61 protein-coding genes (2 of these 61 cut by a window edge) are annotated in these 54,745 nt (G+C 59.0%); 20 read left to right on the forward strand and 41 right to left on the reverse strand.

The features are described 5' to 3' along the window. The 6 genes in view from ACP6KB_RS16325 to ACP6KB_RS16350 are tightly spaced (at most 8 nt apart) and all read left to right on the forward strand, a layout consistent with a single transcriptional unit that may run on beyond the window. Positions 1–869, forward strand: partial view of an AMP-binding protein gene (locus tag ACP6KB_RS16325; protein WP_442108105.1) — the 3' portion only. Its footprint begins 598 nt before the window's first position; the window shows 869 of its 1,467 coding nt (coding positions 599–1,467); the start codon falls outside the window, past its left edge; its stop codon occupies positions 867–869. 8 nt (positions 870–877) lie between these two features. Further along, a complete protein-coding gene (locus ACP6KB_RS16330) occupies positions 878–1,558 on the forward strand; it encodes a TenA family transcriptional regulator (protein ID WP_442108107.1) in 681 nt (226 codons plus the stop codon). Continuing rightward, entirely contained in the window at positions 1,545–2,351 is an 807-nt protein-coding gene (locus ACP6KB_RS16335; protein WP_442108109.1) for an SDR family oxidoreductase, read from the forward strand. The genes ACP6KB_RS16330 and ACP6KB_RS16335 overlap by 14 nt, the downstream gene beginning before the upstream one ends. Then, complete coding sequence (locus ACP6KB_RS16340) at positions 2,348–2,989, forward strand: tetratricopeptide repeat protein (RefSeq protein ID WP_442108111.1); 642 nt, start codon at positions 2,348–2,350, stop codon at positions 2,987–2,989. Before ACP6KB_RS16335 ends, ACP6KB_RS16340 begins: the two co-directional genes overlap by 4 nt. A 2-nt stretch (positions 2,990–2,991) precedes the next feature. Next, the gene (locus ACP6KB_RS16345; RefSeq protein WP_442108113.1) at positions 2,992–3,654 is read left to right on the forward strand and encodes a response regulator; all 663 of its coding nucleotides are present in this window, start codon (positions 2,992–2,994) and stop codon (positions 3,652–3,654) included. Beyond that, a complete protein-coding gene (locus ACP6KB_RS16350) occupies positions 3,651–5,018 on the forward strand; it encodes a sensor histidine kinase (protein ID WP_442108115.1) in 1,368 nt (455 codons plus the stop codon). The genes ACP6KB_RS16345 and ACP6KB_RS16350 overlap by 4 nt, the downstream gene beginning before the upstream one ends. A gap of 38 nt (positions 5,019–5,056) precedes the next feature. On the opposite strand, the gene ACP6KB_RS16355 is transcribed toward ACP6KB_RS16350, so the two are convergent. The 5 genes from ACP6KB_RS16355 to ACP6KB_RS16375 form a co-directional block, all read right to left on the reverse strand. Then, positions 5,057–5,986 (reverse strand): malate dehydrogenase, encoded by a 930-nt coding sequence (locus ACP6KB_RS16355; RefSeq protein WP_442108117.1) that lies wholly within the window; start codon positions 5,984–5,986, stop codon positions 5,057–5,059. A gap of 132 nt (positions 5,987–6,118) precedes the next feature. Beyond that, positions 6,119–6,568 carry a GNAT family N-acetyltransferase gene (locus ACP6KB_RS16360; RefSeq protein ID WP_442108119.1) on the reverse strand — a complete coding sequence of 150 codons (450 nt, stop codon included), beginning with the start codon at positions 6,566–6,568 and terminating at the stop codon, positions 6,119–6,121. 416 nt (positions 6,569–6,984) lie between these two features. After that, on the reverse strand, positions 6,985–7,392 hold the full coding sequence (locus tag ACP6KB_RS16365; protein ID WP_442108121.1) for a DUF2000 family protein: 408 nt from the start codon (positions 7,390–7,392) through the stop codon (positions 6,985–6,987). Positions 7,393–7,441: 49 nt separating this feature from the next. Next, positions 7,442–8,296: an AraC family transcriptional regulator gene (locus ACP6KB_RS16370; protein WP_442108123.1), complete on the reverse strand. Its 855-nt coding sequence runs from the start codon at positions 8,294–8,296 to the stop codon at positions 7,442–7,444. 77 nt (positions 8,297–8,373) lie between these two features. Beyond that, on the reverse strand, positions 8,374–8,757 hold the full coding sequence (locus tag ACP6KB_RS16375) for a tautomerase family protein (protein WP_442108125.1): 384 nt from the start codon (positions 8,755–8,757) through the stop codon (positions 8,374–8,376). A gap of 168 nt (positions 8,758–8,925) precedes the next feature. On the opposite strand from ACP6KB_RS16375, the gene ACP6KB_RS16380 reads away from it, so the two are divergent. The 3 genes from ACP6KB_RS16380 (at position 8,926) to ACP6KB_RS16390 (ending at position 10,383) form a co-directional block, all read left to right on the forward strand. Beyond that, positions 8,926–9,372, forward strand: a complete 447-nt coding sequence (locus ACP6KB_RS16380; protein WP_442108127.1) for a MaoC family dehydratase — start codon at positions 8,926–8,928, stop codon at positions 9,370–9,372. 4 nt (positions 9,373–9,376) lie between these two features. Then, positions 9,377–9,982: a TetR/AcrR family transcriptional regulator gene (locus tag ACP6KB_RS16385; RefSeq protein ID WP_442108129.1), complete on the forward strand. Its 606-nt coding sequence runs from the start codon at positions 9,377–9,379 to the stop codon at positions 9,980–9,982. A gap of 62 nt (positions 9,983–10,044) precedes the next feature. Next, on the forward strand, positions 10,045–10,383 hold the full coding sequence (locus tag ACP6KB_RS16390) for a YceK/YidQ family lipoprotein (protein ID WP_442108131.1): 339 nt from the start codon (positions 10,045–10,047) through the stop codon (positions 10,381–10,383). Positions 10,384–10,543: 160 nt separating this feature from the next. Here the strand turns inward: ACP6KB_RS16390 and ACP6KB_RS16395 are convergent, their stop codons facing one another. From ACP6KB_RS16395 to ACP6KB_RS16405, 3 genes are all read right to left on the reverse strand, one after another. Continuing rightward, entirely contained in the window at positions 10,544–10,786 is a 243-nt protein-coding gene (locus tag ACP6KB_RS16395) for a hypothetical protein (RefSeq protein ID WP_442108133.1), read from the reverse strand. Between the two features lie 331 nt (positions 10,787–11,117). After that, entirely contained in the window at positions 11,118–14,741 is a 3,624-nt protein-coding gene (locus tag ACP6KB_RS16400; RefSeq protein ID WP_442114325.1) for a transporter substrate-binding domain-containing protein, read from the reverse strand. A gap of 131 nt (positions 14,742–14,872) precedes the next feature. After that, positions 14,873–16,081 carry an EAL domain-containing response regulator gene (locus ACP6KB_RS16405; protein ID WP_442108135.1) on the reverse strand — a complete coding sequence of 403 codons (1,209 nt, stop codon included), beginning with the start codon at positions 16,079–16,081 and terminating at the stop codon, positions 14,873–14,875. A gap of 209 nt (positions 16,082–16,290) precedes the next feature. Here ACP6KB_RS16405 and ACP6KB_RS16410 point away from each other — a divergent pair, with 209 nt between their 5' ends. The 9 genes from ACP6KB_RS16410 to ACP6KB_RS16450 all read left to right on the forward strand — a co-directional run bounded on the left by ACP6KB_RS16410 (position 16,291) and on the right by ACP6KB_RS16450 (position 23,702). Then, positions 16,291–16,917, forward strand: coding sequence for a response regulator (locus ACP6KB_RS16410; protein ID WP_442108137.1), 627 nt, complete (start codon positions 16,291–16,293; stop codon positions 16,915–16,917). 176 nt (positions 16,918–17,093) lie between these two features. Continuing rightward, positions 17,094–17,648, forward strand: a complete 555-nt coding sequence (locus ACP6KB_RS16415; protein ID WP_442108139.1) for a fimbrial protein — start codon at positions 17,094–17,096, stop codon at positions 17,646–17,648. A gap of 74 nt (positions 17,649–17,722) precedes the next feature. Further along, positions 17,723–18,250 (forward strand): fimbrial protein, encoded by a 528-nt coding sequence (locus tag ACP6KB_RS16420; protein WP_442108141.1) that lies wholly within the window; start codon positions 17,723–17,725, stop codon positions 18,248–18,250. A gap of 44 nt (positions 18,251–18,294) precedes the next feature. Further along, a complete protein-coding gene (locus ACP6KB_RS16425; protein ID WP_442108143.1) occupies positions 18,295–20,781 on the forward strand; it encodes an outer membrane usher protein in 2,487 nt (828 codons plus the stop codon). A gap of 22 nt (positions 20,782–20,803) precedes the next feature. After that, complete coding sequence (locus ACP6KB_RS16430) at positions 20,804–21,562, forward strand: fimbria/pilus periplasmic chaperone (protein ID WP_442108145.1); 759 nt, start codon at positions 20,804–20,806, stop codon at positions 21,560–21,562. Positions 21,563–21,594: 32 nt separating this feature from the next. Further along, entirely contained in the window at positions 21,595–22,167 is a 573-nt protein-coding gene (locus tag ACP6KB_RS16435; RefSeq protein WP_442108147.1) for a fimbrial protein, read from the forward strand. A 10-nt stretch (positions 22,168–22,177) separates the two neighbouring features. Beyond that, positions 22,178–22,660: a fimbrial protein gene (locus ACP6KB_RS16440; protein ID WP_442108149.1), complete on the forward strand. Its 483-nt coding sequence runs from the start codon at positions 22,178–22,180 to the stop codon at positions 22,658–22,660. Beyond that, complete coding sequence (locus ACP6KB_RS16445; protein WP_442108151.1) at positions 22,657–23,160, forward strand: fimbrial protein; 504 nt, start codon at positions 22,657–22,659, stop codon at positions 23,158–23,160. Before ACP6KB_RS16440 ends, ACP6KB_RS16445 begins: the two co-directional genes overlap by 4 nt. An 8-nt stretch (positions 23,161–23,168) precedes the next feature. Continuing rightward, positions 23,169–23,702 carry a fimbrial protein gene (locus ACP6KB_RS16450; RefSeq protein WP_442108153.1) on the forward strand — a complete coding sequence of 178 codons (534 nt, stop codon included), beginning with the start codon at positions 23,169–23,171 and terminating at the stop codon, positions 23,700–23,702. Positions 23,703–23,853: 151 nt separating this feature from the next. Here ACP6KB_RS16450 and ACP6KB_RS16455 read toward each other — a convergent pair whose 3' ends face one another. After that, on the reverse strand, positions 23,854–24,492 hold the full coding sequence (locus ACP6KB_RS16455; RefSeq protein WP_442108155.1) for an MrpH family fimbial adhesin: 639 nt from the start codon (positions 24,490–24,492) through the stop codon (positions 23,854–23,856). A gap of 719 nt (positions 24,493–25,211) precedes the next feature. On the opposite strand from ACP6KB_RS16455, the gene ACP6KB_RS16460 reads away from it, so the two are divergent. Beyond that, positions 25,212–25,517 carry a hypothetical protein gene (locus tag ACP6KB_RS16460; RefSeq protein ID WP_442108157.1) on the forward strand — a complete coding sequence of 102 codons (306 nt, stop codon included), beginning with the start codon at positions 25,212–25,214 and terminating at the stop codon, positions 25,515–25,517. Positions 25,518–26,028: 511 nt separating this feature from the next. After that, complete coding sequence (locus ACP6KB_RS16465) at positions 26,029–26,754, forward strand: DUF4377 domain-containing protein (RefSeq protein WP_442108159.1); 726 nt, start codon at positions 26,029–26,031, stop codon at positions 26,752–26,754. A gap of 117 nt (positions 26,755–26,871) precedes the next feature. On the opposite strand, the gene ACP6KB_RS16470 is transcribed toward ACP6KB_RS16465, so the two are convergent. The 32 genes from ACP6KB_RS16470 to ACP6KB_RS16625 form a co-directional block, all read right to left on the reverse strand. After that, a complete protein-coding gene (locus tag ACP6KB_RS16470; RefSeq protein WP_442108161.1) occupies positions 26,872–27,462 on the reverse strand; it encodes a hypothetical protein in 591 nt (196 codons plus the stop codon). 605 nt (positions 27,463–28,067) lie between these two features. Then, positions 28,068–29,294, reverse strand: a complete 1,227-nt coding sequence (locus ACP6KB_RS16475; protein ID WP_442114326.1) for an SGNH/GDSL hydrolase family protein — start codon at positions 29,292–29,294, stop codon at positions 28,068–28,070. Positions 29,295–29,363: 69 nt separating this feature from the next. Further along, positions 29,364–31,562: a hypothetical protein gene (locus ACP6KB_RS16480; RefSeq protein ID WP_442108163.1), complete on the reverse strand. Its 2,199-nt coding sequence runs from the start codon at positions 31,560–31,562 to the stop codon at positions 29,364–29,366. A 620-nt stretch (positions 31,563–32,182) separates the two neighbouring features. After that, complete coding sequence (locus ACP6KB_RS16485; protein WP_442108165.1) at positions 32,183–34,738, reverse strand: hypothetical protein; 2,556 nt, start codon at positions 34,736–34,738, stop codon at positions 32,183–32,185. Further along, entirely contained in the window at positions 34,738–36,666 is a 1,929-nt protein-coding gene (locus ACP6KB_RS16490; protein ID WP_442108167.1) for a hypothetical protein, read from the reverse strand. The genes ACP6KB_RS16485 and ACP6KB_RS16490 overlap by 1 nt, the downstream gene beginning before the upstream one ends. After that, positions 36,663–38,699, reverse strand: coding sequence for a hypothetical protein (locus tag ACP6KB_RS16495; RefSeq protein ID WP_442108169.1), 2,037 nt, complete (start codon positions 38,697–38,699; stop codon positions 36,663–36,665). The genes ACP6KB_RS16490 and ACP6KB_RS16495 overlap by 4 nt, the downstream gene beginning before the upstream one ends. A gap of 2 nt (positions 38,700–38,701) precedes the next feature. Next, on the reverse strand, positions 38,702–39,172 hold the full coding sequence (locus tag ACP6KB_RS16500; protein WP_442108171.1) for a hypothetical protein: 471 nt from the start codon (positions 39,170–39,172) through the stop codon (positions 38,702–38,704). Beyond that, positions 39,172–39,636, reverse strand: a complete 465-nt coding sequence (locus ACP6KB_RS16505) for a hypothetical protein (protein WP_442108173.1) — start codon at positions 39,634–39,636, stop codon at positions 39,172–39,174. Before ACP6KB_RS16505 ends, ACP6KB_RS16500 begins: the two co-directional genes overlap by 1 nt. Next, complete coding sequence (locus tag ACP6KB_RS16510) at positions 39,617–41,941, reverse strand: hypothetical protein (RefSeq protein WP_442108175.1); 2,325 nt, start codon at positions 41,939–41,941, stop codon at positions 39,617–39,619. Before ACP6KB_RS16510 ends, ACP6KB_RS16505 begins: the two co-directional genes overlap by 20 nt. Next, complete coding sequence (locus ACP6KB_RS16515; protein ID WP_442108177.1) at positions 41,938–42,573, reverse strand: hypothetical protein; 636 nt, start codon at positions 42,571–42,573, stop codon at positions 41,938–41,940. The genes ACP6KB_RS16510 and ACP6KB_RS16515 overlap by 4 nt, the downstream gene beginning before the upstream one ends. A 53-nt stretch (positions 42,574–42,626) precedes the next feature. After that, positions 42,627–43,079, reverse strand: coding sequence for a hypothetical protein (locus ACP6KB_RS16520; RefSeq protein ID WP_442108179.1), 453 nt, complete (start codon positions 43,077–43,079; stop codon positions 42,627–42,629). Between the two features lie 9 nt (positions 43,080–43,088). Then, positions 43,089–43,535, reverse strand: coding sequence for a Bbp16 family capsid cement protein (locus ACP6KB_RS16525; protein ID WP_442108181.1), 447 nt, complete (start codon positions 43,533–43,535; stop codon positions 43,089–43,091). 40 nt (positions 43,536–43,575) lie between these two features. After that, a complete protein-coding gene (locus tag ACP6KB_RS16530; protein WP_442108182.1) occupies positions 43,576–44,568 on the reverse strand; it encodes a major capsid protein in 993 nt (330 codons plus the stop codon). A 10-nt stretch (positions 44,569–44,578) separates the two neighbouring features. Beyond that, a complete protein-coding gene (locus ACP6KB_RS16535; protein WP_442108184.1) occupies positions 44,579–45,286 on the reverse strand; it encodes a hypothetical protein in 708 nt (235 codons plus the stop codon). Next, positions 45,283–45,666 (reverse strand): Gp49 family protein, encoded by a 384-nt coding sequence (locus tag ACP6KB_RS16540; protein WP_442108186.1) that lies wholly within the window; start codon positions 45,664–45,666, stop codon positions 45,283–45,285. The genes ACP6KB_RS16535 and ACP6KB_RS16540 overlap by 4 nt, the downstream gene beginning before the upstream one ends. Before the next feature lie 2 nt (positions 45,667–45,668). Further along, positions 45,669–45,968 carry a Bbp19 family protein gene (locus tag ACP6KB_RS16545; protein WP_442108188.1) on the reverse strand — a complete coding sequence of 100 codons (300 nt, stop codon included), beginning with the start codon at positions 45,966–45,968 and terminating at the stop codon, positions 45,669–45,671. Then, positions 45,969–47,663 carry a portal protein gene (locus ACP6KB_RS16550; RefSeq protein WP_442108190.1) on the reverse strand — a complete coding sequence of 565 codons (1,695 nt, stop codon included), beginning with the start codon at positions 47,661–47,663 and terminating at the stop codon, positions 45,969–45,971. 2 nt (positions 47,664–47,665) lie between these two features. After that, a complete protein-coding gene (locus ACP6KB_RS16555) occupies positions 47,666–47,929 on the reverse strand; it encodes a hypothetical protein (protein WP_442108192.1) in 264 nt (87 codons plus the stop codon). Positions 47,930–47,940: 11 nt separating this feature from the next. After that, positions 47,941–49,440: a terminase gene (locus ACP6KB_RS16560; RefSeq protein ID WP_442108194.1), complete on the reverse strand. Its 1,500-nt coding sequence runs from the start codon at positions 49,438–49,440 to the stop codon at positions 47,941–47,943. Continuing rightward, complete coding sequence (locus ACP6KB_RS16565; RefSeq protein WP_442108196.1) at positions 49,418–49,960, reverse strand: terminase small subunit; 543 nt, start codon at positions 49,958–49,960, stop codon at positions 49,418–49,420. Before ACP6KB_RS16565 ends, ACP6KB_RS16560 begins: the two co-directional genes overlap by 23 nt. A 7-nt stretch (positions 49,961–49,967) precedes the next feature. Further along, positions 49,968–50,222, reverse strand: coding sequence for a hypothetical protein (locus ACP6KB_RS16570; protein WP_442108198.1), 255 nt, complete (start codon positions 50,220–50,222; stop codon positions 49,968–49,970). A gap of 2 nt (positions 50,223–50,224) precedes the next feature. Then, positions 50,225–50,713: a hypothetical protein gene (locus ACP6KB_RS16575; protein WP_442108200.1), complete on the reverse strand. Its 489-nt coding sequence runs from the start codon at positions 50,711–50,713 to the stop codon at positions 50,225–50,227. A gap of 10 nt (positions 50,714–50,723) precedes the next feature. Beyond that, positions 50,724–51,176, reverse strand: a complete 453-nt coding sequence (locus ACP6KB_RS16580; RefSeq protein WP_442108202.1) for a lysis system i-spanin subunit Rz — start codon at positions 51,174–51,176, stop codon at positions 50,724–50,726. Then, a complete protein-coding gene (locus ACP6KB_RS16585) occupies positions 51,173–51,367 on the reverse strand; it encodes a hypothetical protein (RefSeq protein ID WP_442108204.1) in 195 nt (64 codons plus the stop codon). Before ACP6KB_RS16585 ends, ACP6KB_RS16580 begins: the two co-directional genes overlap by 4 nt. 9 nt (positions 51,368–51,376) lie before the next feature. After that, on the reverse strand, positions 51,377–51,562 hold the full coding sequence (locus ACP6KB_RS16590; RefSeq protein WP_442108206.1) for a hypothetical protein: 186 nt from the start codon (positions 51,560–51,562) through the stop codon (positions 51,377–51,379). 26 nt (positions 51,563–51,588) lie between these two features. Continuing rightward, the gene (locus ACP6KB_RS16595; RefSeq protein WP_442108207.1) at positions 51,589–51,816 is read right to left on the reverse strand and encodes a hypothetical protein; all 228 of its coding nucleotides are present in this window, start codon (positions 51,814–51,816) and stop codon (positions 51,589–51,591) included. Continuing rightward, positions 51,813–52,235 (reverse strand): structural protein, encoded by a 423-nt coding sequence (locus tag ACP6KB_RS16600; protein ID WP_442108209.1) that lies wholly within the window; start codon positions 52,233–52,235, stop codon positions 51,813–51,815. The genes ACP6KB_RS16595 and ACP6KB_RS16600 overlap by 4 nt, the downstream gene beginning before the upstream one ends. Further along, positions 52,232–52,567, reverse strand: a complete 336-nt coding sequence (locus ACP6KB_RS16605) for a phage holin, lambda family (protein ID WP_442108211.1) — start codon at positions 52,565–52,567, stop codon at positions 52,232–52,234. Before ACP6KB_RS16605 ends, ACP6KB_RS16600 begins: the two co-directional genes overlap by 4 nt. Positions 52,568–52,728: 161 nt before the next feature. Further along, the gene (gvpU, locus tag ACP6KB_RS16610) at positions 52,729–53,223 is read right to left on the reverse strand and encodes a gas vesicle accessory protein GvpU (RefSeq protein WP_442108213.1); all 495 of its coding nucleotides are present in this window, start codon (positions 53,221–53,223) and stop codon (positions 52,729–52,731) included. Further along, positions 53,171–53,647 (reverse strand): hypothetical protein, encoded by a 477-nt coding sequence (locus tag ACP6KB_RS16615; protein ID WP_442108215.1) that lies wholly within the window; start codon positions 53,645–53,647, stop codon positions 53,171–53,173. Before ACP6KB_RS16615 ends, gvpU begins: the two co-directional genes overlap by 53 nt. Then, positions 53,644–54,273, reverse strand: a complete 630-nt coding sequence (locus tag ACP6KB_RS16620; protein ID WP_442108217.1) for a hypothetical protein — start codon at positions 54,271–54,273, stop codon at positions 53,644–53,646. Before ACP6KB_RS16620 ends, ACP6KB_RS16615 begins: the two co-directional genes overlap by 4 nt. Before the next feature lie 43 nt (positions 54,274–54,316). Then, positions 54,317–54,745, reverse strand: the 3' portion of a protein-coding gene (locus ACP6KB_RS16625; RefSeq protein ID WP_442108219.1) for a RusA family crossover junction endodeoxyribonuclease. It continues 15 nt past the right edge of the window; the window shows 429 of its 444 coding nt (coding positions 16–444); its start codon lies beyond the right edge, outside the window; its stop codon occupies positions 54,317–54,319.

Raw genomic sequence — 54,745 nt, forward strand, 5'->3', positions numbered from 1 at the left:
CGCTGGTAGCAGGAGCCTGTGTCACGCTCTACCCACAAGCACAAATGGGTATCGGCGGCGCGAGTCAGGTCGACTGGAGGCGGTTTCTTGGCGCTATCACGTTGAGCGGTGCCGAAAGCCTGATTCTGGTACCGCAGTTGCTGCTCGGGCTGGTCACCGCCATCGAGCGCGGCATGATGCCAATCGGGCCGCTGCGCTTGGTCGCCGTTGGCGGAGCACGGGTGGCCAGCAGCCTGTTGCAGCGGGCGCAGGCTGTGGGGCTGCCGGTTTACGAAGGTTATGGGCTATCCGAGTGCGCCTCGGTCGTGTGCCTGAACCGCCCCGGCAATCAGCATCCAGGTAGCGTTGGCCGCCCATTGCCTCACACACAGGTACGTATCGCCGAAGACGGTGAAGTCTGGGTCCGCGGTTCGACGCTGCTCGGTTACTTGGGCGAGCCGGCTTTCCGGGGCGAGTGGTGGCCCACCGGCGACCTCGGACATGTCGATCAGGCTGGGTTTCTGTTCCTTGCCGGGCGCAAGAAGAACCAATTCATCACAAGCTTCGGACGTAACGTCAACCCGGAATGGATCGAGGCAGAACTGTCCCAGACCGGGGTCATTCTCCAGGCCTTCGTTCACGGCGAGGGGCTGGCGCACAACCTCGCGCTGCTCTGGCCCATGGACCCGGGCGCCAGCGAAGCGGCCATCGAACAGGCGGTACAACAATGCAATGCCAGGTTGCCGCTGTACGCCCAGGTTCACGCCTGGAAGTGTCTACCCGAGCCCCTGAGCAACGCTGACGGAACCCTCACCAGCAACGGCCGGCCGCGCCGTGAGGAGATCCTGCGCCGCCACCAGGCCCTTATCACCGAACTCTCGCGCCCATGAGGTTTGCCATGATTTTCTTCGACACCCTGCAAGCGGCCACCGCCCAGGAACGCCAAACACTGTTCAGCCTGCCCGTCATTGACGAGGCGTTGGCAGGCGTCGTCAGCCAGGAGGGCTATGTCGCGTTCCTCACACAGGCGTACCACCACGTCCGTCACACCGTGCCGCTGATGATGGCGTGCGGTGCCCGGTTACCCCATCGGCTTGAATGGCTGCGCGGCGCGGTCTGCGAATACATCGAGGAGGAATACGGCCATGAACAGTGGATTCTCAACGACATCGCGGCCTGTGGCGGCGATCCGGATCAAGTGCGCAATAGCCGTCCCGCACTGTCGATAGAACTGATGGTCGCCTTTCTCTACGACCTGATCGCCAGGGACAATCCAGTCGGTCTTTTCGGCATGGTCAATGTGCTGGAAGGCACCAGCATCGCGCTGGCCACCCAGGCCGCCGGCAGCATCCAGCAAGGGCTCGGCCTGCCAGACACCGCCTTCAGCTACCTGAGTTCCCACGGATCCCTGGATCAGGATCACATGGCAACCTATCGCGGGCTGATGAACCGCCTGGATCGTCAGGACGATCAGGATGCGGTCGTCCACGCGGCGAAGGTCGTCTATCACCTGTATACCGAGATGTTCCGTGGCCTGCCTCGGGCCCATCAGGCGGAGGTGCATCATGCGCTTGCGTGACTCGGTGGTGGTGCTGACAGGTGCCAGCGGTGGTATCGGTCTTGAGCTGACTAACCAGCTCTGTGCCCAAGGTGCCCGGGTGCTCGCAGTCAGCCGGCATCCTGGCGCTCTGGCAGATCTCATCAGTCGATACCCCAAGCAACTGCGCTGGTGCTCGGCCGACCTGCGCACCAGCATCGGTCGACAGGACGTCGTCACAGCGGCCTGGGCCATGGGCGGTGTAAACGTGCTGATCAACGCTGCCGGTGTGAACCGCTTCGCGTTGCTCGAACAGATCAACGAAGACATGTTGGACGACCTGATCGAACTCAACCTCAAGGCGCCGTTGAAACTCACGCGCCTGCTCCTGCCGATACTGCGCGAGCAGCCCCATGCACTGGTGGTCAATGTCGGCTCGATCTACGGCTCGATCGGCTATCCCGGTTATGCCACCTACAGCGCCAGCAAATTTGCCTTGCGTGGGTTCTCCGAAGCCCTGCGTCGCGAACTGGCCGACACCACGGTCAACGTGCTCTATGCCGCACCGCGCGCCACACGCACCTCAATGAACACGACGACGGTGACCGCCTTGAATCAGGCGCTCAAGGTGGGAATGGACGATCCCGTCGATGTCGCACGGGCGGTGCTCGATGCGGTGCAAAACCAACGCAGCGAGCTGTACCTGGGCTGGCCGGAAAAGCTCTTCGTACGCCTGAACGGCATGCTACCGAGCCTGGTTGACCGCGCGCTGCGCAAGCAGCTTCCGCTGATTCGTCGCTACAGCGATGCCAATACCAAGGAGCACAGCAAATGAAACGCCTGATTCTTGCGAGTTTGCTCGCTTTCACCCCGCTGAGCTGGGCGCTCGACCCAGCTGGCAGCCAGCACCTCAGCAACATTCAGCAACGCTGGGCGCAAATCCAGTACCAGGTACCCCAAGCACAACGCGCCAGCGCCCTGGAGAAACTGGCCGCCGATGCTGACGCCTTCACCCGCGAGCAGCCCCAGGCCGCCGAAGCCTGGATCTGGCATGGCATTGTCACCAGTAGCTGGGCAGGCGCAACCGGAGGCCTGGGCGCGCTGGGCAAGGTCAAAGCCGCCCGTGCGAGCCTGGAAAAAGCGCTTGCGCTTGACCCCAACGCCTTGCAGGGATCGGCCTACACCAGCCTGGGGGCCTTGTACGATCAAGTGCCCGGCTGGCCCATCGGCTTCGGCGATGCGGACAAGGCCGAAGACATGCTGCGCAAGGCGCTGCAACTCAATCCCGAGGGGATCGACAGTAATTTTTTCTGGGGCGACCACCTGTATCGCCAAGGCCGCTTATCCGAGGCGCGTGCGGCCCTGCAAAAAGCCCTGCTGGCACCTCCTCGGCCGGGGCGTGAGCTGGCTGACCAGGGCCGACGCGGCGAAATTGATGCTTTACTCAAAACGATCAAGGAAAAACAGGGCTGAGTATGCGGCTGCTATTGGTCGAAGACGATCCCGCACTGGGGGAAGGCATCTGCGATGGCCTGCGCCAGCAGGGCTACACCATCGATTGGCTACAGGACGGTGTCAGCGCGCTGCACGCCTTGCAGCACGAAGCGTTCGATCTGGTGGTACTGGACCTGGGGCTTCCGCGCCTGGACGGCATCGATGTGTTGCGTCGGCTACGCACCGGGGGCAATGCGATACCGGTACTGATCCTGACCGCCCGGGACGCCACTGAAGAGCGCATTGCCGGGCTGGATGCCGGCGCCGATGACTACCTGATCAAGCCCTTCGATCTGAATGAGCTGAAGGCCCGCCTGCGCGCGCTGCTGCGCCGTAGCGCAGGGCGCGCCAAGGTAGTGATCGAGCATGCAGGAGTAGCGCTCGACCCGTCTACCCAGCAGGTCAGCTACCTGGGAAACCCGGTGGTACTCACACCGAAAGAATACGTGCTCCTTCACGAGTTGTTATCCCAGCCGGGCAAGGTGTTCACCCGCGAACGCCTCACCCAACTCCTTTATGGCTGGGATGAAGAGCCGGAAAGCAACACGCTGGAAGTAAACGTCTATCACCTGCGCAAGAAATTGTTCAACGAACTGATCCGCACCGTGCGCGGCATTGGTTACCTGGTGGAAGGCAAGGCATGAGGTCGCTGCGCCAACGCACACTTTGGCGGGTCATGCTGCTGCTATCAGTCGGCACAGGGCTGCTCGCCCTGTACAACTACCATGACAGCAGCCACGAGATCGATGAGATCTACGACGCGCAACTGGCACAGAATGCCCGCCTGCTCCAAGGCGTGATGAGCATGCCGCTGGACGACGCGGGGCGCCATGCGCTGTACCTCGCCTTCGACCAGGCGTTGAGCCGTGCAGGCAAACACCGCATCGGCCATCCTTACGAGAGCAAGCTGGCGTTCCAGGTCTGGAACACGAATGGCGAGGTGTTGGTACACACCGCCAGTGCCCCGAGCTTTAGCCGACCGCTGAGCGACCCGGGATTCGCCAACGTCACCATTGCGGGCCGACAATGGCGCAGTTTCGTCCTGCCCGTGCCTGAACATCAGATGGTGATTTGGGTAGGCGAACGCCACGACGTACGTGAAGACCTGATCGAGCGCATCGTGCGCCATACGCTTCTGCCCTTCCTACTCGGTAGCCTGGCCCTGGCATTGCTGGTGTGGATCGCCATCGGCTGGGGACTGCAACCGTTGCAGAACATGGCACGGGTCATCCGCGCACGGCACGCAGAGTCGTTGGAACCGTTGCAGCTAGTGCCACTACCTCGAGAGCTGGAACCCATGCAGGCGGCCCTTAACCGACTGCTCGGACAGATCGACGAACTGCTGCGACGAGAGCACCGTTTCATTGCTGACGCCGCTCATGAGATGCGCACACCGCTGGCCATCCTGCGCCTGCATGCGCAAAACGCACTGGAAGCGAGCAGCGATGCCGATCGCAACAAAGCGCTGGCGTTCCTGCTGGGTGGTGTTGATCGCCTGAGTCGGGTGGTAAACCAACTGCTGACCATCGCGCGAATCGAGCCACAGCTGAGCCAACGCAGCTGGGTGACCGTCGACTTGGCGAAAGTCACGACGGACACACTGGCGGAGCTGACGCCCTGGATTCTGGAACAGGGGCAAGAGCCGTCACTGGAGATCGCCGAGGATGACTTCCACGTGCACAGCGACGCTGGCGCTTTGGCTATTGCCCTGCAGAACCTGGTGGCCAATGCGGTGAACCATTCCCCGCGTGGCGGCCGGGTCAACGTCACGCTGCAGCGCGAGGGAGACACCCTGTTGCTCAGCGTCAATGATCAGGGGCCAGGGATTGACGAGGCAGATCTGCAACGTGTTTTCGAACGCTTTTACAGCAAGGGCTCCGAGCATGGTGCGGGGCTGGGGCTGTCTATCGTCGCCATGATCATGGAGCGCCTTGGCGGCAGTGTAATGTTGAGTAATCTGCCTGGCGGGGGGCTGCGTGCGACGTTGAGAGTCCCACGCTCACCCTGAACACCAACCACGCCGTCGAGCCCCTTTTCCAGCGCCGCCTACAAGGCCTTCATTTCAGCAATATCACGCACCACCTGATCGGCTGAGTGGTCGAACATTGCCTGTTCCTGCGCATCCAGAGGCACCTCGATGACCCGCGCAAGCCCCTGCTCTGCCAACACACAGGGCACACCCATGGCTATATCGGTGCGCCCATACTCGCCCTCGAGTATCGCCACCGTCGGCAAAATGCTGTTTCGGCCATTGGCAATGGCATCTACCATCTGGGCAATTGCCACGCCCGGCGCATCGCAGGCGCTGCCCACCTTCTTCAAACCCAGAATCTCGCCGCCGCCCTGACGGGTGCGCTGCACAATCCGCTCTATCTGCTCACTGGACAGGAAGTGAGACAACGGTATCGAACCGACCGTACAGTAGCGCATCAGCGGCACCATGCTATCGCCATGCCCGCCCAGCACCAGCGCGTTGATATCCCGCGCGGAAAAACCGGTTTCCTCGGCGATGAAACACTTCATGCGCGCGGTATCCAGCACCCCCGCCTGCCCGAACACCTTGCCGCGGCCCAGCTTGCTGAGCGACCAGGCCCGATAGGTGAGGACGTCGACCGGATTCGACACCACCAACACCGTCGCCGCCGGAGCATGTTGATTTATATCCTGCATGATGCCATCGAGAATCGGCAGGTTGATGCTCAACACATCCTGCCGCGACTGCCCTGGCTTACGCGGCACTCCCGCGGTAATCACCACCAGGTCAGAATCATCTAGCAATTGGGCATCGGCGCCGCCGTAAACCCGGGTATCCGAGCCTGACTCAACAGCCGCCTGCCAGATGTCCAGCGCTTTGCCCTGTGCCAAGCCACCCTGCACATCAATCAACATCAACTGACGACAGAACTCTTCCCGGGCAATGATCTGAGCTGCCGCTTCGCCCACAATCCCGGCACCCACGATTGATAGTTTGTTCACCTCACACCTCTGCGCGGTTCGCGCCGCCAGCAACAGGCCGGCCGGTACACAGAAGTATTACTCGCGAATACCAAAAGGCCACCCGAAGGTGGCCAGTGGTAGTTTTATGTGTTTTTTGCCATGCCCCTGCAGTCAGCGCCCCGGACGGCATTTTTCAAAGCGCACATCGCGGGCATCGACCGTTCCGGCCACTGTCCAGCCCAAACGCCGATAAAAACCATTCGCCCGCATGCGCTCATCGCCATCGGTGATCAGGTGAATCACCTCATGCCGCTGAAACAGCGCGTGCTCGGCCTGCTGTAGTAACAGTTGCCCAATCCCCTTACCTTCATGCTGAGGGCGCACGAACAGAGCGAACAGCTCCCCTTGGTCAAGATCGACTATGGCAAAACCGGCAGCCTCCTGCTGCCATTCGGCTATCCAGGCGCAGGGCTGCTTGCCGATTGCTTCGCTGAGCGCCTGCGAAGTGATGCCCAGCTCGTGCATCTGCTCACGCGAAAGATGGTTCTGTTTTACGCTGGTGCGAATGTCAAACAGCAACTCGACATCGCTGGCCGAGGCCAGCCGCAGGGTTGTGGTCATGATCGAACGTCCTTGTAGGTACCCGTCAGCTCAATAGCATACCCCTGTGCGTCGATACACAATGTTTGCCCTATGGGCGTAAGAAACACCTGAGCGATACCTGCACATTGATTTCAGCTCCCCGGTCTCAGAAAAATTCACCAACCATCAGCATCCCCGCCAAACCAATCATGATCCCACCGGACACTCTGCCTACAAGCCGGGCGACGCTTGGACGAGTGCTCAAGGCTCTGTTCGCCCCAAAGCCGACCATTGATGAAAAGGCTCAGAAAGCCAGCAGTGTAGATGGGCTCATGCTGGCACCAGAGCACTGAACAAAAGCGGTGAAGTGTGCATGTTCAACTCAAGATAGAAGTCAACGTTGATGGGATTCCCAATCAGGAATCACTGATGCGTTTGCGTTAAATGGCCAAGGTTTACTTGTGCAGCGAGAGGCCTTTGATGGCCTTGTCGACTGCTTTTTTCGGGCCACGCAAGGCAATACCGACGAAGTCCATATTGGCCGGATCTTCCTCAAGGAAGACCATTCGATTTGCCTCGTCATGACCGGTAGAGAACATGGCGAACACATAAGGGAGCATGGTCAGCTCGCGCTCCAGCCCCACGCGATGAGCTTTCTGGATCTCCTGCAGATTCGCCTCGAAGATCAGCATTGGCTGGCCAGACATGTTTCCGTAGCAATGGCCGTTGGCATCCACATAAGGCTCACCCATGACCTGCGGTGCAGCCGAAGGGATGCCGGTGGCCAGGAAAGCGACGACGTTCATTCGCTGCCACATGGCAAGGTCATTGCGCACGAGAATCGCTACTTTGGTGTCGAACATTGAGTACTCCTTCAAAACTGAACAGTGATGATGGAGTCGTAGGCAGGCTTCAGTCTGTTAGATTTGTGCACAGCCGCTGATAGGTTGCCGGGGTAAGGCGGTACGCGCGCCGGAACCACACGCCCATATGACTTTGATCAGAAAAGCCAACCTCTGCGGCCACTTCTGCGGCGGGCTTGCCAGCGGCCAGCAAGGCACGGGCGGTACGTAATCTCAGCCTGATCAGATAGGCATGCGGGGTCTGGCCGTAGGTTCGCTTGAATTGCCGGGTCAGTCTGAATCGGTCGATACCCGTGTAGTTGGCAAGTTCATCAAGACTGACGTCGGTAGCCATCAGGACATGCAGAAATTCTTTGGCTCTTTCCATGACCGGCACCGCCTCGGCCTTGTCGGACGACTGCACGGGGCGCAGGTGCTTGGAAAGTACGGCCATAAGTGTGTCCAGGCGCTCGTCTCGAGCCAGGCGGCCTTCGTTCTGATGAATGGCCTGGAAGGCACACTGGATCGCACTCCTGAGGTGTACATCGTCGGTCAGGGTGTTGCGAAAGGCAGCGCCGAGTGACGATGCATCGCCCACGCCGAGGCGGTCTGTCATCGCCGATACCCACCGCTGAGATAGGTAGAGCATGCCGTAGGTGAACCCCTCCGGCTCGGGGGCAAAGCCATCATGCACAGCGCCAGGCTCGATCAATATCGATCTGCCTGGTGTACTGGTGTGCGTCGAGCGGTTACAACTGAAACGTTGTACGCCTTGATGCGTAACGCCGACCAACATCTCGTCGTGATCATGGGGATCGTAAGCGTGGCCTTGAAAGTGCGCGTGCACAGTCTCGATGCCGGTCTCCTGATCACGGCGAATGTTGATCCAGTCACTTGAGAACTGGCCATCGGACGGGAGCGTCATGTGGGCACCTATGCTCTGGTCGTCGAGGCTGAGCCAGCGGTTGAAAGGGTCATTGTATCCCTTGGTACTTGGGTGGGTTACTCGGCATATTGAGCAACGCCATTGCCGAACGACCAGTTCTCTCGCCTGACCTCCACCAGGCTGATGAAGACATCCTCCCTGCGTACGCCTGCCTGTTCGTTGAATGCCTTGGCCACGGTTTGGTAGAGCAGTTTCTTCTGCTCGACCGTACGGCCTTCGTTGAGCGTGATCTGGATGAATACCTGAGCGTCCGAACGCGGGATACCCAGGTATTCGGGATCATTCACCAACCGGTCGTGGTCGTGCTCGGTGAGTACCTGGAAGTTGTCATGCTCAGGCACGTTGATCGTGTCGCGCATGGCCTGGTACACGATCCGGCCCAGCGTCTTGATGTGTTCTGGATCGGGGTGTTTTCTGATGTCGATGCGAACCAACGGCATGAATAGCGCTCCTGCTCAGGGCCGCGTACCAAGGCATTGCCCGGCAGGCGCGGTCGATGCGGATGGGAAAGCTGACTTGCCAAAATAAGATAGTGATCATAATCTAATTTGGCAAGTGAGCGCGCCCGTGAGACCAGGGCCTATTTCCTTACACCGTGGAGTCGAACAATGGCAGAGCCCATCTACCTGGAAGACCTGGCGGTTGGCGACATTTTCCTAAGCGACCATTACACGCTGGATGCTGAGCAAATCATTCGCTATGCACAGGAATTCGATCCGCAGCCCTTCCATCTCGACCAGGATGCCGCGAAGGACACGTTCTTCCAGGGGCTCGCGGCAAGCGGCTGGCACACCGCAGGCATTACCATGCGCTTGCTGGTGGCAAGCCTGCCGCTGGCACGTGGCGTCATTGGCGCCGGCGCAGAAATAGCATGGCCTCAGGCGACACGCCCCGGCGACGTACTCCACGTCACCAGCACCATTCTCAGCATCACGCCGTCTCGATCCAAGCCTGACCGAGGCATCGTGGTGGCCGAATGTATTACTTCCAATCAGAATGACGAGGTCGTGCAGCGCATGGTGACCAAGATCTTGTGCTTCAAAAAAACAGGGTGACACCGTGGGACGTTCATCGCAGTCCAAGGCTAAAGAGAACCGTGCCCAGATTGTCCAGACAGCCTCGCGCCTGTTTCGTGAGTCTGGGGTCGAGGGCGTCTCCGTAGCTCAAATCATGGCCGCCAATGGCATGACGGTAGGTGGCTTCTACAAGCACTTCGACTCCAAGGACGCCTTGATTGCCGAGGCGTTCTCGATGGCATTCGAGCAATCGCTTGAGGCCTGGAATGACGTGTACAAGCGCGCCGATGAAGCGGCTCAAGACCGGACCGTTTCTCTGGTTCGCAAGTACCTTCGCAACAGCGCTGCGAAAAATCGTTGTCCCCTTCTGGCCTTTGCGCCAGGCGTAGCCACTGGGGAGGTGGATGAGGTAGGCGTTCAAGCCTACGAGGCGGGGGCGAAGCACCTGCTCGACACGTTCATGAAAGAGCGAGTAGGTGAAGTGAGCGATTTTGCTCAGCCGACGCAAGCCGATAATGAAGCTCTGGTGATTTTTGCTGCCATGCTTGGAGCGCGCTTACTGGCCCAATCAGTCGGACAAAATGCGTGGGTGCAGGCGATTGAGGCTGCTGTAAACCTGGCAGCCAACAAAGACGGCAAACCCGGTTAACTTCTCGCCAACCTTTAATCGTGTTTGATGTACCCTTCGCTATCTGGCAAGGAGCCCATTCAATGAACGTTAAAACAGCCATTCTGTTAGTAACGCTAACCCCCCTCTCAGGTTGCGGCACCATCAACACAGTGTTGCGCGATGACATGGTAGCCAGCAACAAACTGGCCCGATGGCATTCTCATTGCGACTCACTGCCACGCATCTATAGCGGCGCGGCACTAGGCTACTGCGCGCTGAACGCCGAGCCACGAGGCCAAGTTGGCTTTGATGGGCACCCCTCAGCCGCTTTGGTAGCGCTCGATGTAGCATTGTCTGCTGTCGCTGACACGGCAGTGCTGCCCTACACGGTTTATTTGCAAAACAAGCTTGGTGACATCCCCAAGGCCCAGATTAACTAGGGTCTGTCTGAAAAGCATTGAGACGAAGGTCAGGCAAGGCGAAAACAGCCGAGGAAGCGGAGTTTACGGGTTGTAAATGAGCATTCCGAGGCTGTTTTCAACGCAGCATCACCGAGTCTCAAGGCTTTTCAGACAGAGCCTAACAGGCTTGGCTCGACAGTCACTGGGTTTGCGTCTGAGGAACGGAGTTCCTGTAATCCTCTTTGCAGGTCTGTCTTGCCAGCTCCATAAACTGCCGAAGCGCCTCGTGTTTTTCTTCTTGATTGGCACCCACTGCAAAAGACTTGGCTTTTTCGGTGAATCGCACCTTGTATTCTTCCCTGAGTTGGCTTGGATTCAGGCTCACATTCTCAGCGGCCGGCTCATTGAACTGTCTCGCGGCCATGATATCCAGCGCATCCATCGCCACCAGCTCACAGTGGCGAATTTCCTCTGGCTTGTACGTGGGGACCCCATTAACCATTGTCCAAGCCGAGACAACTGGGCTCCCGAATAAACACATCAAGGCAACAGAGGCAGATACAGTCCTTACGTTCATAGCAATTCGCCACTAAAAAATGGCGAGCCTATCACCTGCCTGCCTGGGCATCCAGCCGGGTGATCGACCACAGCCAGGCGAAAGGATTAGTGCTGATGGTGATCACGAGATATGCCGGTCACCAATCGAGGCAAAGCAGCTGGCAGCGTAAACCTCAACGAGCGTCCAGCCTCAACAGGCCACTACCGTTAGCCACTCAAAGAGCCACTAAGGCGCGTTCTAATTCGACGATGGAAAACTCCACTTCATCTACCGCCTGACTGAGGTCTTCAGGCAAAGCGTGTGGATCAGCGCAGACAACCTCCAAACGTCGGCAGGATTCGACCAACTGCTCGCCAGTCACCACGCGCGCCGCGCCTTTGATTCTGTGGGCCAACTCCATCAACCCATCCGTCTCACCCTCATTAAGTAAGGCCCTCAGCGATTGACAATCCCTGCGATTATTAGCGATCAGTTCGTCAAGTATTTCGCGAATCTTTACGGGGTCACTGTTGATGAGTAACTCCAAAGGCTTCAGATCAAGCAATCGTGGCAAGGCGGGCGCCATCAGAGGCAACAAAATCGCAGGCCCCTCACTTTCAACTTCCCAATCTTGGTGTAGCGCCACCAACCTCGCATCCAGTTCGTCGAGACCGATGGGCTTGATCAGACAGTCATTCATGCCCGCGTTGATACATTGCTCTATCTCTTCCGGCTGTGCATCGGCGGTAAGACCAATAATCACCGTCTGTTTAAGTCCTTGCTCTTGCTCGACTCGGCGAATCGTTCGAGTAAGCTCGGCACCATTCATGACCGGCATATGGCAATCAGTGATAACAACATCGAAGGGTTGCTCACGCCAACGCTCGAAGGCACGCAGCCCGTCTTCCGCCTCATAGACATCGTGACCTAAGAACTTCAGCTGTTGGTGTAAGACTTGGCGGTTGACCTGGTGATCATCCACCACCAGAACCTGTAGACAATAGCGTTGATGAACCAAGGGCAGAACTGGCAACTGTGTGACGCAGATGCGCTCCAATACTTGTAAATGCAGCTCCACATCGACCAGCGTTCCTTGGCCCAACGCGCTGTTCATCGTCACACGCCCCCCCATCATTTCGCACAGCGAGCGACAGATCACCAGGCCCAGTCCTGTACCTTCGGTCTGTTGCACATTGCGCTGCGCCTGAGCGAAAGGTTTGAACAAGCGCTGCTGATCGGCGGGACTTATGCCAACACCGGTATCTTCAATACTGAGGTGAACATTGAGCAAACTGGCATTGACCAGCAGTCCGCTGATACTGATCTTGATCGAGCCCTCTTCAGTGAACTTGATAGCATTGCTGACCAGATTGGACAGGATCTGCTTGAAGCGCAACGCATCGACCAGTACATCGCAGTTAATACTCGAATCGATGTCGAGGATCAGATTCAAGCGTTTTTGCCTGGCCAGCCCCTCAAATACCCTGGCCACCGACTCCACCAGTTCACGCAAATTGGCACGCTTGGGCGACAGGCTCAGGCGACCGGATTCGATGCGGGCGATGTCGAGAATATCGCCGATCAGCTCTAGCAGGCTTTTTGCCGAGGTGTGGGCGATTTCAATGCTGGCGCGGTCGATCGGTTGACTATCCGCACGCTTGAGCGCCAGTTCAAGGATCCCGATCACAGCGTTCATAGGGGTGCGGATTTCATGACTCATGGTCGCCAGGAAACTGGTCTTGGCACGGCTGGCATCATCGGCCAGTTTCTTCGCTTCCTGTAGCTGCTCGATCAACAGCCGGTGCTCGGTGATGTCCAGCCAGCCGCAGATAACGCCTTTAATCGCGCCCTGCGAATCCTGGAACGGTTGCACCCAGTGGTTGATCCAGACTTCCCTGCCCTGCAGCGTAACGGCATGTACTGACTCGACGGTCTGGCCATCTCGAAGCGCCTGCAGGATGTTGTTTTGAAAGTCCGCAAGGCCCTCGAAACTCTCCGTGGGTAGCTGGTGCACTGTCTTGTTCAGTACCTGGTCGGCGCTCAGGCCGACGCTTTTGAGGTAGCTACGGTTGCACGACAGCATGCGCCCCTTGGTATCACGGACATAAAGCGGCGGCGGCATGCAGTCGGTCAGCGTCTGGACATACTGCAGTTGGTCGTTGAGCAGCCGTTCGGCCTTGAGTCGGGCCTTGATCTGGCGGCGCAAATAGACCACCCAGGCCAGCGAAAACAACACCAGAAGCGTGGCACCTGCAACTACCCAATTGATTACCCGCTCATAATCGACCCAGGTCTGACCACTCATGCCCGGGGGCGAGCGCCAGCGGTTGGAAATCGCATTGAGCTCATCAGGTGCAATGCTCTGCAATACCTTGTCGATGATCGATTGCAGTTCCACATCACTGCGGCGCATGGCGAAATTGACTGTCGCCGGCCCGACATCCAGTATCTGGTTGATCACCAGTCTGTTGCGAAACAGCCGCTCGATGTAATAGCGCGCAGCAGGCAACGACACCATTGCCGCATCAGCCTTGCCTTCATAGAGCAGGTTCATGGAGTCCAGCGAGCCGCCAGCTTCGACGACTATGGCTTCGGGGTAACGCTTGCGCAGATGCTCAATGGCCACATGGCCTGTGGGAATCGCCACACGTTTGTCGACCAGGTTTCCCAGCCTGCCTTGCTCATCAATGCTGCTGAGCAATACAAAGGGGCTGTTGAGCAGTGGCCGGGAAAAACGCAGGTATTCTTCCCGCTCGGGGCTTGCAGTCATCAGCGCCAGATCTGCCTTACCTTTTTGCACCGCTTCAATGATCTGCGGGAAGCCACCACTGCGGGCAAGCACGTCAAAATGCAGGCCGGTACTGAGGGTTATCACTTCGAGGATATCGACGATCCCGCCAGAAAAAACCCCGTTCGAGTCAAAATACGCACCCGGTGCCAGATCATCGTTGATAACCAGGCGCACCACCGGATGTCGCTGGATCCAGCGCATCTGCTCCACGGTAAGGTTGATCGGCTCCTCACTGGGAATGAAGCTGTTCCCCACCCAGCGCTTGGCCACGTTGCGCAACGTGTCTTCGCCGATGGAGGTGATGGCAACATTCAGAATCCGTTGCAAACGCTCGTTATCGGCGTTCAGGGCATATCGGTAGTCACCTGCACCCACGTCGGAGAAACGCTCGAAGCGGACAAAGTTGTAAAACGAACGATTGATCAGGTAATAGGCGCTGTAAATGTCGTCCAGGTAAACATCTGCTTGGCCAAAGGCGGCAGCGGCAATCGCCTTTTCGTGGTTGGCGTATACCCGCAAATCAGCCCGCGGGTAGCGTTGTTTGAGTTCGGCCTGGTGTTCGTCGGTGATTGCAACGCGCAATCCGGCAAGATCGGCAGGAGAATGCCGCGGTTCGGCACTGCGCTTGAACACCGCCAGTCGGTCTTTGGCGTAGGGAATACTCAACAACACGCCCGGGTGCGACTCAGTGCTGCCGTGAGCACTGATCACATCGACGCTACCAGCCTGCAATGCCTTGCGCGCGTCCTGCTCAGTGGCAAAGGACACGACCTTCACCTGCAATCCCAACAACTGCGCGACCAGGGCCGTTGTATCGGCGCTGATGCCTTCGTACAGATTGTCTTGGACCTTGACCGAAAAAGGTGCGGACTCGGTTGCAGCTACGCCGAGTTTGAGCTCGGCCTTGTGCCGCAACCAATGCCAGTCTTCGGCCGAAATCGCCATATCGTGACGATCGACACGGAGCTGACTGGACAGCACCTGCGGCACCAGTGGTTGTGATGCCGACACCACTGGAGCGTGACCCAACAGCAGGCTGAAGGTCAGGCAAAAAATGCGTAGATACATGCGAGATCGAAGACCAAAAATTCCGGGAATACGGGAACCCTCTGTTTGCCAAAGGTTCGTCAAAGAATAGAGCGCGCTACTGATTAGTTGGTTAGCCTCGCGCCATGATAGATCAAAGCCGTTTCACTCATTTAATCACCTGCGCCTGTCACGTTGCCATTTGTGCGCTGCAGGCAGAAGTCGATGAAATGATTGGCAGGCATCGGTCGGGCAAACAGGAAACCCTGAGCAAGCGTGCCACCCAATTCAATCAAGCTCTTCTGTTGTTCGACAGTCTCCACGCCTTCTATGACTAGCGAGATATCCAGCGCTCGCGCCAGTGCCACCGCACAACTGATGATCGCGGCGCTCTTGGGTTGGCTTCGCATTTTGTGCACGAATGAGCGATCGAGCTTTATTTGACTGAACGGCAAGTCACAGAGCCGACTCAACGAAGAATAACCAGCACCAAAATCATCCATTGCCAGGCCACATCCAAGCATGCGCAACCGCACCAGGTTCTCCAGACTGGTTGCCGGTGCAGACATCAGATCGGACTCGATGATCTCGAATGTCACACTGGCCGGCGGCACACCGGCCCGCTTGAGCAGTGCGGGTATGCGATCAATCAGCGCAGTGCAGGCCAGTTGCGACGGGTGCAGGTTGAATGCCAGATTGACCGTCCGATCTCGCCTCAACGCTTGTTGATACAGCGCCAGGCCTTGCTCGAACAGTTGCCAAAACATTCTGTCGACCAGATTGTGCTGTTCCATTACCGGTAGAAAATGGGCCGGCGCCAGCACGCCCCATTGAGGATGCGCCCAACGCGCAAGTACTTCTGCCCCCACCAGAAGCTCCCCTTGAAGCGTGACCTTTGGCTGGTAGTAAGCCTCGAACTCGCCATTATCCAAGCCACGCTGTATGTCATTGAGGGTGGGGAGTTCTGCCGCTGACAGCGTCTTGGGCAACGCGTTGCAATCTTCCCGGTAACGTTTGACCAATTGGCTGAAACCGTCAAGGTTGAAGGGTTTGCCCAGATCACCGAGGAAGTTCAGCCCCAGGCAACGGATCATCGACACTGTCGCCTGTCGCAGCACCGGCTCCAATTCGCTGCACAGGACTACCGCGCGCACTTTGCCGCTGCTGCTGGCATAACGAAGAAAAGCCAGGCCATCCATGCCTGCCATCCTCAGGTCACAGAGGACAATATCCACTGCACTGCAGTTGGCCAGAATAGCAACCGCTTCGCTGCCATCTGCCGCCTGCAGAATCTGGCCTGGCAGGGCTTTCTCCAGTGCCGTTACGGTAACGAGACGCTGGAAGGGTTCATCTTCCAGCACGAGAACAGTCAGGTCTTGCATCGCAGGTCTACACACACCCAATTGAAGGGGATACAGTGTGCAAGGCGTACTTCCGACATCTCCATGGGAGATTTCCCATGCGCCTTAGGAAATTTCCTAAACTTAACCGGCAGCAAATACAGCACTTTCCTGCGCGGATATAGTGTCAACTCTCTACCGGCTGAGCTTTACCGTTCCGTAGCAAGCGCGTTCTCAAGGTAATTCACACTATGCATAGCGTTCTGATAGTTGACGATCATCCGGTCATTCGACTTGCCGTCCGGGTCCTGCTGGAAAAGCACGATATGCGTGTGGTGGGCGAAGCTGACAACGGCGTCGATGCGGTCAAGCTAGTACGCGAACTCACCCCGCAAGTGGTCGTGCTCGATATTGGTATTCCCAAGCTGGATGGACTTACCGTTATTTCTCGGATCAAAGCGCTGAATGTGCGTAGCGAGATTCTCATTCTGACTTCGCAACCCGCCGATTCGGTGTGTCGGCGCTGCATCCAGCTAGGTGCTCGTGGTTTCGTCAACAAAGAGGAAGACCTCGGCAGCCTGATTACCGCAATCAAGGCGGTAGACTCCGGCTACACCTTCTTTCCCTCGCTGACGTTTGACAGTGTCAATCCCACGGAGCAACGATCGGAGCTGGAACAGATTCAGTCATTGACCGACCGAGAAGTGACGGTGTTGCAACTTCTGGCCCAGGGCTACTCCAACAAACAGATTGGCGACATGCTCTTTCTCAGCAACAAAACTGTAAGCACCTACAAAACTCGCCTGCTACAAAAATTAGGCGCTACATCACTGGTTGATTTGGCCGAGTTTGCCAAACGCAATGCATTGACACCCTGATCGACACCTAAAAGGCCTGTAGGAAATTTCCTAGGCCAGCATCGGCAACGTCCTACTCACTTCTTCCCCCTCCACTCCTAGACTTACTCCAGCTCAAGGGTACGCAGATACCAGAGCAGCAAGCGCATTCCATTGAACGCCCTTCAAGGACTTCAATATCAATCTAGGAGTATTAAATGAAAGTTAGTACGTTGGCTGGTGCAATCATGGCAGTTTCCCTGGCAGCAACTTCGGCTGTCAGTTTTGCCAAAGATCAGGGACACGGTGTGATTACCTTCAAGGGCGCAATTATCGATGCGCCGTGCTCGATCGCTCACGAATCGGCATATCAAACCGTCATGATGGATGAAATATCCAACGTCGCCCTGAAAAACGGCGGCAAATCCCGCCCGAAAACCTTCAAGATCGAACTGCGCGGTTGTGAGCTTGGCGCCCTCAAATCCGCCACTGCAACCTTCACCGGCTCGCCGGCGTCCAACCCTGACCTGCTGGCAATCAAAGGTACTGCCCAAGGCGCCAGCCTGGCCATCGCCAACCACACCGGCGAGCTGATCAAGCTGGGCAGTGCTTCGCCTGCGCAGACCCTGTTCGATGGTGACCCCAACCTTGAGTTCAAAGCCTACCTGCAGGGTGACATGGTTACCCCAGGCGGTGGCGGCGAAGCGCAAGCGGCCGAAATCGTACCAGGCGACTTCGAGACGTTCGCCAACTTCACCCTCGCTTATCAGTAACGGAAACATTCGTCACTGAGGTGAACCGCAGTGCGCACTGGCTGCGTACTGCGGGGGCGCCTGCGGAGGTTTAAATGATTCGCTCAACCGCACTGCTACTACTGCCCCTGTGCACCTTGGGCGCGCCAGTCTATGCCAGCGATTTGCTCGAGGGGCGCGTCCAAATGACCGGGAGTATTGTCGACAGCGCCTGTGCAATCCGTGTCGGTAGTAACAGACAGACGATTGCGTTCAAACCCCTGGCAGTTAGTGGCTTACGAAACGGCGATGAATCACCCAAACAATCCTTGGCTATCTATATCAGCGATTGCATTACCTCTGGAAGTCATGACAAGCGTGATGCTTCCCAACATTTCAAACTGACCTTCGAAGGCCAACCTTATGGTAAGTACTTCGCTGTTCAGGGTGCGGCGAAAGGTATTGCACTGCAAATACATGATGACCAGGGAAAGTTGATATCGCCCGGAATGTTACTTGAACACAGCTTATCGTCCGCCGACAGCGCGATGCTCAACTACTCGCTGACGCTCGTCGGTAACGGGCGCACGCTGCAAGCAGGCGATTACCGCACCACTATCAAGCTAACTATTCAGCACTTCTGAGCTGCAAACATTTAGTACGCAGTTTCGCTCAAGGACTTAGTCACGTGGATCACCGTAAGGTACTTGCCACCACGGCACTGTGCTGTGCCGCGTCGTGCGCAAGTGCAGCCGAAGAATTCCAATTCAACACCGATGTACTCGACCTCAAGGATCGCGAGAACCTTGATCTTGGGGTGTTTGCTTCGGCTAACTTCATCATGCCCGGCCAATACAGCCTGTTGGTGCACGTGAACCGCGACACGTTGACGGAGTTTACCGTCGACTATCTGCCAGCCGAAAACGATCCGAAAAGCAGCACTGCCTGTCTTTCACCGGCATTGGTAAATGAACTGGGCCTGAAAGAACACGTCATCAAGTCGCTGACCTGGTGGCACGATGGCGCCTGCCTGGACCTTGTCAGCGTTCCCGGCATGCAGGCCCGCGGCAACCTGAGCAATTCGGCGCTGTACGTGAGCATTCCCCAGGACCAGCTGGAATACACCGCGGCAAACTGGGACCCACCTTCTCGTTGGGATGAAGGTATTTCCGGGGTGTTGTTCGATTACAGCCTCAATGCCCAGACCACTGAGCACAAACGGGGCAAGGGTCGCAGCGACAACCTCAGCGGTAACGGTACCGCCGGGATCAACCTGGGTGCCTGGCGCTTGCGCGGCGACTGGCAGACCCAGATGCAACGCAGTGCCGACCAGCCATCACACAACGAGTTCGCCTGGAGCCGCTTCTACGCGCTGCGCGCCGTGCCGTCGCTACGCTCGAACCTGATCGTCGGTGAAGATTATCTGGACTCCAACCTGTTCGGCAGTTTTCGCTACACCGGCGTCAATCTGAGCAGCAACGACAATATGCTCCCCCCCAACCTCAGGGGCTATGCCCCCGAAGTCAGCGGTGTGGCGCGGACCAACGCACGGGTGGTCATTCGCCAACAAGGCCGGGTGCTCTATGACACTCAGGTACCGCCAGGCGCTTTTCGTATCCAGGACCTCAACGATGCAGTCTCCGGCCAGCTTGACGTTCGCATCGAAGAACAGGACGGCAGCGTCCAGGAATTCCAGATGGACACCGCCAGCATCCCCTACCTCACCCGTCCGGGCACGGTGCGTTACAAGTTGGCCACTGGTAAACCTTCCGACTGGGAGCATGAGCTCGATGGCCCGGCGTTCGCCACAGGAGAGTTTTCCTGGGGTGTGAGCAACGGCTGGTCGCTGTATGGCGGTAGCCTGGGCGCCAAGGACTACAGCTCCCTGGCCGTGGGCGTGGGCCGCGACCTGATGGCGTTCGGTGCGCTGTCGGTCGACGTCACCCAGTCACGCGCGACGCTGCCTGAGCGCGACACCTTGAGCGGCAAGTCTTACCGTGCCAGCTATTCCAAGCGCTTCGACGAATACGACAGCCAGATCACCTTCGCCGGCTACCGGTTTTCCGAGGAGAATTACCTGAGCATGAACGAGTTCCTCGAAGCCCGGCGTGGCAGCCAGCCGTTGAACCAGAGCAAGGAGCTGTACACCGCGACGCTGAGTAAACAGTTTCGCGATTCAGCGCTCAGCGTGTACTTCAACTACAACCACCAGACTTACTGGAACAGCCAGGCGAGCGATCGCTACAGCCTGTCATTGTCGCGGTATTTCGATGTCGGTGGCCTGAAGAACCTCAGCCTGTCGCTGACCGCGTACCAGAACAAGGGCAACGGCACCTCCGATGACGGCGCCTATCTATCGCTGAACATTCCCTGGGACAGCACGAGCTCGTTCAGCTACAGCTCGTCGGTCAACCGCGGCGACACCTCCCATAGCCTGAGTTACTACGACCGTATCGATGAGCGTAACCACTACATGCTCAGCGCCGGCAAATCCTCCAGCGGCGCAATCGCCAGCGGCTTCCTGTCCCATGACGGGGATCAGGCCCAGGTGGTGGCCAGCGCCAGCTACCAGGCCGGTGAGTACAGCTCGGCCGGGCTGTCCGTGCAAGGTGGCGCCACCCTCACGGGCCAAGGCGCGGCCCTGCACCGCAGCAACGTCATGGGCGGCACCCGACTGCTGGTCGATACCCAGGGCGTTGCCGACGTTCCGGTACGTGGCAACGGCGGGATCACCCGAACCAACCGTTTCGGCAAGGCGGTGGTTACCGACGTCAACAGCTACTACCGCAACCAGGCCAACATCGTGCTGGACGATCTGGCCGACGATGTCGAAGCCACCCAGTCCATTACCCAGGCGACCCTGACCGAGGGCGCAATTGGCTACCGCCGTTTCGATGTAATCGCCGGCCACAAGGCCATGGTCATCATTCGCATGGCCAACCACCACGCGCCGCCCTTTGGCGCCAGCGCCCAGAACAATCGCGGCCAGGAAACCGGGATTGTCGGCGAAGAAGGATCGACTTACCTAAGCGGCATGAAGCCGGGCGAAACCATGTCGCTGCATTGGGACGGCAGCGCGCGCTGCCATTTCACCCTGCCCAATCAGGTGGTATCGCCCGATCGACAACTGGAGCTGCTGTGCCAACCCGCCGGCGCCGCAGACGACTCCGCCTAATCTATTTGCACCAGGTACCCCTATGAACACCAGCTTCAAACGCAACGCCCTGACTCTGCTCGCCCTGTTCAGCACGTGCGCCACGCAAACCAGCCTGGCCGCGGTGTCACTGGACCGCACACGGGTAATTTTTACCGGTAGCGAGAAATCAGTGAGCCTTAACGTCAGCAACCAGAACGCCCAGTTGCCCTACCTGGCACAGGCCTGGATCGAGAACGAGCAGGCCGAGAAAATCACCAGCCCGCTGGCGGTGGTGCCCCCTATCCAGCGCCTGGAAGCCGGGGCCAACAGCCAGGTGAAAATCCAGGGGCTGCCTGAGCTGGGTCTGCTGCCCCAAGACCGCGAATCGCTGTTCTATTTCAACCTGCGCGAGATTCCGCCCCGCAGTGATCAACCCAACACCTTGCAAATTGCCCTGCAAACGCGGGTGAAGCTGTTCTATCGGCCTGCATCGATCGCCCCGAAAACCGGTTTCAACGAAGCCCCCTGGCAAGAAAAGCTGACCCTGAGCCGTCAGAACGACCGCTATCTGGTGAACAACCCGACGCCCTACTACATCACCTTGATCGATGCCACACCCAACCTCAAGGCCGCCAGTGCCACCGGTTTCACACCGCTGATGATCGCCCCAAAGGGCCAGCTCGACCTTGGCGTAAGCAGCAAGGCACTGGGCGACACGCCGGTGCTCACCTATGTCAACGACTACGGTGGTCGCCCGCAACTGCAGTTCAGCTGCACTGCAGGCAACTGCACCGCCAGCCCCGTCGCCAGCAAACGCTGACACCCGCAAACCTATTCCAGCGAGGGCACACCATGAAGCCTGGACTCCGTATCTGTCTTGCTGCCTGGCTCTGCAGTGCTAGCGTGTTGACCCACGCCGTCGACAGTACTGTGCAGTCAGCCGAATTCCAGGTCACCGGCACCTTACTAGAAAGCGCCTGCTACCTGGACCCCAGCTCCGCCTATCAGGCCTTGTCGCTGGGTGACTTGAGTACCGCCCGCCTGGTGCACCTCGGTGATCAGGGCACGCCTGTGGCCCTGCACCTCAAACTGCGGGGTTGTATACGCAGCAATGGCGGCCGCCAGGATGAACAGCACGGCACCCTGGTCTGGAGCGCCATCGAACCGGTGGCGGCGCTGGCCTTCAGGGCCGTTGCCGATGCCGATACGCCCGAGCTGATCAAGGTGATGGGCGCCGAAGGGTTCGGCCTGCGCCTGCTCGATGTGCAGGGCAATGACGTACGTTTGGGCCGTATCGCCCCGGCGTGGTTCGTCACGCCTGGTAACAACCAACTGACCTATTACATTCGCCCCGAACGCACAGCAGCCCCTTTGCGCCCAGGCGCCTTCCACGCCAGCCTCAATGTGAATCTGGTGTATGACTGAGACTTGCACAATGACTGTTGCACGTACTGCACTGCTGGCAATGTTGCTTGCTGGTGCATCTTCGAACGAAGCCGCCGAGCCGCATGTATTGACGATCGAAGGGGTCGTCTATGCCGCGATACCCTGCGTGATCAACAGAAACGCGCCCATTAGCGCTCCCTTTGGCGATGTGCAGACCGCCCGCATCGATGGCGCTTACAAAACCATCACCCTGGAATACACGCTCGATTGCAGCCGCGCGGCGACCAATGAACTGAGGATGCAGGTGCGCGGCAATGCAGCTTTCGATCCGCAGCTGCTGGTGGTGCGCGGTTATGACAACCTCGGCATCGCCCTGAAAAAAGACGGTGCACCGCTTGCACTCAATACCTGGGCTGACTTCGACACCCGCAAACAGCCCATGCTGCAAGCTGTCCTGGTCAAACGCGAGAACAGTGAGGTTCAAGCTGGCAGCTTAAATGCCAGCGCAACCCTGGTGGTGGACGTACGATGAACGTTTTTAACAACACATTGGCAGCACTGTCGATCACCGCCCTGTCACTGCCGTGTGTGGGCGCCGACAACCTGCAGTTCACGGGCAACCTGCTGGCATCACCAGGCTGCACCGTCAGCGACAAGGGTCGGCGTATTGACGTGCGCTTTGAGCGCAATATCGCCGTCAACCGCATCGATGGCGAGCGCTACCGCCAAGCGATTCCCTACCAGATCGAGTGCCCGGGGGCAGCTGGTGCTGGCACCACCTGGCATATGCGCCTGACCCTCAAGGGCGCCGAAACCCATTTCGAACCTGCTGCGCTGGAGACCTCGGTGAATGACCTGGGCATCAAGGTACTGCTCGGTGGTACAGCACTGATTCCCAATCAGCCCAGAGAGATCGATGTCAACGCATCGACACCGCCGGTACTGGAAGCTGTACCGGTGAAGCTTGCCGGTGCGGCATTGCCCAGCACCGACTTTACCGCTTCGGCGCTACTGATGGCCGAACTCTACTAGGAGTATCTATGGGCAAGTACACCTTGACCCTGAGCGCCTTGATCACCGCTGGCCTGTGGTTGCCGGCGGCACAGGCAGCAGAAGACAACCTCTACTTTTCCGGCACCCTGGTGAATGAGCCTTGCGTGCTGGATGAGAGAGATCAGTCGATCAAACTGGACTTCGAACGCGTGATAAACAAGGAGCTTTACCTCAACGGCAGAACCAAGGGCCGCCCAATCGAGGTGCGCTTGAACAACTGTGACCTGGACGTCGGCAAGCACATGGTCAGCATCACCTTCAGCGGTAACGAAAGCAGCGAACCACCGGGGCTGCTAGTGCTGCAAAGCGCCACCGTGCAAGGGCTAATGGTTGGGCTGGAGACGGCCAGCGGAACGGCCTTGCCGTTGAACAAGTCCCACGCCCTGGGCGAAATGACCAGTGGCTACAACGTGCTCAACTTCAATGCCTATCTGCAAGGCAATGCCGAGGTACTCGCCAATCGCACCCTCGGAGAGGGCGAATTTGACGCCTCCCTGACCTTTGCCTTGAGTTACGAGTGAACGTGCTGTCGATCGACTAAAAGTCGCTGCCAGGGGTGGCTGGCCAAGAACGGCCGCAGTGCCAGCGCAGGTAAAACCCTTCGATGCGCCAAGTCTGTACGAAAACTGTGGGAGCGGCGGTGCGGCTCCCACAAAACTTTTCGTACAAAGCCTAAGGAGGAGAGATTGTCACCACAGTAGATCCGGAGAATGCACCTGGCTCAACGGTTCCCTTGGTGTACAGCGTAGATTTGATGGTCACTGGGGTAGGCAATCCATCGTTTACGTTGACTGAAACCCCAATTGCCGCAGATTTATCTCCGATGGTGAGTTTGGAGTACAAGCTTCCGTCCGCCCTGAGATTAATACCCGCGAAACTCTCTCTGCCTGCGGAGACGATCACTTTAGTTGTACCCGTGCACGTTAGCTGAAGCGTGGCGCCGGCTTCATTGCCATCAATGGCTGCATCACTGACATTGCGATGATTGATTGTCGTGTCTCCAGCGACTTCGCATTTCAGAACGGGTTTTATAACAGGGGCACAGGGGCCAACAGGAACTACCATACCTCCCATCCCAGGATAACTGTACCCTTGAGCAAAGGTGATACAGAACCTATTGCTGACCGTTGTGTACTTGGGAACAAACAAGCTACCTTCGAAAGGGATTGAAAAGCCCTTCATTTGTCTGAGCACCTCCGACATGGAAGAGCTTGGCTTTACTGGCCAAAAATACTTACTATCCACCATATACGCAGGGTCACCAGGGCTTTGCGCCCCAGCTATTCTCAGGTTACATGTGGTGGCCGTCATATCATCACAGACCTTGACGCCGTTTAGCCCCCAATTAGTAACCGTAAAGTAATAGCGAATGCCGTCCGACTCATAGACACTTCGAGTAGACTTGATGGAAATGGCGTGCGCAACATTAGTTACTAAGCAGAGAAGAAACAAAAGTACTGCGCGGTTGGTTCTATACCTGTTCAACACATTCAGTCCTGCTAACACAATTGAGCAGGAATGGTATGCGACGAATAGCACTTATTACCTAGGAATCTACCGTAGCGACTGTAGGAATTTTCCTAAACCGCCAGATACTCTCCTGAAGCCCTGCGGGGTCGAAGGAAAACCTGAGGCAGTGTCCAGGACTAGCAGACCGGAATCGAATCGGCGCAAACGGATTTTCAATCCGAATCGAATTCTATGCCTATACAAAACAGAAGCTCGCAAAGAGTATCGTCACGCTTAAAATTATCGCGAAGCACAGGAAATTTCGCTCGCCGCCCCATCAAAGTACAAAGCGAAACTTATCCACCCTACCAAACAAGAAATAAATTGTGACAAAGACCCCTTGAAATATCCTAAACACCAAGAAACCAACATTTACTGACCCAAAACCAGCCACTTTGCTTTTTATAGCTGGATGGAAACCCAGTTCATTAAAATCCCACCCAATGCTAACGTATGCTTTCGCATTGCTCAGCAAAAGAAAAAACATGAGCAAATTTGTTAGTTGAATAAAGGATTAACGAATGACTATCGAGCGAGAGATTTTCTCAGCCCTTATCGCGCAGAACGCATTTCAAGGTGAAAAACCGAGCGTATTAAGCTACGCCCAGCTAGCCGTCGACAAGGGGTTCAGAGCGCTTTCGTCAAAGCAACAGGCGGTGGTAAGCCCCTTCCTGCAAAAAAAATGCGAGGGTATGAAAAAACCAAATGAAAAACATAACAACTGCCAAAACATCATAGGTGGTCGTGAACTGGTTACAGCCCTTGAAAAATCCGAGCAATATAAAGGATGGCGCTGCGAGAGCTGCCGAAGTGCATCTGAAAAATAACAAAGCTATTTAAAGAGAGCAGCAACCCAAACACCTGTAAAAACCAGAAAGAACACTATTGCTCTCACCCCTCCTGAACGTTATTGCAGCAGGCCACCATCGGCCTGCTTGCAGGTGGTTGTTTTAACCCCCATCAAATCGCCGCCCGCTTGTCACACACTTTCACCCATCCAGGTGGCTAGCGGCCTGCTGTGTAAAATTTTGCAACACTCCAGGGGCACCCGATCTATGAAACCGAATGAGGCCGATGCTGTCCGATTGCCATCGGTAAACGGCAGAGGTCGCATGACTCGGCCAACGAGCTCGGCATGATCCACGTAATGGAACACTCCTGAAGCGGCCTCGATACCCCGGTTTACTGGCGCGTGCATCCTGTCTTCATAGGATGTCGCCCTATTTATCAAGGCTGAAAGAGCGAAATATGAAACAGAACATTCTCCTCGTTGCCGTCTGTGCTGCCCTGCTCCAGGCCTGCACCCCGGCTTCCACTTCCAATGAAGGATCGCCTTCCATGCCTGCCATTGCTACGTCTGCCGTAGCCCAGACTGAGCTATCGGCCTACAACTGGAACCTGGTATCGGCCAACGATGCATCGGGCAGCCCCATCGCCGCTCTGGCCAACGGCATCGAGCGCAAGCTGCGCTTGAGCTTCGTCGACCAGAACCTGAATATCAGCGGTGGCTGCAACCGCCAGTTCGGCGGCTACAGCTATCAGGACGGCGTATTGAAAGTGCAGCCACTGGCCTCGACCTTGATGGCCTGCGACAAGCGCCTGATGGATCTGGATGCTCAGGTCGGGCGCCTCCTCAAGGGAGACCTTCGCACCACCATCACCAGCGATACCCCGGAGCCAATGCTCCATCTGATCACCCAAGACGGCTCAGTGCTGAAGTTCCAGGGCGAAGCCACCCCGGAGACGCGCTACGGCAGCAAAGGCGAGATCAAGTTCCTGGAAGTGGCCGCCAAGAAGGTCAAATGCGGTCATCCGCTGATCCCAAACTACCAGTGTCTGCAAGTGCGCGAGCGCCGTTATGACGACGCCGGCCTGCAACTGCCGACCACGGATGCCTGGCATTCCCTGTACCAGTCCATCGACGGCTACGAGCACCAAGACGGCGTGCGCACCGTGCTGAGAGTGAAGCAGTACGAATGGAAGAACCCACCCGCCGACGCCTCGTCGCAAGTCTATGTCCTGGACCTGGTGGTCGAGCAGGACGCGTCGGCCAAGAGCAAGTAACCGCAGTTCAAGGCAGGCCGGCACCTACCGTCCTGCCACACAACAGCTTCAACGACGACATTCCCGTTCGCACCGCTACATCACTTGGCCGGCTGGTAAACCCAGCCCGAGCCTGGCTCAGCGCTTCGCTGCGCGCTGGTACACGCCGTTGAAGCGCACGTTCATGCCGCCGCATTCGGCGTTGTCGGACACGACCAGAGCATCGCCCAACCAATGCACTTCCATGTGGCAAATGTCGTCGCGGAAGGTAATGGTGGCATCCTTCGGTGCGGCCGAGGCCTCGATCTCGCCCAGGTGCGTGGAAGGCCAATCTGCAGGATTGGCAGACGGCCAGTAGGCATTACCCTGAACATACAGCTGGTCGCCACGCGCGCGGATGCGCAGGTTGTTGTCGCCGTTGTGCCAATCGCCAGCCCAGTCCTTCAGCGTTGGTGTTGCCAACGGCAGCGGCTGTAGGTGGGTCTTGTCGACCCAGCCCGCACTGCCGCCCCCCTTGTTCGGGAAAAACGCACAACGGTAGCGACCTAGGTCGCGGCCAGTTAGCACCGTATCGCCGCTGATCACGTAACTGCGCTTGCGGCAGATAGGTTCACCCTTTGCCGGGCAGCCATCCATATCGCCGAGTAGAAACAAGCGCGGTGTACCGACCACCTTGGCCAAGGCGAAATCGCTTTGTTCGGAAGGGAATGCACCGTTGCGGCAGGACATCGGGTCGACCATTTCGCTGGCAGTCGCAGCCGTGGAAAGCAGTGTAGAGAGCAGGAGAAGTGACCGCAGAAGTGTTGCTGAGCCCCCAGATTCGCCGCCCGCTTCTCCGGCGGCGCGTCGCCACCGTCGTGGTTGTCGCTGTACTGCAGGGCACAACGCTGCGGTAAGGCTCTGGAGCAAGGCATCCAGCCGTGTGTGCAGTGACTCGATGGTTTGGCAAGTAGAGTGCACGTTATGGGAGTCCATGGTGTTTGCTGCCTCGTAACGTCAGTTGATGGCAGCACGACCTCGTGAGAAGTGGTCAGCCCAACATCATGGGTACGAACGTGGCATGTGGAATGTGCCGAAAACTCGGACAACAGGATCGGCGTATTAAAGGCTGAAACTTCGGAACTCTACCCTAAAAGTTTCGGAACTCCTGCTTTTTCCAGCCTATAACGAAAAACCCCGCAGACCGTAATCTGCGGGGCTTTCAATAATGGAGGCCGAGGTCGGAATCGAACCGGCGTAGACGGATTTGCAATCCGTTCGCCGACCCAATGTTTTGGCTGGCTACAGCTTCAACCCCACGGAAACACTCGAATTTCCTTCATTTCCGTTCATGGCTATTCATAACCATTTGGGACATCCGGTGTCCCAGGATTGTCCCTCGCTGGCGTTGGTGTTGATGCCCATACACCCTCTAGTTCTCTCGCGTTGAAAGGCAGATTCTGGACAAGAGATCCGTCCAGTGGGTGAAGCAGGTTCTGACCAATAACGGGGCCCAGGCTGGCCCCTATTACCTCGGCCACCCAGCGGTGACCAGCAATATTCGGGTGAGAAGGATCCCACCACATGCCCAGTTCGTTGATGAGTCGGTCAGCAGTCACTGGTTGGCCATTGGCCGAGAGTTTTGCAGGTAGGTTGATGTAAGTTCCTCCAGTCTCGGCAGCAAGCCTTCTGAGCTCCTGTCTCGTCCGGCTGCTTTCAGGAGTTGTCCAGCAGAAATCAGGAACAACCACTCGCACGTCGTTAGCCTTGGCGCTTGTTATGAGCCACCTGATTCTCTGTCGAAACCGTCCAAAGTACTGATCGTCACTGTCCGCATGCTTCTGATCATTATGTCCAAGCGCCATAATCAGCACGGATGACTCAGCCACAACCTGGTTGATCGTGTTAAGACTGACGTTCACTAGAGCGCGACCGGATTGCGAGTAGTTGCTGACTACTGGTCCGACTCTGAAGCCAAGGTATTCAAGCCCCACCAGATCAACAGGGCTGACATCCATTGCCTCCAGGTAAATTGTTCGAGTTGGACCGGACGAAACTCCGAGGCTGAACTGCTTACTCTTCCACTCAAGCGGCCCATTTGTTTCAACCTCGCCAACGACTTTGCCATCTGCATAGACGCGAAGCTTTCCACCAATGGGGCTTTGAATCCAATGGATCTGAGCTACCGGGTAATCCTTCGGTATGGTGATGGATATGCCAGCCCCTTTAGATTGGGATCTGGTTGAGTAGCCTGAAGGCGATGCAGAGGAACTTATTGAGTCGGCAGGATTGGTAACCCATTCCCCAGCCCATCGGAGGCTGGCAATGTCTGTGGTGAGTCTGTCCCCATCCCCAACAGAAGTAAGCGGCACAAACCCGTAACCACCAGTTGGGCTGATTCGAGCTTGGAGCACTCTCACCCACAGATTTTTTCGCGAATCGATTGCGAACGCTCCATGGCTGATTGAGTCTCCGAAGAAACTCACGCTCCTCTGCGCGAGCGGCATGCTCACAGAGCCAATGGAATCTGCCCAGGCGGGCGACCAGAGAATCAGAAGGGTTAAAACTAAAATCCTTTTCATGGCGTCCACGGCTACTACGATCAGCGCAAATATCTCATAGCATCCACGATGCAGTCCATGAAAGCCCCGTCAAAGGGTCCCTGGCGCAATGGGTGAAGCGAAGCTGAAGATCTGGTCATTAACGAAGGCGGTGTACACATTAAGAGTCAGAGCACCGCCAGAAGTGATCGAGTACCCGCTGATTACCGCCCCGGTATCGTTCCGCATGTACCCGACACCATTTGTCCCTTGTGCAAGATTTAGCTCTGATTTCGCATTGAACGCTGCTGTGAGATTGTACGCTCCAACTGGGAATGCACCAGACGGCGCGTTTTCTACGAATAACTTAACGCTAACCTCGTTTCCATTGCGCTTATACGCGGATGACAACGACGCAGAGACCAAGTTACCGTTCTCGACGCCTGTGGCCCCTAGCAGTGGAAGAGGCATCCAGAAATCGTGCAGACGCATGGCGTCACGTTTGCTGGTGCAGGAAAGACCCATTGCGCGAGCTATGGTCTCGGCAATCCACTTGTGACCGTCCTTGTTCGGGTGGCTACCATCAGTCCACATTTTCAGGACGTCGATCAGGTAAGTGGTAGAGATCGGGACATCGCCCGAGAAGATCATCTTCGGCAGGTTGATGTAAATCCCGCCTGTTTCCTTGGCCAGGCGCTGCAGTTCAGCCCGCGCCCGGCTGTTCTCTGGTGCGGTCCAGCAGAAATCTGGTACCACAACCTTCACGTTGTATTGCTTGGCGTACTGGATGTGCCAGTTGATCACTTGTACGAAGGCAGCAAAATAGGTGTTATCCGAATCCGCTGACCCTTGGTCGTTATGACCTAGTGCAAACACATAGGTCGAAGATTCGGCCATCAGCTTGCCGATGATGTACTCGCTCATATAGCGAGCGCGGCGACCGGACTGGGAGTAGTTGTTGAATACCGGTGCGCCGCCTGGCGAGTTGTAGGCTGGACCGATGATATCGACGATCCCGGCAACGGTCTGCTCAACAACAATTGTCACGCTACCGTAGCCAGCGTCGGCCAGGTTGAACGTAGACACAGCATGAGCAAGCGAACCGTTGGCGTTGACGGTGGCCACCAGCACACCGTTAACGGTGATTGTGAATGTGCCGCCGCCTGGCTGCTGAAGGTAGTGGATCTCGCCCAGATTCTGAAAGAACGGAACGCCGAACGTCATGGTTCCGCCTACACCAGGAGAACGAAGAGCAGAACCGATTGGAGAATACGACGCCTCGACAGTGGTTACGTCGATTCCGCCCCAAGAGCCACTAAACGAAACGTTGTGAATCTCGGTTGACGTAGTTGGCCCAGGGGAGCCAAGCGTTGCCCAGTTGGCAAACCCGTAGTTCGAGGCAAGAAGGTCAGCGTTGACCATGCGATGGAAGACTCGAACCCAGGCGTGCATAAAGATGTTCAGGGCGAACGCACCATGACTGATCGAGTCACCCGCCACTGTCACGTTCTTGGCTATAGCAGACGCGCTGTTGCTGATGATGGCGGGCTTGTTGGTAGTGAGCTTGAGCGTATCAATCTGCCCCTGAAGCGACAGCGTGGTTGCGTCTAGCTCTGCATCGATCGCCTTTACCTTCCCGCCGATAGTGTTAGGTGCATATGCGTTGGCATCGCCATAACCAATAAGGCCTGCACCGCTGGTGACGGATCCGACACCCGACATGTCTTGTACTGTACGGGTGATGCCATCGGGCCCGACATAAAGGACATTGGACGCCAGGTTGATTGGACCGGTACCGGCGCCGATCAAGGTACCAACGTAAACCTCCATGTGCTGCTTGGTTACAGCGTCCTGTTGCTCAGAAGGATTGGCGACATTGGCAATTCGGCGCCCCTCGGCGTCGTAGTAGTTCTTTCCAACAGGTCGCAGCAAAGCCCTTTTTAGGATGGAAAAGCTCTGCTGAATCAGCATGGTAAGGCGATCAAAAACCGTCTCGTGCGTCTCCGCCAGGAATCGACCCTGATTTCGCAGATCTGTTGGTTGGACCGGACTCATCACCCTCGAAATAGTTAGCGACGCGCCAGGCGTGGCCAGGAAGCCTGATGCGTAGGATGACGTGAGTGTGCCTCCGCTCTGGCTTCCGGCGCCCACCAGCGTGTATTGGGTGCCCAGTACCAGTGTTTCCGAGGTGCCGTCCTGTTTCACCAGCACGGCTTGAATGTCGGAGTCGTTCAGGAACCGGTACGGTATCGAGAACGCCGGGCCGCCGGATACGTACGTTTCAACGCTGTCAGTGGTCGATACAGTCAATTTTCTGTGCTCCAGAAATGCAAAAGCCCCGCACATAGCGGGGCTCTCTTGGGTCGATCAGTTGAGTTAGGTAAACTGCATCTACGTCTTCCTCATGGAGCTATGCATGGGGTGGGAACAAAAACCCCCGACACGTTGCGAGCGTCCGGGGGTTTTGATTTTTTGCCATTCAATGTGTACAAACCCTGTTCAGGTGACAGGGAGAGTCGCCTTGGCCAAGCACACTATTTCGAGACGGTCGTTAATCGCTTTGCCATTGCTGCTATTGGCGGGTCCAGCATTGGCACGCGGCCGAGGTGGGGGCGGTCGATCTGGCGGTCGAAGCTTTGGAGGACGGGGCGGCCGTAATGGGTTCGGATCAATCGGCGCCTGGCTTGTCTTGCTGATACCGGTGGCAATTTTTGCCATCTATCTGCTTAGAAGCGAGAAGCCATCTCCCAAACCAGTGGTTCCACCCAAAGAGACTTGGGATGCGGCAGGCCTGTGTTTGCTCTGTGGGAGCCGCATGATTCGCCGCGTCGCCAGTCGGGGAAAGCACAAGGGGAATCCGTTCTACGGCTGCGCCAACTATCCCCGCTGCAAAGGCATACGCCTCAACCTTCCAGTCAAAGACCATCCACCTACTTCCCAGTAGCCGCACCAAGGTCTGGCGCCCTGGCCGGTGCCGACTCTCCAGGCTCCCACCAGTAGCTTTGCCCGAACTCTCGCTGCGCTCGGCGCTGCATGCGGTTCAGGTACCCAGGCGAGAAGTACTCCTGCAGCTGGTGGAAGATCATGTGATCGGTGGCAGCCTTGGTGTACCAAAGGTTCGCGCCGGGCAGGTGCCCTTTGCCCAACTGGATCAGGCGGGCACCGATGATGTCAGGATCGCGCTCGCCCAAAGCAGCGTCGGCAGTAACCCCTCGCAGATTCAGCAGCGTCTCGACGTCGCCGGCCAACGGGCCACCAATCGCTGCAAGCGCAGAAGTACCGCCCTGAGTGGTGTTCGAGAACAGGAAGTCTCCGTACAGCGACAGCGCGCCGCCCTTGAGCATTGAGGCTAGGCCGAAGCGCAGACCCGGAACGCCGCCCAGCTCATCGTCCAGCATGTTCTTGGGATCACGGCCCGAGGCAATTTCATTGACCTGGGTGGCTATTGCGCCCAGCACCGTGGCCGTGGCGAACAGCGCAGCGGCATATCCCGCCTTGCCCCACCCGGTCTGCTGGGCCATGGCGCGCCGCCAGTGCTTCGAAATCATCGAGATCGGGAACGACTTGAACTGCCAGAAGCTGCGGGCGAACTCGCCCATCCATGTGCCGCGCTGGTTGTTACCGTGCATGAAGGCACGTTCGCGGGCGCCTGGCGCTGGGATTGCCATGTTGGTTTCGTCCAGCACCATCCCCAGCAGTCGGGTGGCAGCCTGCTCCCGCAAGCGAGTAGGCGAAACCCCCGCCTGCTTCGCCAGTGGTGTCAGGTCGGCATCTGCAATGCGGTAGATGCTGCCCGGGGTCAGCACCTGGTCGCCGGCGCCGCGCCAGTCTTCCGGCTGGGCCAGGCGCCATACTGACCAATCTTGATCAGTGATGCCGCGCTGCAGCATCAGCTTGCGGTCGCCCTCTTCCAGCGACTTGAGGGAGTCGAACCGGCGCGTAAGGTCGCCGGTAACGTCCATCATGGTGGCGCCGAAGGCCCGGCGGTTGCCTGCGTCGATGGCGTTCATGCCGGAGAGCTGCATTACCTTGGTGGCGGCAGCTTGCGACCACTTGGCAGCGCGGCCTGCTATCTCGGCATCGGTGCCAAGCCCTTCCTCCCCCCAGCGCGCCAGGCTGCCGATCAATTGATCGATGCCAAGGCCGGCGCGCATGGCCAGGCGCCGGTGGCTGGCGTTGGCCGGGTTGAGCATGCGCAGCTCGTTGCCCAGCACCTTCATTACGGGCATGCCGTTCATCTTGGCTACCAGCGCCAGTGTGCCCTGGTCGCTGAGGCCGGTGATCACCGCCGAACCCAGCTTGCCCGCCACGTTGGTGGCGCGGTAGGTGTCGAAGGCGTTGGCCAGCGCGGCCGATGCCGGTGGCTCCCGAGTACCGGCCACCTCGGTATAGAGCTGCTCCAGGCGCTTCACGCGCTTATCGATCTTGGTCTTTGCCTCGGGCTTGGCCTGAGTCATCTGCTTGGCGGCCGTCTCGGTGTGGTACCGCATGGCGTGGTTGGGGTTTGGCCCCATTGCCTCGATCAGCGCGATGTCACGGGCGGCTCGGTCGATGTGCCCGAACATCAGGTCCATCAGGCCTTTGTCACCGTACTTGGCCTGAGCCGCCAGGTAGGCGTCGGCATCGCGGTAATGGATCTGGCGCGACTCGCTACCACGGTTGGCGCGGGCGCCGTTGCCCATGGCCCGCCCCGGTTCCAGCTTGTTCACACCACCGGTGGCCACCGTCTCCCAGGCGTTGGTGAAGAAGTCAACCAGCTCGGCGTCGTTCATCCTGGTGCCATCGGCCTTGAAGTACTTCGATCGGTTCGCCCACTGGATGTGATCTGCAATCCACGCGTCCTTGTTCCTGGCCACCTTCATTTGGCTGTGGCTGCGCGGGATAGCCCAGTCATCGAGGTAACCCACATCCCCACCGGCCCGGTTGAAGCGCTCGCGCAGGCGGTTGGCCACATCGGCGAACTGCTTGGCCCCTACCTTGGCCTCGGGCACACCACTGTCCTGGCCGTGCAGCTCCTGCACCAGGGCGCGGGCTTTGGCCTCGTCAGCGAACAAGCCAAGGAACTTGCCACGCGTCATCTCAATGGCGTCGAGCATGGTGGACATGGCCTCATCGCGGATGGCTCGGCTGGCCGATTCGACCGACATGATGCCGGGGTAGTCCGAGGCGAAGGCCAGTAGACGGTCCAGACCTTTGAGGGGATCGCCCGGGAACTGCGCCATAACGTTCTGCACGCGATCGTGCGCGAGGATGGTCAACGCAACCCGCTGTTTCTTCTTGGCGGCCTCAGCCTGCAGTTCCTTGGCTGCGGCGCTGGCGGCCTCAGTCAGCCGGTCGGACGCGGTCTTGGTCTGCCAAGTGGCTGGGTCGGATTGCGCCAACTGGCGCATATTGCGACTGATGCGGGCCTCAATGTCCTTGATCTGGTCTTGAGTGAGTGCACGGCCAATTGCCTGCTGTACCGCTTGGATGCATTGCTGCTTCATCAGTTACCGAACCTCAGCGCGCACAGCGCGGCAGCAAGGAAGCCTTTGGAATCGTTGGCAGCCTGAGCGATCTCTGCATCAGCCTCGGCCAGGAGCTCGCGGGCAGAGACGGTGACGGGCGTGCCGTCCTCGTTGATGGCACCGGTCGGCACCTGCAGGTCTCGTTCTCCTGCGGCTACCGCGTCTAGCAGCGCCGGCAACGCTGGGTCGATACCGGCAACCGCATCTGCACCCTGGGTGACAGCTGTTACGGATTCAGCCGCTGGTGTTTCAGGGCCTGCGGGAGCGGCGCCAGCAGATTCGCCCTGCCCTTGCACCTCTGGGGCCCGGAGTTTCGGGGCTGCGGCTGTGGGAGCGGCATCAGCCTCTGGCGTGCGAGGCGCTGCCGGTGCTGCTGGCTCCTCTATCAGCTGGCCGCTCTCGCGCAGCATGCGCTGGATGTCCTCGACCGCCAGACGGTTCATGGCCATGCCGTGGTCCGGCGCCACGCTGCTGGCCAGAGCGGAGCGTTTGAAGGCGCTGCCGATCTGCTCGGCGCGCTGGTCAACCTGCGATTGCAGGCGTGCTGGGGTTTCACCGCGATCCATAGCCGCCAGCTCAGACCGTGCACGTTCGGCGGCGCGGTTGCCTTCCAACTGCTGGTTCAGCTCATCGATGCGCGCCTGAGTGGACGACCGCTGCTCATCAATGGCCTGCCGCTGCTGAGCAATGCTTTCCCGGGCCGCGCGCTCGGCCTGCTTGCGGCTCATGCGCTGCTGCTGAAACTCCTTGGCCGCCAGGCGATAGGTGTTGCCGGCGGCCTCATGCGCCTGGTCCAGTTCGTCCAGGTTACGCCGCAGACCAGTCACCTCGGCACGGATGTCGCGGATATTGGGCAGTCCTGTCGCCGCAACCGGCTCAAGGTCGGCACGGGCTTGAGCAAATACCTCTTGCTGCGCCTGGTCGCGCACCACTGCTTTCTCTGGACCAACGCGGTTAGAGCGGATGAAAGCGGTATCGTCCATGAGCCCGGTGACGTTGACCGGCTCGCCTCGGCTCATCTGCTCGAGCGCCACATCGAGGGCATTCTGGTGTGCAGCGCTTGACCGAGCGTTGACCGGTGTACCAGGTGCCGTGCCGTGCTGGGCATGCAGCCCATTGTTTCCGGCCAGCGCGGCGTCGACAGTTTCAGGCGATGCTGATGGAGCGCCCGACATTGCCCGGCCCAGCCCCCAGAACGCGCCACCGAGCAGGCCGTCGATCGCCATGGCCTGGGCATCCAGAGCCCGGTACTGCTGGGCCTGCTGGGTGTAGCCGTTGCTCTCCAGCACCTGGCCAACCCCGCCGCGCGCGACAGCGCCGAGCGCAACGTTGGCGCCGGCAGTTGCGGCAAGGTCTGCAACTGGCTGGGCCAGTAGGCGCGCTGCTGGCAGGAATGCTCCAGCTGCCAGGGTGGTGCCCTCGATCGCACCAGCAAGCGCTGCGGTCTTCGGGTCTACGCCCTCACCTCGCAGCTCACTGAAACGTTGCTCGCCCATGGACAGGCCTACGCCGCCAGCAGCAACCGGCAGGCCGCCAGAAGCAGCGCCGAACGCGAATCTAGTACCAACGTCGCCCAAGCCGAACATTATCTGTGCGGCTGTACCGTTGGTTTGGGCATCCGGGCGCAGGCGCTCCGTCACCGACAGGCGTTGCTGGCCGATGGCGTTGCGTCGGGCGATCTCTTCCTCGTCGGTTGGCACGTCGAAAAGGATGGCTTGGTCTGGGTCGTTGCCGTACTGGGCGGCCTGCAGGGCCAACTGGATGGCGCCCTGAGCGATACCGCTGAATAGGGCGGTACCAGAGCCATCCCAGAACTTCGGCTCTGGCGGGGTCAAGGCAGGATTGGCCAGTGCATCCTGCTCCAGGGCCAGTTGATCGTTGAACGCGAGGTCGGTGACAAAGCTCACTGGCCACCCCCATTCACGTTGATCATCAGCGGTTTTCCATCGGCACCGTACTTGTACTGGTTACCCTGCATGACGTAGTAGACGCCGTCACGGGCCTGGCGCAGGGTCAGCGCGCTGGCCGTTGCCAGATCCTGATCGCTCATGCCCTGGGCCTTCATCGTCTGAACCAGCGCTTGCTGAGCGGCGTTCTTGAAGGTGTCGGAGGGCATCCCCCATGGCGCGAGAGTTTTCGTGCCGTTGTAGTCAACAACCTCGCCAACGGTCGCCTTGATGGCTTTATCCATCAGGCTGTTATTGAGCTTGCCTGAGACATCTCCTGCCTCGGCTGCTGCGCCGGTGTAGTATGACTTCACGGCCTGCGCTGCCAGGCCGTACGACTGCGGCTGTCCTGCGAAAACAGTCCCAAGCTTGTTGTTCAAAGCAGTTTCGAAGTCACCTTGCTCAGGAATCGGAAACTTGGCCGTCCCATCTTGCCCCTTCTGGGACTTGGACTTGTTCAAGATCGACTCGCCCAGAGCCAAGGTTTTTGCCACGTCACCGCTACTTACCACGTCGTCAGGACGGAACCAGTGGGTGCCTGTGGTCAAAGATCGCTGCTTACCAGCCAGCACGCCGGTAAGAGCTCGCACAGGCGAATCTGGCGCGATCTGCTGCATCGCGCCGACGTAGGCCTGATCATCGCCCATTGCGGCGTGCAGTTTGCCGAACAGCTGCGACTGCTGGTCGGGGCTCATGTTCTCCAGTTGAGCCGATATGGTCTTTGCTTCCTGTGGAAGCAGCGGCTTCAGCGCTACAGTTGGCCCGAATTGCTTCCGCATGCCCTGGATAGCTGTGACTCGATCCGACAACATCTCTGCAAGGTTTTCAGAGTTGAGGTCCAGAGGTGCAATGTCTGCGCCCAGGCGCTGCTGGTAGTAGTCGAGTGGGGCCTCGGCCATCATCTTCGCGTTTGCATCAATGGCACGGCCCAACCGGGCGAGATTGTTGGCCTGCGCGACAGTTCCCCCATTATTCTGTAGGTCGGCCTGAAGCTTTCCAAAGTACGCGGCCTGCTGATCGATTGGCTGGCGTAGCACCTGTTGGGTGGCCACCTCCTGCTTGCGCAGGCCGTTGAATTCAGCAGCAGCTGGCGTTCCTCTTACCTGGTTCGCCCAGTTCGACCACATATCGTCTGTTGCAGGGGTGCCGCTGGCGATTTGAGCGTTGATCTTGCCCAGCACCCTATCCCCACGGGCTTCTGCGCGCAGTTGGGCCATCTCGGCCCTTTGCTGTAGGCGCTCGACCTTGCCGTCGATGGAACTTCCAATTTGAGTCAGATCATCGGCCGTCAGGTATTGTTGGTACTGCTTGAGCGCGGCCTGCGCCTTGTAAGGGTCTTGGGCCGCCTGCCGGCGCAGAATGTCGGTGTACATGCTGCTACTGGCCTTCTGGCGGTTCGCGGCAAGAAGCTCTGGAGACCAACCGTTTCGCTGGCCCTGCAGATCAAGGATACCGTCGATCTTCATCCGCGCTTGGTCGATGGCAGCCGGGTCGTTGAACTTCAGCGCAGCATCGTTCTGCGCAGTGGCAATGGCGCCTGCGTCGACACCATCCTTGTAAACCTGCTGCTGTTGGAATTCATGCGAAGACCAGCGGCTTTCGAGCTGGCTGCGCTGGTTGGCCAGGATGCGGCCGGCGATCTGGCGCTGTTTTGGCGTGCTCGCATTATCCAAAACGCCCTGGGCGTAAGCATCCCAGTCCTTCAAGCGGTTCTGCGTGATACCCAAGGCGTTGACGCCCTTCTGGGCCATAACCCCTGTTTCAGGGGCGAACGTGAAAGCGTTGGCCTGCTGAGTCGCCTTGCTGTCGGTGTCGATGGCAAAGGTCTGCTCGGCCTCCTGAACCTCGCGCTGGTGCACGGCGTTCAAATCACCGGCAAGACTCGATAGGCCACGCGCCAAGCCTGATGCATCGACTGATGCCTGGGCAACTCGCGGAGCACCAGTGACCTCTGGCCCCACACGGCGCTGGTACTGCGGAATGCGTGCGGCCATGCTCAACCCCCGCTGTACATGTTGTAGGCCTGACCGCCGCCGGTGAGCAGCGAGCCGAAGCCGTTGAGGCGGCGGGTACGGAAGTCGGCCTTGGCCTGCTTGATGCCCTCATTCCCCTGGTCGACAAGCCCCATGGCCTGGTTGAAGGCATTGCGGCGCAGCTGGTCGGCGTCCTGCTTGGCAAGATCGATGGTGCCCTGCTCGATGCGACCTGCCGATCCTTGGCCGACCACCACACCATTGCCCGCAAAGCCGGTGCGCTGGCTGGCCGCCGTCTGCCGCCCCTGCTCGTTCGCCATGTCGGCGGCAAAGTCGCCCTGGTTGATGGTGTCGCGCGCCTGGTCATTCAGGTAACGCTGCTGGCGCTTGGCGGCCTTGACGGTGTCCTTGCCCTGTTGGATCTGGGAATATGCGTTGAGTATCCCGCCGCCCGCGGCCGCAGCCGGGCCAAGAACTGGTGCTGCTGCGCCCATTACAGTCCCCTCAAAGTCATTGGATGGAACAACTCACCGTTGACCCCATAGGGCACGGCGTCATGCATGTGGAAACCGAGCCAGCGCAACCAGCGCAGGGCCTTTACGTAGCGGGCATCGGTGTAATTGATCAGCACCTGATGGCGCTGGCGCATGGCGGCAACCTCGCGGTCGCACTCGACCAGGAAGGCGCGGCGGTGCTTGGCGATCTCGGTGGTGCTGATCAGCCACGGCACGCCGATACGGTCGTCATGCTTGATGTCGCCGAACATGGCCACCACCCGACCGCCCACGACGTAGGCCCTAGCGTTGACGCTCTTGGCCACGGAGTCGCGCAGTTCCTGCTCAACGGCCAGGCCGCGCAAACACTCGAACTCAAGCCGGTCCTGCACGCGGGCGTTCGCCACCGTCATGGCGATCAGCCGGTCATCGACCGGCAACATCTCAGCCACCGGCCTGGACATTGGGCATTACCCCCAGAATGGTCAGTGGCAGGGGGTCGGACTGGCGAATGAACAGCCGCCCGAAGGAATCCCATTGGCACGGGACCTCCATTTCAGCCCGGCCGGTCAGCAGCTCGATCGGCTCCCCGTAGTTCTCGCCGGCACGCTGCTTGAACTCGTCCAGATGATCTGCATCCGGGCCGGCGAAGATGCCCCGGCTTTCCTGGCACAGCACCACCAACTGGTTATTGCGCTTCTTGTTGCCTAGGAACGACTGATTGTTCTGGAGGGTGATGTCCAGGGTTTCAAAGTCGCCAGTGATCGGCAGGCCGATGTGCACCACCAAGGTTGGGCTGTCTAGGGCTACAGTGCCGCCAGTAACCACCTGCTGGGGAATGACGTTGCCGTCACCCAGCATGCTGACGGTCTTGCCCTCCAGGTGGCCGAGCCCGCTGACGGTCGTTGCAGCCACACCCCAGCGGGTGGCAGGAATGCCACGCAGAGACTGTGGCACAACGGTCTGAGGCTCAACAGTTACCACGGTCGGCGAGATGTAGGCCGTGATCCGTACCGTAAGGATCTCGCCAATGCTGGTTTCAGCCCCGCCGCCGTACATGATCACGCTGCGATCGACCATGCCGGCATTAAAGGTGGCGGTACCAACAGCCAGGGTCAGCAGGTTGGGGAATTGCCAGTCGGTACCACCGGAGAGAACTGCGGTACCGGAACGGCGCCCGTCGTAGGTGAGTCCGCAATCCACGAAGAAAGCCCGGTCAAACCAGAAGTCGCCGGTACCGAACTTGGTCAGCTGTCGCGTGGCCATGCGCTCGATGTAGCGCTTCGTTACGCCGTTGATAACTCGCTTCACGATCAGGTACAGCGCATCCTCATCATCCTCTGGCACGCTGGCTACAGACTCGACGTCACCGTCTGTATCGTGCCAGCTCCAGCCGTATACCTGCTGATCCGGCAGAAAGGTGAAGCCAAGCAGCATGCCATCGTTGCGGGCCATCCACAGCACGCCATTAGGCGCCAGGGCAAAGGCCTGGTCCTGAATCGTGTAGCCGCGCAGCAGGTGCGATGAAAGCACGCTCACGTCCTGCGGCTGAAATCCGTCTGAAACGTAGTTGTAGGCCAGCGTCGACAGCTTGCCGCCCCGAGCCTGGATGTACAGCGCCGTGTTGGCGTAGATAGCCGGAATCACGTCGCTGGAGCCGAAGTAGCTCTGTTCCACCGCCGACACGTTGGCCGGTGTGATGCCGGACTCGCTGGAGCCGGTAATGGCGATTTCGGCACCCGAGGTCATGGCCAGCAGCTCGCGCAACGACACCAGGTGGCGGATCTGGTTGACCTGCCGGCTGGCAATGACGAACTCGATACCGTCGTCGTCCTTGTTGGGGTCGGAGTAGCCGAAGTTGTGGAAGTCTCCGGTGCGCGACATCCACACGGTCTGCGGGTTGGCAACGCTCGCCGCAAAGGCCATGCGCTGCTGGTAATAGCCGACTACCGAAGGGTTGTTGCCATCAGCGAACGGGTTGTAGCCAATCGGTACGGTGTTGTCCGTCTCGGGCGTGATGTTGATGTCGTTGAAGGTGGTACCGGCCGACTGCCCAATGAAGCCGAACACGCCAGACGACTTGTTCTTGTACACGTTGTAGTGGTCGGCGCCGGTAACAGCTGTCCAGGACAGGGTTGCCCCGGGCTTGTCGTCGAAGCTGTTCACCGTGGCTGTGTTGCTGGCCCAAGACTCGACGGAACCTTCCGAGATGCTGCTGACCGCCGTGATCTTGTATTGGTACTCGGTGGTATCACCGGAACCACCCGTACGTGGCGTGGCGGCAAGGCCAGTAGGTGCTGCAATTCCCGGCTCGAACGTAATGGCTGTGAGCGTCCAGTTGGTGGGCGCCAGGCGCGCCAGCTCACGTGGCGGGTGACTTGGGTGAACGATGGTAAGTACATCAGCCGACTGGGTGAACTTGAGGTCTGGCAGCTGCGCCGTGGTGTACGGGGACACGATCTCGTACGGAACCGCGCCACTCACCACCTGGCCGCCCATGCTGATGAAGCGGATGTACAGATTGCCGAACTCCAGGATGTATGTCTGCTCGGTCGAGAACTGGAACGGGATCAGCCTGGTGCGGGCCGCGCTGTTCTTCACCTCGGTGATGAAACGCGTGCCAGAACGGTTCTGTGATCCACCCTCCGGCAGCACAACAAAGTTGCGGCAAGTCTTGAGAGCCGTGTAATAGCGGGCCAGGTCAACCCGTGCATAGGTGGCCGGCGCGACCTCGCCAGCGCTGAAGGACGGCTGAATGACTTCGCTCATGCGCCGCGCCCCGTGATGAAGATGGATTCTCGCTGGTACTGCGTGACGCCCTCGTTGAGCGCTGCCGCCGCAGCGGTCAGCACTTCGGCCTTGTACTCAGCAGCGCAGGCAGAGGCGATACCGGCATCCTTCGCCAGCGGTGCAGCGATCTGGCTGGCCAAGTACCAGGACAGCGCCGACACGAAGATCGGGTCGAACATTTCCGGAGACTCGACTTTCAGCGTGTACTCAAGGGTGGCCGGTGAAGCGTTAGTGCTGATCAGGCGCTGGCTGGCCCCGTTGATGATCCGGAACGGGATGCGGGGGATCTTCGGAATCTGGCAGTCCATGCCCGCCGGCCATACGCCCTGCGGAAAGACCGGGTTGACGATGCGGCGCACCCGCATGCAGTCGTTCGGCACGGCGTACGCGTAGGGGTATTCGGGGTTCGGGTTATCGGCTACCTCGGCCAACTGGGCAAAGGCAGTGACGAACCCCCAATCACAGTCAGCGCGCAGCACAAAGTCCCGGCAACTTTCGTAGAACTGCTTGCAGATCCGGGCGGCGGTGCTGTTTTCCTCCAAGTCATCGATGCGGATGCTGTTACCGATGCGGAAGAGCGCCATGTTGCACACATCAATGACTGATGACATTGGTTGCTGGCTCCATGAAAAGGGCCCCTAAGGGCCCTTGGTGGGTTGCTGACTCAGGCGTCCGGGCCGTCGTCGTCATCGTCCGAGTTGCCGCCACTGTCGCCGCCATCTGCCCCACCACCCTGGCCGCCGGTGTTGGTGCTGGTGGTGTCGACAGGCTTCACGTACGGCTCGCCCCCAGCGATCAGGCGATCAGCTTCGGCTTGGGCCTCTTCCTTGTTGGCCCCAACGAAATCGCCGACCTTCTTGCCACTGGCATCGATGACGATGTGGCGGCCACCCCCGTTGTGCTTGACGGTGAAGGCTGGCTGAGGACCCCCACCACCCTGGCCGCCGGTGTTGGTGCCAGCCACAGGCTTGGTTGAGCTGGATGGCGTCCAGCCCTGCGGCTGCATCCATTTGCCCAGGTGGCTCTCGCTTTGAATATCGAACGGCTGGCCGCCAGCCTCTGGCGGATCCTGAATCTTCCCGCCGTAGTAGCCGCGTTCAAGTGCGATAACTTTCATGGTCGCTCCTTAAACGATGGTGAAGCCGCTGGCGTAGGTGGCAGTGTCCTGCACATCCTTCACCAGGCCGGCCCAGAAGGTGCCAGCAGTGAGCGGGCCGGTGCCAACGGTGTAGTTCACCCGCAGGTAACGACGGACACCGCGCGGGACTGCTACAGCAACCGGACGCTTGCCAGCAGCCATGTCAGCAAGTGCGGTGACACCCGAGTCGAACAAAGTGACCCAGGTGGCGTTGTCGTCACTGGTCTGCAACTGGAAGTTCACGGTTGCAGCACCAGCGGCAGCGGCAGCAACCAGAACGGCGATGACCAAATACAGCGGCTCGCCGGCGCCGATGTCGCGGCGGGTGTTGCCGTGGGTCAGTGGGCCGAGGTCGAGAACGTCGGTCGATGCCGCCGTCGCGGTGACTGCCTGGCCAGTCAACCCGCTGAACATATTCAGCTTGTCGGTGATCATGGGATTTCTCCGGAGAATGGGTTTGGCTGGAAATTGCCGGTCAGACGACCGGCGACTCAGTGTTAAGCAGGGCGTCACAGGTACGGAACGGAACCCCGCGCAGGCTGGTGATCCACTCACCGTCGTATTCCTGGATCTTGAGCCGCACGTTGTTCTTGTTCATTGCCTGGATGTCGAGACATTCGGCGATGGTCCGGTTCATGTAGAACGCGGCGCGGCCCATGCGCAGGTTCGGGATGCGGTGCACAGCACGCACCATCGCCTCGATCAGCTTCACCGTGCTGCCGTTGGTGTCGGCCACCAAGTCGCTGATGTCGATGTTGCAAATGCGAACGGCGTAGCGCCAGTCGCGCAGGGCAGCACCGGTCTCCCACTTGTAGTGGTCGCGGTAGGCACGGAAGAACTTGCCGGTGCCATCGTCCACGAGTTCTACGCCCATGTCGTTGTGGTCCAGGCCAGCTTTCGAACCCTTCGGGAAGATCCCGTGCACGGTCTGATCGCCCCACACCACCAGCCACACCGATGTGTTATCGGAGCCCGAACCGCCCATCTTGATGATGTTCTGCCCGTTCTTCGCCGTGCTGTCGCTGTAGCGCGGGGCCAGGCCCAGAGGCTTGGCAGGCTCCAACGCGCTGTTGGAGTAGAACAAGGCGCTAGCCATGTCCTGGTTCATGCCCTCGATAAATGCGGCGTTCTCGGACAGGCGGAAAGCAGCGGTGTTGCCGTTCAGGTCTGCCAGCTTCTCGTCGACGACGCCGAGGTTTTCCAGCAGAGCGCAGGTTTCATCAACCTGCACAGTGGTGGACTTGCCGCGAGCAATACCGGCGTTCAGTGCACGCCAAGTACCGGAAGGCAGGCCAGTACGCGCGGTGGTGCGGTGGCCGGTCGCCAGGTTACCTTCCAACCACAGCATGTCGGTCAGAATTTCGTTGGTCTGGTTCAGCATCTCGATGATGCGCGCCGGCTTGCTGTCCGGATCCTGGCGCTTGGCCCAGTCGGCCAGCGTCAGCGCAGTGTTGGCGATAACGGCCATGGTTTACTCCTCAGGATTTTCCGTAGAAGACTTCTTCGTTGGACTTACGGGTGTTGTTGCCGGAACCGCTATGCAGCTGGCCCTCGGCCAACTGCTGGCCGATCCGGTGGAAGAGCCGAACAACTTCGGGGTGGGAGCCCAGCCCGGACTCCTTGAGCATGGTGCTCAGCTCGGGGGTACCGAACTGGGCCAGGGCTTTCTGGGCAACGCCTACGTTGGCGTCGAAGTTGGCGCCGCCGAATGCTGCGTCCTCGCGCAGGGACTTCTCCCAGCCGGTGACAAGGCCTTGGCGCTGCTCAAGGCCGGCTTGCTCAGCAGCCAGGGCGCGCTTGGCGTCGAAGGCAACCAGCTTGTCTGCCTGCTCTTGGGTGAGGCCCAGCTCCTTGAACAGCGGGCTTACCTCGGCCAACTGCTGATCGGACATTGCATAGCCTTCTGGTAGGTCCTTGAAGGCGTAGGCCTCAGGCACCACCGGCTTCTGCGCCTGATCGCCCTCACCCTCCTGCTTCTGGCCCTGCTGCTGGCTTTCCTGGGCTTGCTGATTGGCATCGCCAGCCTGCTGTTGCTGCTGGCCTTGGGCGCCCTGATCGCCTCCAAGGATGTTGCTTTGCGGCTCGCCAGTAGCCTGAGCAGCAGCTGCACCACCTCCCTGGACGCCATCGGCGCCGGCTTCGTTCATGAGGAAGTGGCCGAGACGGCCATGGATGAAGTAGCTCATGCTTCACCGCCTTCGGTTTGGCCAAACTCAGCTCGGGCAGACAGCTTGCTGCGCAGTTCGTAGCCCATCAGCGGCCAGACCTTGGCAACGGCGTTCTCGCGGGCGATTCGACGACCGATCTCGGCGTCAAAGTTCTCCGGGCTGGCACAGGCGCTTTCGCCGGTCACGGTGAAGCCGTTGCGCAATACCAGGACGCAAAATGTCAGCAGGTGTAATGGGTGATCGGCAGGTACTGGCGGCTGAACATCGTTTGGCACAACGCCTGTGGCGCCGTTGATGTACCACTCGCTTTCGATATTCAGTTCGATATCAGCTGGACGGATGCGCGGCGCATTGAGTCCTTTTGCCTGAATTTCGTGCTCGATTGCTTTGTCGTTCATGGTCATTCCTCGCTATTGACCGTGGTGTTTTCCGCGACCATCACCTGGTACAGGTGCGGGCACAGGGTGTTGATGCGCTGCAGCAGATACAGGCCGTGCTGCCGCTTGCCTTCGCTGAAGGCCATCGGGATAGGTTTCGGGTCGTAGACCGGGTGGAACACGCGGGCAGCCTCAAGCTGTTTCCAGGTCAGGCGCCGGCCACGGGGATCTGCCATCAGCCACTTGAAGTCCTGGGCGGCCTGCTCTTGCTCCAGGCGTGCGGCGTCCTCCCGCTGCTGCAGGATCTCGGCGTCTTCGAACATTTAGGCCCCCAGCATCTGGCCCAGGACGTTGTCCGGGGTGACTTCGGTTTCGGACAGGAGCTTGGCCCCTTGGATGGCTGCACCCATGGCCTGCTGGGCTTGCGCAGCTTGTTGCTGCTGGGCGCGCTGCTCGCGGATGGCGGCAACTTCGTCGGCCCCGCGGACGACGGTTGGAACCACGCCAATGGCGTCGGCGTACTCCTCGATGAGCTGGTCGGAGTTGACCTTGTCCAGCACCTCCGGGAATGCTCCTGACAGGTTGCCGGCCAGAGTGGCGAACCGCTCCAGCCCCAGCACGTTCTGTGACTTCTGGGCCTGAGCCAGGATCGACACGTACTCGGCCTGGATCTCGCTGTTGGCCTCGATCAGCTCCTGGGGTGGCGGTGGCAGCAAAGGGTCGCCATCTATGATGCCGGCCCAGATCGGGATCGACTGGCGCAGCATGATGTTGAAAGTGCGGTCGATCAGCGGGTCAAGCAGTTCGTCGTTGATGCGCTCGAGCACGGGGCCGAGCATCAGCATCTTCTCTTCCTTCCGCGCGGCAATCTCGGTGGCGGTGCGCACTGTGTCGAGCTGGCTGACCATCAGGAACAGGTCGACGAAGAACGCTTCGTTGATCCGACCTTCGTGCTCCTGGATCTTCGCCTGGATGGGCGACAACCAAGCAGCATTTGGCTGGTAGATGGGCGACATCTGGTTCTGAGTGCCGACCATTTGAACGTATGTCACCCCGCCAGGGATGGTGCTGCTGGGTTGCCCCTTGAGTTCAGCCGGGGCCTGCAGCGGCGGGTTTGCGCCAGTCTCGGTCATGCGGGCAGCCTGGCGCTCGTACAGCTGCAGGGCCTTCACGTCACCCAAGCAGATGCGTCCAGGGCCAGTGCCGTATGCGTCCCCAGGCATCGACTCCCACCGGACAGCCATAGCCGGGAACTCGTGATAGCCGCGGTCTTCCAGCACCATGTCACCAGGGGCACCTGTCTCCCAAGTCAGCGCCGAGAACGGCAGGTTCCGACTGCCAGCGCGATCAGGGTTGGCGTTCATGTTCAACTCGACCCGCTGGGCACAGTTGATGAACTGGTCGCCGTTGTTGTTCTCGTACATGGACTTCGAAGCTGGGCTCAGCGACTCAACGCCGAATTTCTCAACCAGCTGGTTCACTGTCCACTTGAACTCTCGGTAAATGGCTGCCGCCCGCCCGTCGGCGCCGTTGGACAAGTAATACTCGCCCCACGTGAAAGCTTCACAGCGGATAACGGTATCCGGGTGCTCATCCACCCAGATGCAGCCGGTTCCGAAGGTGGCCATCTCCTGGTAACAGGTCGGCAGAACTTGATACAGGTTTGAGCGCAAGAACACGTCGCGCATGCGCTGGGTGCACTCGTAGAACCAGGACTTAACCGGGCCGAACTCCATGATCGCCCTGGCCACGGGCGCCAAGTTGAACCACGGCCGAGCCGGCGACGTTATGCCACTCATCATCCCCGATGCGGTAGTTCGACTGGCCATCGTGGCCCGATTGTTGATGATCTTGTTATTGCGGCGGTCGCCACGGTTGGTGTCGTCGCACATCACCCGGGAGCGCATGGGTAAGATGAAGTCCGAAATTTCCTTGGCGTTGGTATCCCAGGAAGAACGCTCGTTCTTCAGCGCTGACAGCCGCTTCTCGGCCAGCTTGCGTGGGCTGTCGATGGCCATGGTTATTGCCCCAGCAAGGTCTTGGTGGTGGTCGGTGCGGCGGTTGCATTTGCTCCACCCAAGATGGTCGACGTAATTCCGGCAGCCTTGGCGCGGCGGCGTTTGTCTGCCGCCAGACCCTCAGCATCTGCTGTTGACACATCGTTGGTGTCAACCTGCTCAGCGGTAGTGGTATCGGTCTTCGGTGTTTCGAAGGAATCGCCTAATACCTTGCCTGCAAGGCCTAGCGTGGCGACGTTGGCCACACTTTTGACTGCTCCGCCCATGGGGTAAGTCCTCAGCTGTGAAATGGGTCGTAATGGGATTGGTGGCTACCGTTTATTCCACCATTGCTCTGGTACTGGGCCTTCATCACCGGCATGGTGAAGGTCAGGGCCAAGGCATCACCGTCGTCCGGGCTTATGCCCAAACGTTTCTTGATGTCTTTCTTCTTCTCCAGCGCAAGCTGGTCCGACGCGTTGTGGTCGTACTCAGGGCTGGTGAGCTCGGTTTCGAGCTCGGTGTCGCTCTCGATCGCCAAGCCAGACTTGATCGCCTCACGCATACGCCACCAGATCCAGGTCCGCATGTTCGAGTAGTGCCGGTCTGGTGCTTGGCTCGCGAAGTTCACGTCGATGATCATCACGCCAGGTAGCAGGCGTCGAAGCTGGTCAGCCACTGGCCCGCCGACACCCGTAGAGTCGACGAACACTGCATCAGGTTTACGCTCCACCACTTCGGTGCATACCCGGGCGATGAACTTGGTGGTATCTCGCGTCTCGCTCCCAGGGATCTTGATTGGCTTGATGCTCCTGGCATCCATGCCGCGCCGAAAGCGGATTACGTTGTTGTCCATGCCGCCGCGGGCGATGTCGATACCGCACACCAGGGCATCGTCCATGCCAAACACGGCTTCGCGCCGCATGGCCTCGGCCACCCAGTCGGTTGGGATCAGCTGCAAGTCGGAAGCCCTCGGGAACATGCCGCGTACGCGGATACGGACGAAGTCGCTGTCCTCGCCGTAGTCGGCGATCCACTTGGCGATCTGCGTCTTGTTTGTGCCGTCGACGGTGCGGCTGTCGACCTGGCGGTGCCGCCAGCGGTGCTTGAACTTCGTGAAGCACTCACGGAAGCGACCGCTGTTACGGGTTGGGTTGCCGAAGGCAGCCCAGATGATTTCGGTGTCGGCGTCCGTCAGGGCGCCCTCTGCCACTTCCCACACCAGGTCGGCGATGGCCGATGCCTCGTCGAAGATGAGCAGGATGCGCTTACCTTCGTTGTGCAGGCCGGCGAACGCCTCGGTGTTGGTGTCCGACCATGGCACGGCGTCGATACGCCAGTTCTTTTCGTGGCCTGGGTCGGTGCTGATCAGCGCGGTACCGGTCAGCTTGAACCAGTGGGCAGTGATCGAAAGCCGGTTCCACTTGGCCACCTCGGGCCAGGTCTTGGTGCGCAGCTGGCTCTCGGTGTTGGCCGTGACCACACCGCGTGTATCGATGGCGGTGTCCAGGGCCCACTTGATGATCCACGACACCAGTGCCGACTTGCCGATACCGTGGCCGCTGGCTACAGCCTCGCGGATGACTTCGCCCAGATCCTTGGCACCTGCCCTGACCTGCTGGCCGATGGAGTCCAGCACCTGGCACTGCCACTCCCGAGGCCCTGACTTGTTGGCCAACTCCGTGCCTTCCTCGCCCCAGGGGAACGCATAGAGCACGTAGCCCAGCGGATCATCGGCAAAGCTCAGGATGTCCTCAACGAGCTGCTGCTCGTAGTCAATCTCGGCCGGTACGTTCACGGACGCGCGCCTTTGCCTTGGCCATCCGGTCCGCCAGGCCGGTGACGTTGACCTCGACCTGCTCCTTGAAGGCGTTCACGTTCACGTGCTTGCCCAGCAGCTCAAGGTTGCGGACCTTGTCGGGCCACTTGATCTTCTTGAGGATGCCGACCATGTCCCGGTCCTTGCCCTGGCCTTCGAACATCTCAGCGAGGTCGAAACCGACCAGGTACTGGCGCCAGGCCTTGGGCCACTGCTTGAGCGGCTTGAGGGAAAGGTCATCCTCCAGAATGTCCAGCAGGTCCAGCTGGTCTATCTCTACGAGCCGTTGCAGCACGTAGTCGGCGTCGACCTTCAAGCGCTTGTTGCGCTCGCTCATGGCCTTCTCGATGGCCTGGGCAACCTCTGGGATCTGCATCAGCGCGTAGGCCTGGTCCTTGGCCCCCTTCGTCGCATACCCGGCCCTGATCGCCGCCTGGGTGGCGTTCAGGTCTTTCAGGTACTCGGCCACGAACCGATGGCGCTTTACGGTCATGGCCATAGATGGATTACTCGCCGGTGGCGGCCGGGGCTACAACCTCGCCGCTGGTGGTGGCTTCACCGGCATCGGTGACGCTACTGTCGGTAGTGGTCTCCGTCACAACAGCCTGCACCTGACGCATCCAGGCGAATTTGGGGAAGATCGCCACCACCACACCGGCGGTTGCATAAAGGGTCAGTCCATTCGAGTCGAGGACATGGGTCAGGGCCCCGATGCGGTGTACCTGTCCATCCGGGTCTTTCACTTCATAGGTAACGGTCATGATCAGTACTCGTAAGGAATCTTTTCCCGGTACTCGACCGAGAGTGTGAATGGCTGATTTCCAGACCCGCTGTTGATTACGCGCAGCACATAAGTGGCTTGTGCTGTGTGCACAAACGGTTCTTTCTCGCCATCCTTGCCAACTCGGTTGCTGGATGTAGCCTCAGACACGAAGCCAGTGATCTTGCTGCCCAGTGCTCCTGGCGTAACGCCGTAATAGAACTGAGTTGGCTTCGGATCGCCGCTCGACGCGAGGCGACGATTGATGGTGTGCATCTGAATGCCGCCTGTGAAGCTGGCCTCATAGAGCTCAACGGTAATGCTGGTGCTGAGCGTGAAGTAGTTCCGCGACAGTGCGATCACATCGCGTTGTCCAATCACGAAGCTAAAGTCGAGCTGGGCACCTGCAGTGAGGGACCAACTGTGATCCGCCAGCCAGATCTTGCCGAGCAGTGAGAGTCTGAATTTCTCGTCGGCGATCACGTCAGTCATGGCCTTACCCTCACTTGATGCCGGAGCAGGCCCGGCCCACGTAGTCTTGCAGCGCGTTCAGAGCTCGGATGGCGTCGTCGCCGTCGTTGGCGATTCGGACAATTCGTTCAGCAGTCGCTGGGTCAAGTTCGGCTCGCGCTTCTGCATGGCCCACGCTGGTGGCGGTGGCAGATCCTGAGGGGCTGCAGCTGGTGGCGAGGACTGACAGCCGGCGCTGGCCAGCAGCGACAGAAGCACGCAGATCGGCATTGGTCTGGTTCGCACGTTCGCGCTCCTGGGTGTGTTGGGTGTCGAGGTCGGCCAGCAGCTTGATAGTGTTGCGGCGGGATTCGGCGGCGGCTTCCAGGGTTGCCACCTGCTGGTTGGCCTGGTTCAGGGCCAAGGACTGGCGCTCGATCTTCTGCCAGCCGACGTAGATGATCACACCGCAAGCGACAAGGCCGGCCACCAGGTAGTTGGTCACTTACGCCACCAACCAATGGCGATGGCATTGCATGGCCTTCTCTTGCCGAACAACGACCGGAAGACCAAGCAAGCGCCACGACGACCACCAAGATCGCCACGCTCATTGGTGATACCGCGCTCTACAAGCGGAGCACCGGCCGCCTGGCCGCACTTCGCGATGAACAAACGGCCCAGGCAGATGGTGTTCATGGGGAGTCCTCAGCTCAGTTTCGCGCGGACCAAGCAGTCCTTGGCTTCCAGCAGCTTGCGCAGGCCGGCGGACTTCTCGGCACCATCAGGCAGTTGCTCGTCCATCAATTGCGCCAGCTCGCCAATAGGCTTGCTGACTTCCTGCAGGTGCGGCGGAAGATAGGCGAACTCGAAGTACTTCATGATCGGGGACATGGGGATTTCCTCGGTGGTTGTGGAGCTCATCGCGCATACCAGGTCATCTGGTAGCAGCGTGCGTCAGCGGGTATCTCGGCTATTGGCCAGCGCAGGCAGTCCATGTGCTTGCGCTTCGGCCGGTTGCGGTTCATCCGGAGCGTCTGCACCAGGTACGCAGACCCGGCGGCGGTGGTGATGTAGTCACCGACAGCGATGCCATCGGCGCCATCGACATACAGCTTGCACGGCGTGTACGGCTGCTTGCGGGTCACGCCAGAGCCCGCCGCACGCCTTCGCTGACCACGGCGTCGCTGTACGGGTTGCCGGCGTTCTCATGGATGATGATCGCAACCACAAATCCCTTGAGCGTTACTGGGTCGGTCAGCTGGATCTTGGCGCCCGGCGCTGACCCGATGCGGCGCTCGACAGAGCGCACGTAGGCGGCCGTGTCGTTCTCGTTGGACGGCGCCCACCGGCTGATGATCTTGGCCACGGTGTTCAGCCCGTAGACGCGCTGGTAGGTCTGGAGCAGCTTGCCCAGGGCACGGATGCCGTTCTCGGGGGTGTCGAAGCGGGCAAAGCGTGGCTTGGCCACACCCTCTTCCAGCCCCAGCTGGCCATTCCACTTGTTGGCCGGGCTGTAATCGATGTTGCCGGGGTTGTTGTTGCGGACGCCGCGTGGAGTGCTCATTGGCCAGTCCCCTTGCTCGGCAGCTTGAAGTCGGTCACGCGATCAGCAATGGCACGAACCTTCTCCACGCCCAAGAGACCAACCCATCCACCAACGAAGCCGGCCATGCTTTGCGGCAGGCCGAAGAATTCGAAGCCGCTGATGATCGTCACGGTCAGACCGCCACAGATAGCGCCCTCGACGAACATCTGCCGACGAGTGCCACCGCCATAGGCGATCCGAAGGACGGCCATCGCGCATGAAAGGCCTGCCGCGTACAGCAGGGGGGAGTGCTGGCTCAGCCAAGCGAGCAGCACCGCCCAGGTATCTGGTTTGTCTGGCATGTTTGGCATTCTCGATATCCCCTCTCAGGGGCAGAAACGACAAACCCCGCTCGATGGCGGGGTCTGAGATGAATTCGCGGGCAACAAAAAACCCGCTCAATGGCGGGTTTCTAGGTTCGGTGCGCAATTTCGCAACGTGGGGAAATCATGCCGAAACCCGCACATTTATGTCAAGGCTTATACGAACCTAAGTGGAAGCCGGTTACAGATTCGACCTTCCCTCTCCAGTAAGCACCTTCTCCAGAACTCGGCAGAAAACCACCGGCGCTAACAACTCGAGCATCTTTCAAATGAATAAACTCATTGGTGAGCTCGTCATGTTCATCGGCCGCCCCGCCAATGGACAAGAACGAAGTGCGAATATCTTCATTTGGCCCACCAGGCCAAGCGTTTGCAAAGCCATTAGCGATTTCTTCGAAATAGTTCTTCTGGGAAATAGTCATTCCAGAGATAACACCAGTCGAGGTGTGCAATGTAATTCCAGTTTCTACTCCAGCGGAGTTGGCCAAGCTGACAAGCATTTTCAGTATTGGGTCTTGCATGATCCCTATCCATACTAAGTTGATGAGTCGCGGATGGTAGCCCATTGCCTCCACCACATGCCAAATTTCACTATGCCTCCAGCTCTCCGCTCTGCACCAAAGATGTTCGTAACGAAAGTTCATTCAGAGCTCCGTGAAGAAAAGCGTTGAAAACGCTGGAGCATGCGGTGAACTCATCTGCGGTGTCTTCAAGGCGCTGGATAGTCCACGGGCCATGCTGACCGCTTACCCGCTGACCGCCGTCTGTATCTGTCATCGGCCTACCGTGAACAAAATCGTTTCGCAGATCCACTAGCGGATCGAACCTGTCTGCAGCCTGAAGCAATCTTTCGCGCAGAGCGTCATCGGCAACCTCTGTCGCCAGCTTACGGAAACGCTTCTTGACCACGCCTGAAGTCAACTCAGCCAACTTGTAGATTGAGTTTGGCTGTAAGCGCTCGCAACACCAAATCACATTCCACTCAAGTCCACTGAATGCATACATCGCAACGCCAAGAGCGTGCGCATAACCCAAATCCATCGGAATCCTGAGTCTGTCGTCTTTCACGCCGCCACCCTTTCCTCGATCAGAACACGCCCAACTGGACGCAAGCACATGCGATCGATCATACCAGCCTGGTCAAACATCAGCTGTACCAGCCAGCCCCACTGCCTGGCCCAATTGCGGCTGTCGAGCTCCAGACCGTGGTTATCAGCCAGCCAGCCCCGAAACACCCATGGGTTCGCCATTGGATCGGGGCTGGCGCCCATGCCGCCCTGCACCATATGCCGGTACCGTACCAATACACCACGGGCAACCCACCATTCGCGGCTGTAAGGCCTGCAGCTTCGTTTATCACCCCGCCGCTCCAGCTCAACGTGGACGTGGCCAGCCAACTTGACCAGAGCAACCTCCTCCCAGTTGTTTGACACTTCAGTGGTAATCACGGGAGCGTACAGGTGGTGACCGAACTGCTGGTAATCCTGCGGCAGACTTGCGATGGCGTCCTGCACCCTCCCTGCCAGGGCCATGTGGGCGATCTTGCCAAGGTTATCCCATCGCTCTGGCCGGGTTTCGTTCGCCACGTACCCTCGCTTGGCGAGCTTCGCCCCCTCCAGCCCGTGGTGCATGACGCTGTCCCAGGGCGTGTAGTAACAATCGTGCCAAGCAAGGCGCGCGCTTCCAAGTTTCATACTGCCCCCTTGCGTAGTTCTGCGTAGTTCGTTGTGTTGCAGTTCACGCGGCCCCCTGTTCGAGCGGTACAACTCGCACGGTGACACCTGGGACTGCAGCAAATTTCTTGGTCAGGAAAAGCTTCACCACCTGCACGTCATCGCGCCAAACGACACCATTGAGCGCGTCACACACAGCCTTGATGCAGTTGTCGGCATCGCACTTCACGGTGGGCAGAATTTCGCCGGCCAGTGCCTGGGCCTGTTTCCTCTTGGTCCAAGATGGGCGGATTGGATGCTCCATCAGCATTTCGAGCATCACCGGACGGGTGATCACTTCCCTGCCCTGCATAGCGTTCTGGGCCAACATGGCTATCAGGCCCTCATAGGCCACGGTCTTCTGTGGCGTGAACATGCGTGAGTGCTGCCCAACCTTGCCGATTCGCGGGCGCCCTTTGCCCTGCGGTTCGCCGGGGACAGTGAATTTGACGAC

The organism is Pseudomonas sp. NUPR-001 (assembly GCF_052147955.1).
Lineage (GTDB): Bacteria > Pseudomonadota > Gammaproteobacteria > Pseudomonadales > Pseudomonadaceae > Aquipseudomonas.

What these genes read in the sequence shown, in the direction of transcription:
- ACP6KB_RS16330 (WP_442108107.1), top strand. Translation starts at nt 878, where the DNA reads ATGATTTTCTTCGACACCCTGCAAGCGGCCACCGCCCAGGAACGCCAA.
- ACP6KB_RS16335 (WP_442108109.1), top strand. Translation starts at nt 1,545, where the DNA reads ATGCGCTTGCGTGACTCGGTGGTGGTGCTGACAGGTGCCAGCGGTGGT.
- ACP6KB_RS16340 (WP_442108111.1), top strand. Translation starts at nt 2,348, where the DNA reads ATGAAACGCCTGATTCTTGCGAGTTTGCTCGCTTTCACCCCGCTGAGC.
- ACP6KB_RS16345 (WP_442108113.1), top strand. Translation starts at nt 2,992, where the DNA reads ATGCGGCTGCTATTGGTCGAAGACGATCCCGCACTGGGGGAAGGCATC.
- ACP6KB_RS16350 (WP_442108115.1), top strand. Translation starts at nt 3,651, where the DNA reads ATGAGGTCGCTGCGCCAACGCACACTTTGGCGGGTCATGCTGCTGCTA.
- ACP6KB_RS16360 (WP_442108119.1), bottom strand. Translation starts at nt 6,568, where the DNA reads ATGACCACAACCCTGCGGCTGGCCTCGGCCAGCGATGTCGAGTTGCTG.
- ACP6KB_RS16365 (WP_442108121.1), bottom strand. Translation starts at nt 7,392, where the DNA reads ATGTTCGACACCAAAGTAGCGATTCTCGTGCGCAATGACCTTGCCATG.
- ACP6KB_RS16370 (WP_442108123.1), bottom strand. Translation starts at nt 8,296, where the DNA reads ATGACGCTCCCGTCCGATGGCCAGTTCTCAAGTGACTGGATCAACATT.
- ACP6KB_RS16375 (WP_442108125.1), bottom strand. Translation starts at nt 8,757, where the DNA reads ATGCCGTTGGTTCGCATCGACATCAGAAAACACCCCGATCCAGAACAC.
- ACP6KB_RS16380 (WP_442108127.1), top strand. Translation starts at nt 8,926, where the DNA reads ATGGCAGAGCCCATCTACCTGGAAGACCTGGCGGTTGGCGACATTTTC.
- ACP6KB_RS16390 (WP_442108131.1), top strand. Translation starts at nt 10,045, where the DNA reads ATGAACGTTAAAACAGCCATTCTGTTAGTAACGCTAACCCCCCTCTCA.
- ACP6KB_RS16395 (WP_442108133.1), bottom strand. Translation starts at nt 10,786, where the DNA reads ATGGATGCGCTGGATATCATGGCCGCGAGACAGTTCAATGAGCCGGCC.
- ACP6KB_RS16400 (WP_442114325.1), bottom strand. Translation starts at nt 14,741, where the DNA reads ATGTATCTACGCATTTTTTGCCTGACCTTCAGCCTGCTGTTGGGTCAC.
- ACP6KB_RS16405 (WP_442108135.1), bottom strand. Translation starts at nt 16,081, where the DNA reads ATGCAAGACCTGACTGTTCTCGTGCTGGAAGATGAACCCTTCCAGCGT.
- ACP6KB_RS16410 (WP_442108137.1), top strand. Translation starts at nt 16,291, where the DNA reads ATGCATAGCGTTCTGATAGTTGACGATCATCCGGTCATTCGACTTGCC.
- ACP6KB_RS16415 (WP_442108139.1), top strand. Translation starts at nt 17,094, where the DNA reads ATGAAAGTTAGTACGTTGGCTGGTGCAATCATGGCAGTTTCCCTGGCA.
- ACP6KB_RS16420 (WP_442108141.1), top strand. Translation starts at nt 17,723, where the DNA reads ATGATTCGCTCAACCGCACTGCTACTACTGCCCCTGTGCACCTTGGGC.
- ACP6KB_RS16430 (WP_442108145.1), top strand. Translation starts at nt 20,804, where the DNA reads ATGAACACCAGCTTCAAACGCAACGCCCTGACTCTGCTCGCCCTGTTC.
- ACP6KB_RS16435 (WP_442108147.1), top strand. Translation starts at nt 21,595, where the DNA reads ATGAAGCCTGGACTCCGTATCTGTCTTGCTGCCTGGCTCTGCAGTGCT.
- ACP6KB_RS16440 (WP_442108149.1), top strand. Translation starts at nt 22,178, where the DNA reads ATGACTGTTGCACGTACTGCACTGCTGGCAATGTTGCTTGCTGGTGCA.
- ACP6KB_RS16445 (WP_442108151.1), top strand. Translation starts at nt 22,657, where the DNA reads ATGAACGTTTTTAACAACACATTGGCAGCACTGTCGATCACCGCCCTG.
- ACP6KB_RS16450 (WP_442108153.1), top strand. Translation starts at nt 23,169, where the DNA reads ATGGGCAAGTACACCTTGACCCTGAGCGCCTTGATCACCGCTGGCCTG.
- ACP6KB_RS16455 (WP_442108155.1), bottom strand. Translation starts at nt 24,492, where the DNA reads ATGACGGCCACCACATGTAACCTGAGAATAGCTGGGGCGCAAAGCCCT.
- ACP6KB_RS16460 (WP_442108157.1), top strand. Translation starts at nt 25,212, where the DNA reads ATGACTATCGAGCGAGAGATTTTCTCAGCCCTTATCGCGCAGAACGCA.
- ACP6KB_RS16465 (WP_442108159.1), top strand. Translation starts at nt 26,029, where the DNA reads ATGCCTGCCATTGCTACGTCTGCCGTAGCCCAGACTGAGCTATCGGCC.
- ACP6KB_RS16470 (WP_442108161.1), bottom strand. Translation starts at nt 27,462, where the DNA reads ATGTCCTGCCGCAACGGTGCATTCCCTTCCGAACAAAGCGATTTCGCC.
- ACP6KB_RS16475 (WP_442114326.1), bottom strand. Translation starts at nt 29,294, where the DNA reads ATGAAAAGGATTTTAGTTTTAACCCTTCTGATTCTCTGGTCGCCCGCC.
- ACP6KB_RS16485 (WP_442108165.1), bottom strand. Translation starts at nt 34,738, where the DNA reads ATGAAGCAGCAATGCATCCAAGCGGTACAGCAGGCAATTGGCCGTGCA.
- ACP6KB_RS16495 (WP_442108169.1), bottom strand. Translation starts at nt 38,699, where the DNA reads ATGGCCGCACGCATTCCGCAGTACCAGCGCCGTGTGGGGCCAGAGGTC.
- ACP6KB_RS16500 (WP_442108171.1), bottom strand. Translation starts at nt 39,172, where the DNA reads ATGGGCGCAGCAGCACCAGTTCTTGGCCCGGCTGCGGCCGCGGGCGGC.
- ACP6KB_RS16505 (WP_442108173.1), bottom strand. Translation starts at nt 39,636, where the DNA reads ATGTCCAGGCCGGTGGCTGAGATGTTGCCGGTCGATGACCGGCTGATC.
- ACP6KB_RS16510 (WP_442108175.1), bottom strand. Translation starts at nt 41,941, where the DNA reads ATGAGCGAAGTCATTCAGCCGTCCTTCAGCGCTGGCGAGGTCGCGCCG.
- ACP6KB_RS16515 (WP_442108177.1), bottom strand. Translation starts at nt 42,573, where the DNA reads ATGTCATCAGTCATTGATGTGTGCAACATGGCGCTCTTCCGCATCGGT.
- ACP6KB_RS16520 (WP_442108179.1), bottom strand. Translation starts at nt 43,079, where the DNA reads ATGAAAGTTATCGCACTTGAACGCGGCTACTACGGCGGGAAGATTCAG.
- ACP6KB_RS16525 (WP_442108181.1), bottom strand. Translation starts at nt 43,535, where the DNA reads ATGATCACCGACAAGCTGAATATGTTCAGCGGGTTGACTGGCCAGGCA.
- ACP6KB_RS16530 (WP_442108182.1), bottom strand. Translation starts at nt 44,568, where the DNA reads ATGGCCGTTATCGCCAACACTGCGCTGACGCTGGCCGACTGGGCCAAG.
- ACP6KB_RS16535 (WP_442108184.1), bottom strand. Translation starts at nt 45,286, where the DNA reads ATGAGCTACTTCATCCATGGCCGTCTCGGCCACTTCCTCATGAACGAA.
- ACP6KB_RS16540 (WP_442108186.1), bottom strand. Translation starts at nt 45,666, where the DNA reads ATGAACGACAAAGCAATCGAGCACGAAATTCAGGCAAAAGGACTCAAT.
- ACP6KB_RS16545 (WP_442108188.1), bottom strand. Translation starts at nt 45,968, where the DNA reads ATGTTCGAAGACGCCGAGATCCTGCAGCAGCGGGAGGACGCCGCACGC.
- ACP6KB_RS16550 (WP_442108190.1), bottom strand. Translation starts at nt 47,663, where the DNA reads ATGGCCATCGACAGCCCACGCAAGCTGGCCGAGAAGCGGCTGTCAGCG.
- ACP6KB_RS16555 (WP_442108192.1), bottom strand. Translation starts at nt 47,929, where the DNA reads ATGGGCGGAGCAGTCAAAAGTGTGGCCAACGTCGCCACGCTAGGCCTT.
- ACP6KB_RS16565 (WP_442108196.1), bottom strand. Translation starts at nt 49,960, where the DNA reads ATGGCCATGACCGTAAAGCGCCATCGGTTCGTGGCCGAGTACCTGAAA.
- ACP6KB_RS16570 (WP_442108198.1), bottom strand. Translation starts at nt 50,222, where the DNA reads ATGACCGTTACCTATGAAGTGAAAGACCCGGATGGACAGGTACACCGC.
- ACP6KB_RS16575 (WP_442108200.1), bottom strand. Translation starts at nt 50,713, where the DNA reads ATGACTGACGTGATCGCCGACGAGAAATTCAGACTCTCACTGCTCGGC.
- ACP6KB_RS16585 (WP_442108204.1), bottom strand. Translation starts at nt 51,367, where the DNA reads ATGAACACCATCTGCCTGGGCCGTTTGTTCATCGCGAAGTGCGGCCAG.
- ACP6KB_RS16590 (WP_442108206.1), bottom strand. Translation starts at nt 51,562, where the DNA reads ATGTCCCCGATCATGAAGTACTTCGAGTTCGCCTATCTTCCGCCGCAC.
- ACP6KB_RS16600 (WP_442108209.1), bottom strand. Translation starts at nt 52,235, where the DNA reads ATGAGCACTCCACGCGGCGTCCGCAACAACAACCCCGGCAACATCGAT.
- ACP6KB_RS16605 (WP_442108211.1), bottom strand. Translation starts at nt 52,567, where the DNA reads ATGCCAAACATGCCAGACAAACCAGATACCTGGGCGGTGCTGCTCGCT.
- gvpU (WP_442108213.1), bottom strand. Translation starts at nt 53,223, where the DNA reads ATGAACTTTCGTTACGAACATCTTTGGTGCAGAGCGGAGAGCTGGAGG.
- ACP6KB_RS16620 (WP_442108217.1), bottom strand. Translation starts at nt 54,273, where the DNA reads ATGAAACTTGGAAGCGCGCGCCTTGCTTGGCACGATTGTTACTACACG.